The sequence below is a fragment of the Enterococcus malodoratus genome, from assembly GCF_027659535.1.
GTDB classification, from domain to species: Bacteria; Bacillota; Bacilli; order Lactobacillales; family Enterococcaceae; genus Enterococcus_A; species Enterococcus_A malodoratus.
Map to the genome: position 1 here is coordinate 173,015 of NZ_JAQDPG010000007.1, position 56,694 is coordinate 229,708.

Annotated in this window: 62 protein-coding genes, 1 riboswitch and 1 other annotated feature (1 of these 64 running past the window's edge); of the genes, 51 read left to right on the plus strand and 11 right to left on the minus strand. The window is 39.4% G+C overall.

What is annotated here, in order from left to right; all coding sequences use genetic code 11:
• The first annotated feature begins 130 nt into the window (after positions 1-130).
• The 17 genes from PGP85_RS13055 to PGP85_RS13135 all read left to right on the plus strand — a co-directional run bounded on the left by PGP85_RS13055 (position 131) and on the right by PGP85_RS13135 (position 19,008).
• The gene (locus tag PGP85_RS13055) at positions 131-625 is read left to right on the plus strand and encodes a TetR/AcrR family transcriptional regulator (RefSeq protein WP_090402752.1); all 495 of its coding nucleotides are present in this window, start codon (positions 131-133) and stop codon (positions 623-625) included.
• Positions 626-718: 93 nt separating this feature from the next.
• Positions 719-3,397 (plus strand): sigma 54-interacting transcriptional regulator, encoded by a 2,679-nt coding sequence (locus tag PGP85_RS13060; RefSeq protein WP_010739947.1) that lies wholly within the window; start codon positions 719-721, stop codon positions 3,395-3,397.
• Between the two features lie 120 nt (positions 3,398-3,517).
• Complete coding sequence (locus tag PGP85_RS13065; protein ID WP_010739946.1) at positions 3,518-3,835, plus strand: PTS sugar transporter subunit IIB; 318 nt, start codon at positions 3,518-3,520, stop codon at positions 3,833-3,835.
• Between the two features lie 23 nt (positions 3,836-3,858).
• Positions 3,859-4,188, plus strand: coding sequence for a PTS lactose/cellobiose transporter subunit IIA (locus PGP85_RS13070; protein ID WP_010739945.1), 330 nt, complete (start codon positions 3,859-3,861; stop codon positions 4,186-4,188).
• 11 nt (positions 4,189-4,199) lie between these two features.
• On the plus strand, positions 4,200-5,342 hold the full coding sequence (locus tag PGP85_RS13075) for a GNAT family N-acetyltransferase (RefSeq protein ID WP_270327876.1): 1,143 nt from the start codon (positions 4,200-4,202) through the stop codon (positions 5,340-5,342).
• 17 nt (positions 5,343-5,359) lie between these two features.
• Entirely contained in the window at positions 5,360-6,619 is a 1,260-nt protein-coding gene (locus PGP85_RS13080) for a PTS sugar transporter subunit IIC (RefSeq protein ID WP_010739943.1), read from the plus strand.
• 213 nt (positions 6,620-6,832) lie between these two features.
• On the plus strand, positions 6,833-8,221 hold the full coding sequence (locus PGP85_RS13085; RefSeq protein WP_270327879.1) for a glycoside hydrolase family 1 protein: 1,389 nt from the start codon (positions 6,833-6,835) through the stop codon (positions 8,219-8,221).
• A gap of 20 nt (positions 8,222-8,241) precedes the next feature.
• Positions 8,242-9,333 (plus strand): DUF871 domain-containing protein, encoded by a 1,092-nt coding sequence (locus tag PGP85_RS13090; protein WP_010739941.1) that lies wholly within the window; start codon positions 8,242-8,244, stop codon positions 9,331-9,333.
• Between the two features lie 80 nt (positions 9,334-9,413).
• Positions 9,414-9,639 (plus strand) — a binding site (T-box leader).
• A gap of 487 nt (positions 9,640-10,126) precedes the next feature.
• Positions 10,127-10,768: an amino acid ABC transporter permease gene (locus PGP85_RS13095; RefSeq protein WP_010739940.1), complete on the plus strand. Its 642-nt coding sequence runs from the start codon at positions 10,127-10,129 to the stop codon at positions 10,766-10,768.
• 13 nt (positions 10,769-10,781) lie between these two features.
• Positions 10,782-11,417, plus strand: coding sequence for an amino acid ABC transporter ATP-binding protein (locus tag PGP85_RS13100; RefSeq protein WP_010739939.1), 636 nt, complete (start codon positions 10,782-10,784; stop codon positions 11,415-11,417).
• 73 nt (positions 11,418-11,490) lie between these two features.
• A complete protein-coding gene (locus tag PGP85_RS13105; protein WP_270327881.1) occupies positions 11,491-12,318 on the plus strand; it encodes an amino acid ABC transporter substrate-binding protein in 828 nt (275 codons plus the stop codon).
• A 157-nt stretch (positions 12,319-12,475) separates the two neighbouring features.
• Entirely contained in the window at positions 12,476-14,881 is a 2,406-nt protein-coding gene (locus PGP85_RS13110) for a DNA translocase FtsK (RefSeq protein WP_270327884.1), read from the plus strand.
• Between the two features lie 309 nt (positions 14,882-15,190).
• A complete protein-coding gene (locus tag PGP85_RS13115) occupies positions 15,191-17,137 on the plus strand; it encodes a BglG family transcription antiterminator (protein WP_270327885.1) in 1,947 nt (648 codons plus the stop codon).
• A gap of 4 nt (positions 17,138-17,141) precedes the next feature.
• The gene (locus PGP85_RS13120; protein ID WP_270327887.1) at positions 17,142-17,603 is read left to right on the plus strand and encodes a PTS sugar transporter subunit IIA; all 462 of its coding nucleotides are present in this window, start codon (positions 17,142-17,144) and stop codon (positions 17,601-17,603) included.
• Between the two features lie 28 nt (positions 17,604-17,631).
• Entirely contained in the window at positions 17,632-17,943 is a 312-nt protein-coding gene (locus PGP85_RS13125) for a PTS fructose-like transporter subunit IIB (protein WP_251866306.1), read from the plus strand.
• An 11-nt stretch (positions 17,944-17,954) separates the two neighbouring features.
• Positions 17,955-18,659, plus strand: coding sequence for a PTS fructose transporter subunit IIC (locus tag PGP85_RS13130; protein WP_270327891.1), 705 nt, complete (start codon positions 17,955-17,957; stop codon positions 18,657-18,659).
• The gene (locus PGP85_RS13135; protein ID WP_270327893.1) at positions 18,622-19,008 is read left to right on the plus strand and encodes a hypothetical protein; all 387 of its coding nucleotides are present in this window, start codon (positions 18,622-18,624) and stop codon (positions 19,006-19,008) included. Before PGP85_RS13130 ends, PGP85_RS13135 begins: the two co-directional genes overlap by 38 nt.
• 34 nt (positions 19,009-19,042) lie before the next feature.
• Here PGP85_RS13135 and PGP85_RS13140 read toward each other — a convergent pair whose 3' ends face one another.
• Positions 19,043-19,801, minus strand: a complete 759-nt coding sequence (locus PGP85_RS13140; RefSeq protein WP_270327895.1) for a DeoR/GlpR family DNA-binding transcription regulator — start codon at positions 19,799-19,801, stop codon at positions 19,043-19,045.
• A gap of 175 nt (positions 19,802-19,976) precedes the next feature.
• Here PGP85_RS13140 and PGP85_RS13145 point away from each other — a divergent pair, with 175 nt between their 5' ends.
• The 5 genes from PGP85_RS13145 to PGP85_RS13165 all read left to right on the plus strand — a co-directional run bounded on the left by PGP85_RS13145 (position 19,977) and on the right by PGP85_RS13165 (position 26,055).
• Complete coding sequence (locus PGP85_RS13145; RefSeq protein WP_270327898.1) at positions 19,977-22,325, plus strand: formate C-acetyltransferase; 2,349 nt, start codon at positions 19,977-19,979, stop codon at positions 22,323-22,325.
• Positions 22,326-22,339: 14 nt separating this feature from the next.
• Positions 22,340-23,122: a glycyl-radical enzyme activating protein gene (locus tag PGP85_RS13150; protein ID WP_270327900.1), complete on the plus strand. Its 783-nt coding sequence runs from the start codon at positions 22,340-22,342 to the stop codon at positions 23,120-23,122.
• 260 nt (positions 23,123-23,382) lie between these two features.
• Positions 23,383-24,450: a 23S rRNA (adenine(2503)-C(2))-methyltransferase RlmN gene (gene rlmN, locus PGP85_RS13155; RefSeq protein WP_178982837.1), complete on the plus strand. Its 1,068-nt coding sequence runs from the start codon at positions 23,383-23,385 to the stop codon at positions 24,448-24,450.
• Positions 24,451-24,777: 327 nt separating this feature from the next.
• Entirely contained in the window at positions 24,778-25,593 is an 816-nt protein-coding gene (locus tag PGP85_RS13160; protein WP_270327903.1) for a prenyltransferase, read from the plus strand.
• Between the two features lie 45 nt (positions 25,594-25,638).
• On the plus strand, positions 25,639-26,055 hold the full coding sequence (locus PGP85_RS13165; RefSeq protein WP_270327905.1) for a hypothetical protein: 417 nt from the start codon (positions 25,639-25,641) through the stop codon (positions 26,053-26,055).
• 24 nt (positions 26,056-26,079) lie between these two features.
• Here PGP85_RS13165 and PGP85_RS13170 read toward each other — a convergent pair whose 3' ends face one another.
• From PGP85_RS13170 to PGP85_RS13190, 5 genes are all read right to left on the minus strand, one after another.
• On the minus strand, positions 26,080-26,559 hold the full coding sequence (locus PGP85_RS13170) for a DUF2798 domain-containing protein (RefSeq protein WP_178982836.1): 480 nt from the start codon (positions 26,557-26,559) through the stop codon (positions 26,080-26,082).
• A gap of 286 nt (positions 26,560-26,845) precedes the next feature.
• On the minus strand, positions 26,846-27,676 hold the full coding sequence (locus PGP85_RS13175; protein ID WP_016249937.1) for an NUDIX hydrolase: 831 nt from the start codon (positions 27,674-27,676) through the stop codon (positions 26,846-26,848).
• A gap of 102 nt (positions 27,677-27,778) precedes the next feature.
• Complete coding sequence (locus PGP85_RS13180) at positions 27,779-28,711, minus strand: peptidylprolyl isomerase (RefSeq protein ID WP_010739924.1); 933 nt, start codon at positions 28,709-28,711, stop codon at positions 27,779-27,781.
• 151 nt (positions 28,712-28,862) lie between these two features.
• Positions 28,863-29,252: a YtxH domain-containing protein gene (locus PGP85_RS13185; protein ID WP_090402721.1), complete on the minus strand. Its 390-nt coding sequence runs from the start codon at positions 29,250-29,252 to the stop codon at positions 28,863-28,865.
• Positions 29,253-29,687: an HIT family protein gene (locus tag PGP85_RS13190; protein ID WP_115356378.1), complete on the minus strand. Its 435-nt coding sequence runs from the start codon at positions 29,685-29,687 to the stop codon at positions 29,253-29,255.
• Positions 29,688-29,874: 187 nt separating this feature from the next.
• On the opposite strand from PGP85_RS13190, the gene PGP85_RS13195 reads away from it, so the two are divergent.
• The 9 genes from PGP85_RS13195 (at position 29,875) to comGD (ending at position 37,081) form a co-directional block, all read left to right on the plus strand.
• Entirely contained in the window at positions 29,875-30,612 is a 738-nt protein-coding gene (locus tag PGP85_RS13195; RefSeq protein ID WP_270327911.1) for an ABC transporter ATP-binding protein, read from the plus strand.
• Positions 30,605-31,813: an ABC transporter permease gene (locus PGP85_RS13200; protein ID WP_270327913.1), complete on the plus strand. Its 1,209-nt coding sequence runs from the start codon at positions 30,605-30,607 to the stop codon at positions 31,811-31,813. The genes PGP85_RS13195 and PGP85_RS13200 overlap by 8 nt, the downstream gene beginning before the upstream one ends.
• Before the next feature lie 3 nt (positions 31,814-31,816).
• The gene (gene dat / locus PGP85_RS13205; RefSeq protein ID WP_270327916.1) at positions 31,817-32,686 is read left to right on the plus strand and encodes a D-amino-acid transaminase; all 870 of its coding nucleotides are present in this window, start codon (positions 31,817-31,819) and stop codon (positions 32,684-32,686) included.
• An 89-nt stretch (positions 32,687-32,775) separates the two neighbouring features.
• A complete protein-coding gene (locus tag PGP85_RS13210; protein WP_010739918.1) occupies positions 32,776-33,558 on the plus strand; it encodes a phosphotransferase family protein in 783 nt (260 codons plus the stop codon).
• A 111-nt stretch (positions 33,559-33,669) separates the two neighbouring features.
• A complete protein-coding gene (gene trmB, locus PGP85_RS13215) occupies positions 33,670-34,323 on the plus strand; it encodes a tRNA (guanosine(46)-N7)-methyltransferase TrmB (RefSeq protein WP_010739917.1) in 654 nt (217 codons plus the stop codon).
• A gap of 87 nt (positions 34,324-34,410) precedes the next feature.
• Positions 34,411-35,361 carry a competence type IV pilus ATPase ComGA gene (gene comGA / locus PGP85_RS13220; protein ID WP_270327919.1) on the plus strand — a complete coding sequence of 317 codons (951 nt, stop codon included), beginning with the start codon at positions 34,411-34,413 and terminating at the stop codon, positions 35,359-35,361.
• Positions 35,321-36,334 (plus strand): competence type IV pilus assembly protein ComGB, encoded by a 1,014-nt coding sequence (gene comGB, locus PGP85_RS13225; RefSeq protein WP_270327920.1) that lies wholly within the window; start codon positions 35,321-35,323, stop codon positions 36,332-36,334. Before comGA ends, comGB begins: the two co-directional genes overlap by 41 nt.
• The gene (gene comGC / locus PGP85_RS13230; protein ID WP_270327923.1) at positions 36,331-36,606 is read left to right on the plus strand and encodes a competence type IV pilus major pilin ComGC; all 276 of its coding nucleotides are present in this window, start codon (positions 36,331-36,333) and stop codon (positions 36,604-36,606) included. Before comGB ends, comGC begins: the two co-directional genes overlap by 4 nt.
• Positions 36,581-37,081: a competence type IV pilus minor pilin ComGD gene (comGD, locus tag PGP85_RS13235; protein ID WP_270327926.1), complete on the plus strand. Its 501-nt coding sequence runs from the start codon at positions 36,581-36,583 to the stop codon at positions 37,079-37,081. Before comGC ends, comGD begins: the two co-directional genes overlap by 26 nt.
• Here comGD and PGP85_RS13240 read toward each other — a convergent pair.
• The 4 genes from PGP85_RS13240 to PGP85_RS13255 all read right to left on the minus strand — a co-directional run bounded on the left by PGP85_RS13240 (position 37,076) and on the right by PGP85_RS13255 (position 40,358).
• The gene (locus PGP85_RS13240) at positions 37,076-38,224 is read right to left on the minus strand and encodes a tyrosine-type recombinase/integrase (RefSeq protein WP_270327928.1); all 1,149 of its coding nucleotides are present in this window, start codon (positions 38,222-38,224) and stop codon (positions 37,076-37,078) included. The genes comGD and PGP85_RS13240 overlap by 6 nt on opposite strands.
• A 109-nt stretch (positions 38,225-38,333) precedes the next feature.
• Positions 38,334-38,876, minus strand: a complete 543-nt coding sequence (locus tag PGP85_RS21335) for an Ltp family lipoprotein (RefSeq protein ID WP_408639898.1) — start codon at positions 38,874-38,876, stop codon at positions 38,334-38,336.
• 434 nt (positions 38,877-39,310) lie between these two features.
• Positions 39,311-39,994 (minus strand): ImmA/IrrE family metallo-endopeptidase, encoded by a 684-nt coding sequence (locus PGP85_RS13250; RefSeq protein ID WP_270327931.1) that lies wholly within the window; start codon positions 39,992-39,994, stop codon positions 39,311-39,313.
• Positions 39,995-39,998: 4 nt separating this feature from the next.
• Positions 39,999-40,358, minus strand: a complete 360-nt coding sequence (locus PGP85_RS13255; protein ID WP_270327932.1) for a helix-turn-helix domain-containing protein — start codon at positions 40,356-40,358, stop codon at positions 39,999-40,001.
• Between the two features lie 306 nt (positions 40,359-40,664).
• Between PGP85_RS13255 and PGP85_RS13260 the strand changes: the two genes are divergently transcribed.
• The 8 genes from PGP85_RS13260 (at position 40,665) to PGP85_RS13295 (ending at position 45,651) form a co-directional block, all read left to right on the plus strand.
• Positions 40,665-40,868, plus strand: coding sequence for a hypothetical protein (locus tag PGP85_RS13260; RefSeq protein WP_270327936.1), 204 nt, complete (start codon positions 40,665-40,667; stop codon positions 40,866-40,868).
• A gap of 3 nt (positions 40,869-40,871) precedes the next feature.
• Complete coding sequence (locus PGP85_RS13265) at positions 40,872-41,183, plus strand: hypothetical protein (RefSeq protein WP_270327937.1); 312 nt, start codon at positions 40,872-40,874, stop codon at positions 41,181-41,183.
• Positions 41,184-41,199: 16 nt separating this feature from the next.
• Complete coding sequence (gene comGF, locus PGP85_RS13270; RefSeq protein ID WP_270327938.1) at positions 41,200-41,991, plus strand: competence type IV pilus minor pilin ComGF; 792 nt, start codon at positions 41,200-41,202, stop codon at positions 41,989-41,991.
• Positions 41,984-42,304: a competence type IV pilus minor pilin ComGG gene (gene comGG, locus PGP85_RS13275; protein ID WP_270327939.1), complete on the plus strand. Its 321-nt coding sequence runs from the start codon at positions 41,984-41,986 to the stop codon at positions 42,302-42,304. The genes comGF and comGG overlap by 8 nt, the downstream gene beginning before the upstream one ends.
• Positions 42,305-42,470: 166 nt before the next feature.
• Positions 42,471-43,478: a class I SAM-dependent methyltransferase gene (locus tag PGP85_RS13280; RefSeq protein WP_270327940.1), complete on the plus strand. Its 1,008-nt coding sequence runs from the start codon at positions 42,471-42,473 to the stop codon at positions 43,476-43,478.
• A gap of 46 nt (positions 43,479-43,524) precedes the next feature.
• Positions 43,525-44,721, plus strand: a complete 1,197-nt coding sequence (locus PGP85_RS13285; RefSeq protein WP_010739908.1) for an acetate kinase — start codon at positions 43,525-43,527, stop codon at positions 44,719-44,721.
• Between the two features lie 136 nt (positions 44,722-44,857).
• Positions 44,858-45,208 (plus strand): BMC domain-containing protein, encoded by a 351-nt coding sequence (locus PGP85_RS13290; protein WP_010739907.1) that lies wholly within the window; start codon positions 44,858-44,860, stop codon positions 45,206-45,208.
• 2 nt (positions 45,209-45,210) lie between these two features.
• Positions 45,211-45,651, plus strand: coding sequence for a EutP/PduV family microcompartment system protein (locus tag PGP85_RS13295; RefSeq protein ID WP_270327942.1), 441 nt, complete (start codon positions 45,211-45,213; stop codon positions 45,649-45,651).
• A 19-nt stretch (positions 45,652-45,670) separates the two neighbouring features.
• Positions 45,671-45,844: riboswitch (cobalamin riboswitch) on the plus strand.
• Between the two features lie 216 nt (positions 45,845-46,060).
• Here the strand turns inward: PGP85_RS13295 and PGP85_RS13300 are convergent.
• Positions 46,061-46,957: a PocR ligand-binding domain-containing protein gene (locus tag PGP85_RS13300; protein WP_090408263.1), complete on the minus strand. Its 897-nt coding sequence runs from the start codon at positions 46,955-46,957 to the stop codon at positions 46,061-46,063.
• A 283-nt stretch (positions 46,958-47,240) separates the two neighbouring features.
• Between PGP85_RS13300 and PGP85_RS13305 the strand changes: the two genes are divergently transcribed.
• The 12 genes from PGP85_RS13305 to pduM all read left to right on the plus strand — a co-directional run.
• Positions 47,241-47,519 carry a BMC domain-containing protein gene (locus tag PGP85_RS13305; protein ID WP_010739904.1) on the plus strand — a complete coding sequence of 93 codons (279 nt, stop codon included), beginning with the start codon at positions 47,241-47,243 and terminating at the stop codon, positions 47,517-47,519.
• Between the two features lie 16 nt (positions 47,520-47,535).
• Positions 47,536-48,345: a propanediol utilization microcompartment protein PduB gene (gene pduB / locus PGP85_RS13310; RefSeq protein ID WP_010739903.1), complete on the plus strand. Its 810-nt coding sequence runs from the start codon at positions 47,536-47,538 to the stop codon at positions 48,343-48,345.
• A gap of 18 nt (positions 48,346-48,363) precedes the next feature.
• Positions 48,364-50,025 carry a propanediol/glycerol family dehydratase large subunit gene (locus tag PGP85_RS13315; protein ID WP_010739902.1) on the plus strand — a complete coding sequence of 554 codons (1,662 nt, stop codon included), beginning with the start codon at positions 48,364-48,366 and terminating at the stop codon, positions 50,023-50,025.
• Positions 50,026-50,037: 12 nt separating this feature from the next.
• The gene (locus PGP85_RS13320) at positions 50,038-50,703 is read left to right on the plus strand and encodes a propanediol/glycerol family dehydratase medium subunit (protein ID WP_270327944.1); all 666 of its coding nucleotides are present in this window, start codon (positions 50,038-50,040) and stop codon (positions 50,701-50,703) included.
• 13 nt (positions 50,704-50,716) lie between these two features.
• Positions 50,717-51,229 carry a diol dehydratase small subunit gene (locus PGP85_RS13325; protein WP_010739900.1) on the plus strand — a complete coding sequence of 171 codons (513 nt, stop codon included), beginning with the start codon at positions 50,717-50,719 and terminating at the stop codon, positions 51,227-51,229.
• A gap of 38 nt (positions 51,230-51,267) precedes the next feature.
• Positions 51,268-53,103 carry a diol dehydratase reactivase subunit alpha gene (locus PGP85_RS13330; RefSeq protein ID WP_270327947.1) on the plus strand — a complete coding sequence of 612 codons (1,836 nt, stop codon included), beginning with the start codon at positions 51,268-51,270 and terminating at the stop codon, positions 53,101-53,103.
• Complete coding sequence (locus tag PGP85_RS13335) at positions 53,093-53,470, plus strand: glycerol dehydratase reactivase beta/small subunit family protein (RefSeq protein WP_010739898.1); 378 nt, start codon at positions 53,093-53,095, stop codon at positions 53,468-53,470. Before PGP85_RS13330 ends, PGP85_RS13335 begins: the two co-directional genes overlap by 11 nt.
• Positions 53,467-54,036, plus strand: coding sequence for a BMC domain-containing protein (locus tag PGP85_RS13340; protein ID WP_270327949.1), 570 nt, complete (start codon positions 53,467-53,469; stop codon positions 54,034-54,036). Before PGP85_RS13335 ends, PGP85_RS13340 begins: the two co-directional genes overlap by 4 nt.
• 384 nt (positions 54,037-54,420) lie before the next feature.
• Positions 54,421-54,705, plus strand: a complete 285-nt coding sequence (locus tag PGP85_RS13345; protein WP_010739896.1) for a BMC domain-containing protein — start codon at positions 54,421-54,423, stop codon at positions 54,703-54,705.
• A complete protein-coding gene (gene pduL, locus PGP85_RS13350) occupies positions 54,698-55,330 on the plus strand; it encodes a phosphate propanoyltransferase (RefSeq protein ID WP_270327952.1) in 633 nt (210 codons plus the stop codon). Before PGP85_RS13345 ends, pduL begins: the two co-directional genes overlap by 8 nt.
• 15 nt (positions 55,331-55,345) lie before the next feature.
• Positions 55,346-56,185, plus strand: a complete 840-nt coding sequence (eutJ, locus tag PGP85_RS13355; RefSeq protein WP_270327954.1) for an ethanolamine utilization protein EutJ — start codon at positions 55,346-55,348, stop codon at positions 56,183-56,185.
• Between the two features lie 69 nt (positions 56,186-56,254).
• Positions 56,255-56,694, plus strand: partial view of a PduM family microcompartment protein gene (gene pduM / locus PGP85_RS13360; RefSeq protein ID WP_232089356.1) — the 5' portion only. 55 nt of this gene lie beyond the right edge of the window; only the first 440 of its 495 coding nucleotides appear in the window; it begins with the start codon at positions 56,255-56,257; the stop codon falls past the right edge of the window.

The following is a 56,694-nucleotide window of genomic DNA, read 5'->3' on the forward strand; positions in this document are numbered from 1 at the left end:
CGAAAATCAACAGGTGTTGATTAATCAACTTGTGTACACTATAATAAAATGGCAACTGAAAAGTTACAATCAACAAAATCTTGTTTTGTTGAATACTGAACAGAAATGAATAAATGATTGGAGCAGAGGGATGGATCGACGGAAACGTAAGACGCAAAAGAATATCACGGCAGTTTTCTATCAGCTTTTAAAGAAAAAAAGTTACGAAGAAATATCAGTCAGTCAGATTTGTCAGGTGGCCGATATCAATCGTGGTACGTTCTATCTTCATTTCATTGATAAGGACGACCTGCTCGAGAAAAGTATCAGTCATGAAATGCAGGAATTGGTCGAATACTGTGAAGGAAATGGTGAAACGAGTAATCAGCTAAAATTAGAAAAGACGTTTGAATATATCACAGAACATCGTGAAGAATTGAGACGATTGCTTGGCGCAGATAAGCAAGGATTCTTTGCTCAGTTTCAAATTGAATATTTGATGGAGCAAATGACAGATCAATCGCCGTTAACAAGCATTTTCTTTGCCCATGGACTTGTTGGATTGCTGGAATATTACTTGATGAATGATATATCTGAGGTTGAAATATCTGAGGAGTTGGAAAAGTTGACCTATTCCTTTCGTTAAGGGGATCTATTTTCTTCAAGGATATTTAGTAGAAATTTAAAAAGAAAAGGGTTACAATGTAAATGGTTTATACCAATTTCGGGAGGGATTTTTTTGAAATCAAGAAAAGATGAAGTGTTAGAAGCATTGAGAGCAAATCCTAACGAACAAACGGCCCAAGAGTTGGCGGATCAAATGGGGGTTGACCGAACAAATGTCAGCCGCTACTTGAATGAATTGACAAAAGACGGTACTGTAAAAAAAATTGATGGACGCCCTGTGAAGTTTCAGGTGGTCACGGTGTCTTTGGAAAAACATATTAATTTTGAAAATCTGATTGGTCGTGATGAATCTCTTAAGAGTCAGATTCAAAAATCAAAAGCGGCTATTTTATATCCTCCGCGCGGATTGCATACCATCATTTTTGGTGAGACTGGAACGGGGAAGACGATGTTCGCGGAATGCATGTATCGTTTTGCCGTTTCTGCGAAGGTTTTGGATGATACTGCACCGTTTATTACATTTAATTGTGCGGATTATGCACAAAACCCGCAGCTTCTTTACGGCCATATTTTTGGAGTGAAGCGTGGTGCCTTTACTGGTGCGGAAGAAACACGGACTGGTTTGATGGAACAGGCCGATGGCGGAATTCTCTTTTTGGATGAAATCCATCGGTTGCCTCCAGAAGGACAAGAAATGCTTTTTACATTTATTGATAAAGGAACCTTTCGTTCTTTGGGCGACGGGCAGGAAAAGCAAGCCTCTGTTCAAATCATTGGGGCGACGACAGAGACAAGCTCAATGTTTTTATCCACATTCAATCGACGTATTCCGATGCAGATAGAGCTGCCCTCTTTAGCAGATCGATCGTTGGATGAACGACTGGCAATTATCAAAGAATTTCTGCAACAAGAAGCCAATCGTTTAATGCAGGAGATTGCGATTGATAAACGGAGTTTGTTGGCTTTCCTTCTATATAATGCTGAAGGAAATATCGGTCAGCTAAAACGAGACTTAAAATTGGTTTGTGCCAAGGCCTTTCTTCATCATCAAACCAATAGTGAATCTGAGAAATTGATGATTGTAGAAGAAGACCTGCCATTAGTCGTACAAAAAGGTCTGTTGCGGATGAATGAGGTTCAAGACAAATTGACGCCTTTCATGGATAAGAAAAATCTATATTTGACTTTGAAGCCAGGGACCGAAGAAGTTGTTTGGGGACAAGATCCAAATAAGGATATGGAAGTTTACCATTCGATTACTTATAAATTGGAGAAATTGGGTCGTGAAAATTTATCAGAGATCGATTTAGAAGAATTGATTTCTGATGATGTGGATCAGTATTTTGAGACCTATGTAGAGGAACTTTCTCATACGAATGCGTATCGAGAAATTATTTCCGATGATTTATGGAAACTGGTCAATGAATTGTATGATTTTGCCTCCAACCAAATGAATCGCGAATATGATGAAAAGGTTCGTTTTGCTTTTGCATTGCATATCAATTCGACAATAGAACGGATTCGCGGCAATCAATTCATTTCTCATCCCAATTTGAATGATATCCGCCGCAATTATTCCAAGGAGTTTCAATTAGCGATCGAATTTTCTAATCGAATCGAGGAAGCTTATGCGATCATGATCCCCTTAGATGAGATCGGATTTATCACGATGTTCCTAACCATGGACAATCAGGAAGAACAAAAAGTTGATGAACGGCAAGTCGCAGTACTAGTCGTCATGCATGGAAAGTCGACGGCTTCGAGTATGTTAGAAACCGTTCAGGAACTTTTAGGGACAACACATGGAATTGCTTTTAATATGCCGCTGACTTTGAATACTGAAAAAATGTATGGTCAAATCAAAAATTATATACAAAGCAAACGAGAGGAATTTTCGGAAGGGATTATTCTTTTGACCGATATGGGGTCACCAAATAACTTTGGCAATCTTATATTCCATGAAATGGGAATTCGTACGCGAGTGATATCAATGGCGAGTACAATGCTGGTATTGGAAAGTTTACGTTTGGCGACGTTGAATCGTTCGTTAGAAGAAATTTATACGAGTGTCATCTCGATGTTTCAAACGATGGTTCGCTTAGAGGAGCCTACGCCTAAGGATGAGAAGAAGGTCATCATCGTGGCTTGTTTTACTGGTGAGGGTGTGTCTAAGCGATTAAATGAAGTGGTCTCTCAGATCGTTAATTTGGAAGAATTTGAGATCATTCAGATGCAATCGCTGGAACGTGAAAGTTTTAAACATCGGATTGATCAATTGATTACTCATAAGGACATTGTCGCGATCGTAGGGACGATGGAGATTCATTACCAAAAGATTCCTTTTGTGCCGGCAATGAATTTATTTAAACGAGAAAAGATTTTAGAATTTCAGGATTTGTTAGGGAGCACAATCACGCTGCCAGAGATGGTGGATTCTCTAACCAAAAACTTTTCACCGGAGTTAGATGTCAAAACGTTGTTTCTATTAATTGATGATGTTTTGCAGCTGATCCGTAAAGATCAAGAGCTGATTATTGAAAATACAGCAATGCAGGCATTGAGTGTTCACATCGCCTTCTTGGTTGATAAAATCAAAAAAAGTGAAGAACGACCAAGTTTTGAGAATGTTAAATATTTTCATCAGCAGCATCAGTTACGATTTAATCAAACCGCGGCTAATCTGTCATTGATCGAAAAACAATTCGATGTTCGCTTTACTGAAGACGACATCGCTTACATCGTTAAGACGCTTGAAGATAATCGAGTTGAACTAGGATTGCACAGTGTGTAATCCTAGTTTTTTTGTGTGTAAGATGAAAACCTTATCACGACAGCTTGTGTGCGGCCAAAAAGTTGGCACGCGAATTGCTTTATATAAAGTGAACAATAAAAATATTAAGGAGTGTCAAATATGAAAAGAATTATGTTAGTTTGTGCAGCAGGAATGAGCACTAGTTTATTAGTAACAAAAATGGAAAAAGCATCAGAAGCAGCAGGATTAGAATCAGATATCTTTGCAGTCTCAGCATCAGAAGCAGATGCAAAATTAGAAGATGCAAGCAAACCAGTTGATGTTTTATTGTTAGGCCCACAAGTTCGTTTCATGAAAGGCCAATTCGAAACAAAATTAGCTGACAAAGGTATTCCAGTAGCAGTTATTGATATGAAAGATTACGGCATGATGAATGGCGAGGCTGTTTTAAATACTGCGCTAGAACTTATGAAATAGGAAGTAGAAGGGGAGCTAAGCAAATGAGCGAAACAATGAGTCAAGAACAATTAGAAGCAGTGATGGGGTTGATCATCAATGCCGGCAACGCGAAGAGCGATGCGATGGAGGCGATTCAAGCAGCTAAAGTAGGCGACTTCGCCCTAGCTCAAGAAAAACTTACCGCGGCAGATCAAGCTTTAGTTGAAGCCCATCATTCTCAAACAGGGCTGTTAACCGAAGAAGCGAGTGGCAATCCAATGACAGTAACTCTTTTGGCCGTTCACAGTCAGGACCACTTGATGACTAGTATCACCTTTAACGACATGGCTAAAGAAGTCGTTGATCTTTACAAACGTTTGGGGAACGAATAGGAAGTGATCCCATGAAATTAGCTCGTGATCAAGAATCGTTGAAAGCGATCACAGGTTTAATTGAATACGCTTTTAGAAAACAGCAAACAATCATTGATGATCCGCTCTTTTTATCCCGCTATGAACATGCAGATTGTTATGGTGTGTATCAAGAGGATGAATTGACTAATTTAGTTATGGCGAATCATTTTGAGATTCAACTTTTTCAGCAAAGAGTCAAAATGGCTGGTGTTGGTTACGTAGCCAGTTATCCAGAATACCGAGGCAAAGGCGGCATTAGCAGTATTATGGCCGAATTATTGTCTGATCTATACGAACAGGGCGTGGCGGTTTCTCAGCTAGCTCCTTTTTCAGAAGATTTTTATCGGCAATTTGGATATGAGCCTACAAGCCGCAGAAAAACATATCGCATTCCAGCACTAGCCTTTAGTTATTTGACAAGTGAAAGAAGGGGGAATGTCAAACGTGGAACCTGGCAGCAGATGAAGCCAACGATCCAATCAATATATCAGCATTTGCTGATGCAGCAGCAAGTCGGAACGGTTGTCCGTGAAGATTGGTGGTGGGAACGACTAAATGAGTATTACCCGCACCGTTTTTATGCCGTAGCTTACGATGATTCTGGTGCAGAGAAAGGCTATATTATCTATCGAATGCAAGGCAACACGCTAGTAGTAGATGAGCTCGTCTATGAGAACGAATTCGCGTTGCGAAAATTATTAACGTACTTGAAATCCCATGTCTCATCATTTGAAGAATTTCTTTATCACGCACCTGTTCATGAGATAATTGAAAAATGTTTTCGGGAACAAGAATACTTTACGATTACTTTAGAGCCTTACATGATGAGTCGAATTATTGACATTGAGCAATTATTACCGAAACTTCCGATTTACCAAAAAGAAATTATTTTAGAAGTAACTGAAGATAGAGAATGTCCTTGGAATGTTGGTAGCTGGCTTGTCAGTCAGGGGAGTTGTCAAAAAGTACAAAAAGCAGGCGATATAAAAGCTTCGATTCATGGATGGAGTGAATTATTATTGGGAGAATTAACCTTAGCAGAAGCACTGTTTCTCGGTAAGGCAACAGCCTCAAAAGGGTTTGAAGCTGAGATTTTTCCAAAAGGTCGACAAAGTTTTTACGATTATTTCTAAATAGGGGAAACAAAAAAATGGATAAATTTATCAATTTTATGGAGAAACACTTTATCCCGCATGCGTCAAAAATCGGGAACCAGCGTCATCTGATAGCAATTAGGGATGCATTTACAGTAACCATGCCGTTAATGATTTTAGGGGCATTAGCGGTAATGCTTAATAACTTGTCACTAAGTATTCCAGCATTTGGTAAGTTCATGAACGGCATTTTCGGTGGGGATTCTTGGACAGGTTTCGGCGGTGCTGTTTGGAACGGAACATTTGGTGTTCTATCAGTCTTCATCGCTTTCTTAGTTGCCTATAACTTAGCGCATCATTATGGTAAAGATCCAGTAGGTGCAGGGGTTGTATCCGTTGCTTCTTTCTTTACTTTAGGTGCAGCAACTAGCGGAATGAACTCTACGGGGTTGTTCGTAGCGTTGATCGTAGGTATCATCGTTGCAGAAGTCTTCACTCGTTTAGTTGGTAATGAAAAGCTAGTTATCAAAATGCCAGATGGTGTGCCACCAGCAGTTGCTCGTTCATTCGCATCTTTATTCCCAGCGATGATCACTGTTTCAATCTTTGGTTTGATCGCAGCGATTATAGCCGGATTTGGTGTTAAAGATATGTTCGCTGAATTCTATGCATTGGTTCAAGAACCATTCATGGGCTTAGCTAACTCTTACGGTTCAGCACTTTTGATTGCTTTTATTACACCATTCTTGTGGTTCTTTGGATTACATGGTGCCAACATGATCGATCCGTTCATGCAAGCAATTAACGCACCAGCGATTGAAGCGAATGCTAATGCATTAGCAGCAGGAAAAGCAGCACCGTATATTGTTAACAAACCATTCGTCGATTCATTTGTAAATATGGGTGGTACAGGGGTAACAATTGGTTTAATCATCGCTATCTATCTAGTTGGACGTAAGAATAAACCATTTATGGTTGTAAACAACTTGGCTGCAGCACCGGGTATTTTCAACATCAATGAACCATTGATGTTCGGTTTACCGTTGGTATTGAATCCAATTATGTTTATTCCATTCATCTTGACACCTATGATCTGTATTTCAACTGCGTACTTTGCAACAAGCTTTGGCTGGGTGCCAGCAGCAACGGTTATGCCACCATGGGTAACACCACCAATTATTGGCGGTTTCTTGGCTACTCAAAGCTTCTCAGGAGCAATTTTAGCGGCAGTTAACTTGGTTATCTCAATCGTTATGTATGTACCATTCGTATCATTAGCAACAAGACAAGAACTAAAAAAAGTATCTGAAGCATAAGATTTATCTGGGGGGGTTATGGATCACTTGATCCCTAACCCTCTTTATCAATTTCTCTGTATTAAAAAAAGAAATAAATACCTTATTACGAGTTAGGATGTCAGTTCTACTTTGAATTTTTAAATCATTAGTAGAATGATATGCGTGACGAGCATCAAACTTATTTTTCTTAAAAGAAAAATAAATACCTTATTACGAGTTAGGAGATCTACAATGAAAACTTTTCCAAATAATTTCTGGTGGGGCGCTGCAACATCTGGCCCACAAAGTGAAGGACGCTTTAACAAAAAACATGCCAATGTCTTCGATTATCATTTTGAGATCGAACCGGAAAAATTCCACAATCAAGTCGGACCGGATGTCGCATCAAACTTTTACAACAGCTACAAAGAAGATATTCAGATGATGCACTCGATCGGTATGAATAGTCTGCGTACGAGTATCCAATGGAGTCGCCTGATTGATGATTTAGAAACAAATACTGTTAATCAAGATGCTGTAGACTTTTATAATAATGTGATTGATGCAATGGTGGCTGAAGGTATGACTCCAGTCATGAATCTGCATCACTTTGACTTGCCGGTAGAATTATATGATAAATATGGCGGTTGGGAATCGAAAAAGGTTGTAGATTTATATGTTGGCTTCGCAGAAAAATGTTTTGAATTATTCGGTGATCGAGTGAAATTCTTTGCAACACATAATGAACCGATGGTTGTAGTAGAGGGCGAATACCTATTCCAATTTCACTATCCTAATATCGTGGACGGGAAAAAGGCAGTACAAGTAGCCTATAATTTGAATTTGGCTTCGGCTAAAGCAATCCAAGCATTCCGCAAATTAGCTATCAAAGATGCACAAATTGGTACGATTCTAAATCTAACGCCAACTTATGCAGCTTCAGAGGCAGCAGAAGATCAAGAAGCAGCACGAATCGCTGAACTTTGGAACAACAAAATGTTCTTAGAGCCAGCAGTTTATGGTCATTTCCCTGCTGAGTTGGAAGAGCTGTTAACAAAAGACAAAGTTTTATGGGAAACAACGGATGAAGAAAAAGAAATCTTGAAGAACAACACAGTTGATTTTCTAGGCGTTAACTTCTATCATCCAAATCGCGTGAAAGCACCTGATGTGGCGCCGAACTCTGTGGGTGAATGGATGCCGGATCGTTATTATGATGCTTATGATATGCCGGGTCGTCGTGTGAACTTAGACCGCGGTTGGGAAATTTATCCAAAAGCACTTTATGATATCGCTGTGAACATCAAAGAAAATTATAAGAACATTCCATGGTACGTGTCTGAAAACGGCATGGGTGTTTCAAATGAAGAGCGCTTCAAAAATGCTGATGGTATAATCGAAGATGATTATCGAATCGATTTTGTGCAAGAACATTTGGAATGGCTGCATAAAGGAATCGAAGAAGGTTCTAATTGCTTTGGCTACCACATGTGGACACCAATTGACTGCTGGTCTTGGTTAAATTCTTACAAAAACCGTTATGGTTTTATTTCAAACAATATTCATACCCAAATCAAGACAGTGAAGAAATCTGGTTATTGGTTCAAAGAGGTAACTGACAAAAATGGTTTAGTAGACTAACCCAAAGAGGAGGAAAATAATTGAAACGTGAACTAGGTATTTCGGTATATCCCGACCATAGCGATCCGCAGGCGGACCGTGATTACATTAAAAAAGCAGCAGAGCTTGGCTATTCTAGAATTTTTATGAGCATGCTGGAAGTGACTGAGGGAAAAGAAAAGGTCGGCGAAAAATTTGGCGGCATTATCCATTACGCGAAAGATTTAGGATTTGAAACAGTCTTGGACATCGCGCCCTCAATTTTTGATGATCTAGGAATTTCCTACGATGATTTAAGCTTTTTTGCAGAGCTTGGCGCAGAAGGCATTCGTTTGGATGAAGGCTTTGATGGAAACAAAGAGGCCATGTTGAGTTACAATCCAGAAGGTTTGGCGATTGAATTGAACATGAGCAACAATGTCGCTTATCTTGATAATATTTTGTCTTATGAAGCGAATGAACCATTTATTTATGGCTGTCACAATTTTTATCCACAAGAAGGTTCTGCTTTGCCATATGATTTCTTTATCAGCTGCAGCGAACGCTTCAAAGGTCATGGTATCAAAACAGCGGCATTTATTACTAGTCATGATGCTGAATATGGTCCTTGGGATATTAATGATGGTCTGCCAACGTTAGAAATGCATCGTCATTTGCCGATTGATTTGCAGGCACGTCACATGTTTGCGACTGGCTTGATTGATACGGTGATTATCGGAAATGCGTATGCTTCTGATGAAGAATTAGAAAAAGTCGCAGCTGTTGATCGCTATAAATTAAGTCTAGGTATCGAATTTGTACCGGATGCAACAGAAGTAGAACGTAAAATCGTTGCTGATCCAAAACATTTCCGCCGCGGCGATATTACGGCGACTGCTGTTCGTTCGACCATGGTTCGGGTAAAATATGGCGATGTTGCAAATCCTGTTCACGACAATACACAAGAATTTCAGGTTGGAGATGTCGTAGTCGGTAATGATGATTTTGGAAAATACAAAAATGAATTACAAATTGTCTTGGAACCGCATAGTGATTCACGGAAAAATTTAGTTGGTAAAATTCCACAAGAAGAGTTGATTATGCTAGACTTTTTGAAGCCGTGGACAAAATTCAAATTTGTTTCTAAAAACTAAATTTGATAGGTATGATAAAAAGATGAAAGTTCTTTATTGACAAACCCGATAAAGGCGTGTAAAGTATGACTCAACTTAATCAAACGACAATGAAAAGAAGAGTAGCAATTTATTTGTTCCAAGAGAGTCTCTGGTTGGTGGGAAGAGACAGCAATCAATTGTGAACCACATCTTTGAGTCGATCAGCTGAAATCAGTAGGTTGGTCCGGGAGAGCCCGTTAGCGCAGAGGTCAGATTGACCAGTTGAGATCGTTTGTTGTGAGACGACGATAAAAAAAGGTGGAACCACGTATTTACGTCCTTTAGCCCTAGCGGCTAAAGGACTTTTTTTATTTCACCGACTGGACACTGACCTATCGAGGTTCTTTTCGTGAGAAAGGAACAAAGATGAGGTGGAACCACGTGTAAAACGTCCTCTGGTAGAGATACCAGAGGGCGTTTTTTTGCGAGTTACGCTTTTCGCAGTTTATTCAGAATACGAGCACTATTCACAGTATCTGAATAAATTATTGAGCGAATAGTTTAGCGGAATCGTATGCGTACGACAATAGAAATCTTTTTCTGTATTTTAGAAAAAGATTACCCAAACTGGAGCTGGCTAGAATTGTCAATGGGTCTAGTTGGATAGTATGCGTGGTGAGGTTAAAATTATTTTTCACGCCTTTTGAAAAATAATTTCATTAGTGGAAGCTAGCTGTCAATTACGCTATTCTGCCTAAACTGAAATCAACGGAGTCAAGATTAAGAAATTCGAAAGGCCGTACAACTTTCGATAACATGGAGGGATATTGGGATGAATTATTTGATCGAGGTCATGCCGCAATTATTACAGGGGGCATTGATTACACTGAAATTATTTGCTTATACGATATTGGGCTCATTGCCGCTGGGAATTTTATTATCGTTTGGGCTAGCGAGTCGTTTTAAACCATTACAATGGATTTTACGTTTTTATGTTTGGATCATGCGCGGTACACCATTATTATTGCAATTAATATTTGTATTTTATGGATTGCCATTAATGGGAATTATTTTTGATCGTTTTGAAGCCGCACTCTTCGCATTCGTTTTGAACTATGCTGCTTATTACGCCGAAATTTTTCGCGGCGGGATTCAATCAATTCCATTGGGTCAATATGAGGCATCAAAAGTGATCGGTTTAACGCCTGTCCAAACAATTACACGAATTATTATTCCTCAGGTTGTAAAAATCGTTTTACCGTCTGTTGGTAATGAAGTCATCAACTTGGTAAAAGATACATCCTTGGTTTATATCCTTGGATTATCAGATGTCATGCGGGCTGGTAAAATCGCGATGGAACGAGATACCACCTTATTACCATTATTTGGAGTAGCAATTATTTATTTGGCACTGACAGGTGTGACGTCAGTTATCCTGAAACAACTAGAGAATCGTTTGAACTATTATCGTTAGGCGGGTGGAAAAAATGATTGAATTAAAAAATGTAAATAAATCTTTTGGCAGTAAAAAAGTTATCAATAATTTAGATCTGGTTATTCCAGATGGACAAATATTAGCAATCGTTGGTCCTTCCGGTGGAGGAAAGACGACGCTGCTGAGAACCTTGGCTGGGTTAGAAACAACGGACAGCGGAACATTTTTATTGGATGGAGAGCCTTTTGATCCAACGAGCTCTAAAGAACAGGAGCAAGTGGTGGGCGTTGTTTTCCAAGATTTCCAACTATTTCCGCATTTGAGTGTATTAGACAATATCACGATCGGTCCGCGTCTAGTGTTGAAACAGGACAAAGAAACCTATACGAATAAGGCTCAACATTTAGCGAGTCTGTTAGGGATTGAGGAATTGTTGAGTAATTATCCTTATCAACTATCTGGCGGGCAAAAACAACGGTTGGCGATTGCTCGTGCTATGGCGATGAATCCCAAAGTGCTGGCCTATGACGAACCAACAAGTGCGTTAGACCCTGCGTTGCGTCAACAAGTAGCAAGTCTGATTTTAGAGTTGAAAGCTGATGGGGTCACACAGATTGTCGTAACCCATGATTTAGTATTTGCTGAAGAGATCGGGGATCATGTTTTGAAGGTAGAACCAATTAAATAAAATTGATTTGGTAGTGAGACTCAGTATTCTTTTTTTGAGTTTAAACATAAAGACAACACTAGGAGGAGAAAGTATGAAATTGAAAAAAATTGTTTTGGGAATGGTAGCGGTAGTAACTTTAGTAACTTTAACAGCTTGCGGCAAGAAAGAAGCCAGCGGTGACGACAGTTGGAAAACGATTGAGAAAGATAAAAAAGTGACGATTGGTTTAGATGATACTTTTGTTCCAATGGGCTTTAAAGATGAAGACGGAAAAATTGTCGGGTTCGATGTCGATTTGGCTAAAGCTGTCTTCAAAGAATACGATATTAAAGCAGAATTCCAACCGATCGATTGGTCTATGAAGGAAAATGAATTAGAAAACGGCACAATTGATTTGATTTGGAATGGATACACAGTAACAAAATCACGGGAAAAGAAAGTGTTGTTTACTGATCCTTATGCACAAAATGAACAAGTTTTAGTAACTAAGAAAGACAGTAATATTACTAAAGCGGAAGACATGAAGGGGAAAATCCTTGGTGCACAAGAAGGATCCTCTGGCTACGAAGCTTTTAACAACCAAGCGAAAACGCTGAAAGATATTGTTAAAGATAATGATGCTACTTTATATGCTAGCTTCAATGAAGCAATGATCGACCTTGAAAATGGCCGAATTAACGGACTATTGATCGATAAGGTTTATGCTGATTATTATCTAAAACAAGCCAATAAGCTAAACGATTATAATATTTTCAGTGTTGGGTTCAAAAATGAGAACTTTGCGGTTGGTGCCCGTAAAGGTGATAAAGAGTTAGTCAAGAAAATCAACAGTGCCTTCAAAGAATTACAGGAAAATGGAAAATACGGAGAAATTTCGAAAAAATGGTTTGGCGAAGAATTGTCTTTACCGAAAGAGTAAGCAGAAAATCTCTCTAAAACTGGACGTTAACAGCGATGTTGGGTTCGTTTTACCATTAAACTACGCAAACTTTATTTATCCATAAAGAAAAGGCGAGCAAAACTTTTGTTCGCCTTCTTTTTTTTGTATAATGGTACAGAATGGAAAGAGGGATAACATGGCGCAAAAAAAGCGTACAAAGAAAAAAAGAAAAACTAAAAAGCAAAAACAACTACAAGAACAGCGCCTGATTATCGGGATTGGGCTTTTATTTATTTTATTTGCGGTCTTCGCTTTATTTAAGCTGGGCTTCTTAGGCAACTTGATTGCGAATGTCTTACGCTTAGTCGGCGGAAACACGTATCAGTTTTTAGCACTGTTATTGGGCCTATACGGGGCGCTGCTTGTGGCGAAAAATACTAAGTTGCGATTGACAAAAACGCGACGTTGGATTGGGATTGGCGTCTTTTATCTCGGCGTTTTATTGATTCTTCATGCACGTCTGTTTGTAAATGTGGAAAGCAAAGATCCTAATATTTTGAAGACAACGTGGGATCTTTTAATGACAGATTTCTTAGGAAATCAAATTACGCAAAATGTCGGCGGCGGGATGCTAGGTGCGGCACTCTATAATTTGACTCACTTCTTAGTGTCGCAGGTCGGCAGCTATTTGATCGCCGGTTTGTTATTAATCCTCGGTATTTTCTTGTTCAGTCTCCTTGAGTTTAATCAAGTGACGGATTATCTAGGTAGTTTTGTGGATAAGCTGCAGGAAAAATTCTCCGAATCGGATGAAAAGAAAGCCTTGCGAACTGCTAAAAAAGAAGAACGTCAGGCTGAAAAAGCCCAAGCCAAAGCTGAAAAGCAAGCGGCGGAAAAGGCTAAGTTGGAAGCTGAACGAGCAGAACGCGAGAAGAAAAATATGGTTCGTTCGTTGACACCTGGCGAGCAGTTAGCGAAAGAAAATCAGGAACAGATAGTCAGTGAGCCAGAACAAATGACTTTAGTACCGATCGAGGGCTTCCAAGAAAATCTGGAAACATCAGAGGCACCGATGCCCGCGAAAAAACCTCAGCTTGCTGAAGAAGAAATCGATGATCCTGGTGATTTGGAATTTGAGATCAATGCGGAACCGGAAGATCATGATTATCAATTACCGCCTTCAACTTTACTAGACTCGATACCAGCGGCGGATCAAAGCGATGAATACAAAAAAATCGAACAGAATATCAAAGTGTTGGAAAAAACCTTCAACAGTTTTGGCGTGGATGCCAAAGTTGTCAAAGCCAGCTTAGGTCCATCGGTGACTAAATTCGAAGTACAGCCGGCTGTCGGGGTGAAAGTTAGCAAGATCGTTAATTTGACCGATGATATTGCTTTGGCTTTAGCGGCAAAAGATGTACGGATGGAAGCACCGATTCCCGGGAAATCCTTGATTGGGATCGAAGTACCTAACAGTACGATCAGCATGGTTTCTTTCCGCGATATTATCGAAGCTCAACCCAATCATCCAGACAAATTATTAGAAGTACCGCTGGGACGTGATATTTCTGGAATGGTTCAAACCGCTGATTTATCCAAAATGCCTCACTTGTTAGTAGCGGGCTCAACTGGTAGCGGGAAGTCGGTTTCAATTAACGGCATCATCACCAGCATTTTGATGCGGGCGAAACCTAATGAAGTGAAGCTAATGATGATCGACCCGAAAATGGTTGAGTTGAATGTCTATAATGGTATTCCTCACTTATTGACACCTGTTGTGACCAATCCGCGGAAAGCGGCCCAGGCGTTGCAAAAAGTTGTTCAGGAAATGGAAGAACGTTATGAAAAATTTGCGGCTACTGGAGTTCGTAATATTTCCGGATTCAACGAATTAGTGATTCAGAAAAATATGGAGGATGGACAAAATCGTCCAATCTTGCCGTTCATTGTTGTGATTGTAGATGAGTTGGCAGACCTGATGATGGTCGCAAGTAATGAAGTCGAAGACGCGATTACTCGACTGGCACAAATGGCGCGGGCTGCCGGAATCCATATGATTCTTGCAACACAACGTCCTAGTGTGGATGTCATTACAGGGATTATTAAGGCGAACGTTCCTTCACGGATTGCTTTTGCTGTTTCAAGCGGAACGGATTCTCGGACAATCATTGATGGCAATGGTGCTGAAAAACTTTTAGGTCGAGGAGATATGCTGTTCTTGCCGATGGGTGAAAATAAACCTATTCGTGTACAAGGAGCATTTATTTCAGATCACGAGGTGGAACGCGTAGTTGAATTTGTTTCGGATCAGCAAGAAGCGCATTATGAAGAGAAAATGATGCCGACAGAAGAAACGACCTCATCACCATCGGAAACACCACAGGATGAGTTGTATGAGGACGCTAAAGCACTGGTGGTTGATATGCAGACTGCTAGTATCTCTCTCTTGCAGCGACGTTTCCGGATCGGCTACAATCGAGCAGCACGAATCGTAGATGAATTAGAAGAACATGGCGTAATCGGACCATCTACTGGCAGCAAACCACGTGAGGTCTTCTTGCAGAAGGCTGAAGAAGAACCTGAAAATCCATTAGATGAATAGAAAAAGCTTTGCCAAAATTTTTTTGGCAAGGCTTTTTTTTATTTTTATTAATTGCACATATGTGCAAAACAGCGGTGACTTTCGATGGAGGAGTTCCTTTTCTAGGGAATCTTATTTTTTTAAGGTATTAACGAAAAACGTTGCTGCTGCAAGCTTTATTTGAACAAAACAACCATTCAAATAGATCTAAAGTGATCACGATGAATAAATTTCAACATTAATGTGTAACTTTCATGTGTTATACAATAGAAAAAACCTGTGCTATCTTTTTGTTAGATTGATAAGCGCTTACAATTGGAGGAATAAAAAATGAAAGGATTGAATCCACGGCAGAAAAAATTGATCCATTTACTTGTTCAGAATGAAAACTATATGCCAGTCTCCTTTTATTCCCAGCAGTTAGAAAAATCGAGTCGAACGATTTATTCTGACCTAGAAAAAATTCAAGTTTTATTAGCCGATGAATCACTTGTTTTAGAAAAGAAACCACGAATCGGCATTCAATTAAGAGGATCGGTTGAAGAAAAAATGCGATTTCTGGAAAGAATCACGGGGAGTTTGACAGAGATTGTCATTGGAACACAGGAGCGGCAATGGCAGATCGCCAAACGTTTAATGATTGATGATGAGGTAGTGACGCAACAAATGCTGGGACAGCAATTTCATGTGAGTCCAAGTTCAATTGCGAATGATTTGGAAAAGATCAGTGAGAATTATCGCATCAGACTGACAGCCTCGAAACGTGGAACAAAACGTATCGGCAATGAGGAAGAAATACAGAATGGTCTCTTTCGTTTTTGTGAAGACTATTTGGAGGCTCGCGGGATTGACACAGAACAGCTCTTTCATGAGGAAGCACAAAAAATTTTACTTGAGTTGTTTCCGCAACAATTAGTGGAAATAATTGTTGAACAGGTTGAAGATTTAAAAAGGCAAAACGACTTCCTGCTTCCAGAACAATATGTTAAATCATTGCTTATTCGCTTACTTGTTTTCTGTTTCCGTTTAACGAAGAACGGACATATTGAAGAAAAAGAATTTCTATTTGATCAAATCAAAATGATCGACACCTATTTGATCGCTAATGAGCTGCTTGAGCATGTCGCTTCAAAAATGGTTTGTCACTATGACGAAGAAGATATTTCTTATGTGAATCGGCAATTGGTCGGTTACGGTGTCAAACCTAACACCAAAGAACGAAACAATTACGAAAAGTACGCAACGACTATTCAAAAGATTTTAAAAAATATGAGTGAAATCATGCAGGTTGATTTTCTGGCTGATCAGCAATTAACGGAGCGGTTCGCTAGTCATTTTATCCCAATGATCTATCGTTTGAAAATGGGCATTGCCATTACGAATCCTCTGGTTGAAGAAATCCGGAGTCAATATGCCATTACCTTTAGTGCGACGTGGTATGCGTTAGCTAACGTGGAAGGCAAATTGGGTGTTCATTTCAATGATGAGGAAGTGGCGCTGGTAGCCATGTATTTCCAGGTGTCACTGGAGAAAAGTAAAAATGGAAAGAAAATTTTGATTGTTTGTCCCAATGGAATCGGCACGTCAGAATTAATCTTCAATAAGATCAAACGTATCCTGCCAGCACAAGATATCGCTGAGATCACAACTATCGATAAACTTTACAAGAAAAATTTGGACAATGTAGACTTGATCATTTCTTCTATTCGACTGAACGATGTCCACAAACCGATTATCAAAGTCTCGACATTGGTTACGCAAGAAGATATCAAAAATATTACTACGCTTTACTCGAACTTATTCTATTCAGAAGAGTCGGATGAAACGGAAAAATTAGACTTTCCATTTTTGAAAGAAGTGATTGATCTGGAGTTTATTCACACACAAAAATGTTTTTCAGATAAACAAACTTGTTTAAATTGGATGATCACTCAATTGGAGAAACAGCAGATAGTTACTAACGCATTCCGTAAAGAAGTTTTTGATCGCGAAGAAATTGGAGAGACAGCACTGGCAACAGGGGTAGCTATTCCTCATGCCGCGCCCCAAAATGTTTTGAAGACGAAAATCTCGATTGTTACTTTGGCTGATCCGATTGTTTGGGATCAACGGAAGGTTCATTATGTCTTGCTGATGTGTATCGCAAAGAGTGATCGTAAACTTGTGCGTGGTGTAATCACTGATATTCATAAAATTGTTCAATCTGAAAAACAGTTAAATCGCTTTTTTGCTAAAAGGGCGGCAGAAGAAATTTATAACGATATTACTAGGAGGTAGAGAAATGGAAATAATCAGTGAAGAATTAATCGATTTAGCAATAGATGCTGATTCCAAAATGACGGCTATCAATGTTTTGGCCGATCGAATCAATCAAGCCGGACGGTTGCATGATCATGCCGGTTATATCGAGAGCGTGGTAGAACGAGAGAATTTGACAACAACAGGGATCGGTTTCGGAATTGCGATTCCCCACGGAAAAAGTGTTCATGTCAAAGAAACGACAGTGGCTTTTGGCCGCTTAAAAAATAAAGTTGATTGGCAAAGTTTAGATGGGGAAAATGTTGGTTTAGTCTTTTTACTAGCAGTACCAGAAGAGTGCCAAGGAGATCAGCACTTGAGAATTATTGCGGGATTATCTAGAAAATTAGTCCATCAAGAATTTCGAGATACATTGCAGCAAGCTTCAAGTGATCAAGAAATCGTCAATTTGTTAAATGATAGTTTAGCGGGTGTCGTTGCTTAGGAAGTAATTTAAAAAGGAGAGATTATTTATGAAATTAGTCGCTGTAACAGCTTGTCCATCTGGGGTAGCCCATACATATCTTGCTGCGGAAAGTTTAGCCGTCGCTGCTAAAAAGAATGAGGTAGAGATCAGTGTCGAAACGCAAGGATCAATTGGAATTGAAAATGAATTGACGATGGATCAGATCAATGGTGCGGATGCGGTGATTTTAACCAATAACATCGGAATCAAAAATGAAGAACGCTTCAAAGGCAAACCGGTTGTTCGTGTGAGTGCTGGAGACTGCATTAATAAGGGAGAAGCGATCGTCAAAAAAATCCAACAGAAATTGGCGAAATAGGAGGAATCGGGATGATTGAGCTATTAAAAGATACAAGAAAAAATATGATGACGGGTGTTTCATATATGATTCCTTTCGTCGTTGCAGGCGGGATTTTATTGGCATTAAGTGTTTTGCTTTCAGGAAATGCTTCTGTGCCGGATAAAGGCTGGTTAGCAGACATTGCCAATATTGGAATTACTGGTCTGGGGATGATGGTACCAATTCTATCTGGTTATATCGCGTTTTCAATGGTTGATCGACCGGGGCTTGCACCTGGGATTATCGGCGGGTTGATTGCGAGTAATATCGGTGCAGGGTTTTTAGGAGGAATTTTATCAGGGATCGTAGCTGGGGTTGTCGTTTTCTATTTAAAGAAAATCAAATTGCCTTCAAGCTTACGGTCACTCGGTCCAATTTTCATCATTCCTTTGTTTGGAACATTGATCGTGGGTGTTTTGATGTATGGAGTGATTGGGCAGCCGATTGCCGCATTGATGACTGCGTTAACGAAATGGTTAGAGTCAATGGGGACAGGAAATCTAGTTGTACTTGGACTGGTATTAGGTGCGATGATCGCTTCTGATATGGGAGGCCCCATCAATAAAGTGGCCTTTAGCTTTGGTTCCGCAATGGTTGGAACAATCAATCCTGCGACCGGCTTACCTAGTGCTACTGCTTTAACGATTATGGCAGGGATTGGCGACAATTGTTGCACCGAAAAAATTCACCGTTGAAGAAAGAAATTCGGGAAAAGCCGCGATCGTCATGGGATTAGTAGGAATTTCAGAAGGTGCGATTCCTTTTGCTGCAGCAGATCCGTTACGTTGTATTCCGGCCAATATGATCGGCAGTGCAATTGGTGCGGCGATAGCGATGGTGTTAGGTGCAGGAAATCCAGCGCCGTGGGGCGGTTGGATCGTTGCTCCGGTAGCACAAAATCCACTAGTCTATATTCTCGGCACAGTGGTCGGTTCAGTCATTACGGCCGGAATTGTGATCGCGTTGAAAAAACCAATCGCTGATGAGGATGTTCAAGCAGTTGGTCTTGATGATGACTTTGATTTAGACATTGAAATTATGTAGTAAAAAATGTGTCGAGTGTATTCGGCACATTTTTTTAGACCAAAATTAGTTTTGCGTATGCGCTGATCATTCGCTCATAATCGAGCGGCAAACCTTTGCTGGTGATCACTACGTCGATTTCTGACCAAGGAGCCACTTGTACAAGTGAGGTTTTTTCAAATTTCGTTTGATCCAGCAGTACGATTTTTTTAGTAGATTTTTTCAGCATTCGTCGTTTGGCTTCGGCGTCGATCAAAGAAGATGTACAAAAGCCTTTGCGATTTTTTACACCGCTGGAACCAAAAAAGCATAGGTCAAAATGAATATCGGGAAGAATTTCATTTCCGCTGTTGCGAAAAGCCATATCAGCAGGAGAGTACTCACCGCCAAAACAAAAGAGCTTGTGATGTCCATTTGCGAGTTGCGTGATGGACGCGAGCGAACCGGTAAAAATTTGCTTTTCTTTTAACGGCAAGATTTTTTTTGCTAAAAGCGCTAGTGTACTGCCTTGGTCTAAGCCAATCGAATAATCTTCATTCGTAATGAGAGCTAAAGCAGCTTGTGTGATCCGATCCTTTTCAGGAAACTGCGTGGTCCGTTGAAAGACGGGTGCCAACTCTTTTTCCTTTACTAAAGTCGCTTTGCCATGCTGCTTTTTCAAAACGCCTTCTTTGGCAAGGTACGTTAAGTCTTTGCGAATAGTTTCGTCGGAGACTTGAAATGTTTTCACTAAATCGCTGACTTTGAGTTCATTTTGCTGATATAAAAGTTCGGTAATTTCTTTGCGGCGTTGAGCGATTTCGACAGCCTTCATGCAGAGCCCTCCTTTTTAACAACCGTAGCATGGGATTCCAACAAAAACAATTCAAAACTTGGGAAAAAGTGAACAAATCCAACTTTTTGATTGTATTTCAAAGAATCGTATAGTTTCAAACGTAAAAAGTTTCTATACTAAAAATGAAAAGAAGAGATCGAGAGGAGTAAAGGAAATGGGAACAGGAGTAATTAACCAAGAGAAGAATATTGCAAACGTGGTAGTTAAAGGAACTCCGCGTATTCAAATGATGAAGGATCATTTATTTAAAGAAAAGCGTCAAATTTCACTAGAACGTGCATTACTTTACACTGAAAGTTATCGTCAAACGGAAGGGGAACCAACGATCCTGAGACGAGCAAAAGCGGTGGCACATATTTTAGCAAATGTAGAAATCAGTATTCGTGAGGGCGAGCTGCTGGTAGGAAATCGAACTGTTCGTCCGCGATCGGGGATTCTTTCACCTGAGATGGACCCGTATTGGATTATGCAGGAGATCGATACGATCGCTACACGACCGCAGGATCAATTTGAATTTACCGAAGCTGACAAAAAGGTTTATCGCGAAGAATTATATCCCTATTGGGAAAAGCGTTCGATGAAGGATTTTATCAATAGCGAATTGACAGATGAGGTGAAAATAGCCTTAAAGGATGACGTTTTTAAATTGAACCAAACCGATAAGGGACAAGGCCATATCATTATGGATTTTCCTGGGATATTATCCCAAGGTATTGGAAGCTATCTGGATCGCTTGAATGAAAAAATAGTTGCAGAGCCGGAGAACAACTTTTATCAAGCAGGAAAAATAATGTTTGCTGCGATGCGAGATCATTTTTTACGCTATGGAGATCTGGCAGAAGAAATGAGTAAAAATGAAAGTGAACGATTACGGCAACAAGAACTGCAAACAATTGCGAAAATGTGCCGCAGGCTGAGTACAGAAAAACCTACAACCTTTTATGAGGCGCTGCAATTATTGTGGATGACCAGTATTGTTGGGCAATATGAATCGAACGCTTCTTCGCTGTCTTTAGGGCGAATGGATCAATATTTATATCCATTTTATGAGGCATCTCTGCAATCAGGCACTGAAAAAGATTTTCTATACGAAGTACTGGGTGACTTTTATATTAAGACAAATGATGTGGTTCTTTTACGTTCTGAGAGCAGTGCTAAGTGTTTTGCGGGCTTTCCAACTGGTTACACGGTTGTTTTAGGCGGACTGGATGAATTAGGTCATACAGCAGTCAATCCTTTATCGTTTATCATGTTAGAGCTTTATCATGAAATATTACTGCCGCAGCCTAACTTATCAGTCAGAATGAATGAATTGATCCCAAGACGCTTCTTGTTAAAAACAGTTGAAACGATTCGTCTAGGAACGGGAATTCCACAATTATTCAACGATGAAGTTTGCGTCCCCGCCTTTTTAAGTAAAGGAGTATCGCTCGATGATGCACGCGATTACGCAACAGTCGGCTGTGTGGAGACCTCGATTCCCGGAAAAACATATGGATTGCACGACATCGCGCTTTTCAACTTATTGCGAATCATGGAGCTGAGTATGTATGAGTTAAGGAATAAACAGGACTTAACTTATAATCAACTGGTAGAAACGATCGAAGAAAAAATCGATTATTATGTGGAGCTGGTGGTCAAAGGATCGAACATTGTTGATTTGGGGCATCGACATTATGCCCCGACGCCATTTTTATCCGTCTTGATTGATGACTGTTTGGAAAATGGGAAAGATGTTACCGAGGGTGGTGCGCGTTATAACTTTTCTGGAGTACAAGGAATCGGTGAAGCCAACTTAAGCGATTCAATGTATGTCATCAAAAAAATGATCTTCGAAAATAAAGAAATGAGCTTTGGCTACTTGGTAGATGCGTTGGAGTCAAACTTTACGGGTGAATATGCTGATCTACAAAATCATGTGATCCAAGATTTTGAGAAATTTGGTAACGATGATGAAGAGCTCGATATTATCGCAGCAAAATTATTTAGACACTATGCCAAAGAATTAGAAAAATATGAAAATGTTCGAGGCGGTCAATTCATTCCTGGAGCTTATACGGTTTCAGCCCACATTCCTTTAGGTGAGGCAGTCGGTGCAACACCTGATGGACGTAAGGCACAAGAACAATTAGCGGATGGCGGATTATCACCAATAGTTGGTCGTGATCACTTAGGGCCAACGGCGGTGTTAAAATCTGTCAGCAAATTGGATAATTACCTAACTGTAAATGGCAGCTTATTGAATCTGAAGTTTCAGCCGAACACGTTAAAAGGGCAACAGGGATTAAATAAATTCGCCGACTTCTTGCTGGCGTTTACTAAATTAAAAATTCAGCATGTCCAATTCAATGTACAATCGAAAGAAACCCTATTAGCGGCGCAAAAACATCCAGAGAAATATTCAGGATTATTGGTTCGAGTGGCCGGGTACAGTGCTTTCTTCGTTGATTTGAATAAACAAATTCAAGACGATATCATCGCGCGTGTTGAACATCAATTGTAGGATGAGGGATAAAAATGGATCAAGGATTGGTTTTTAATATTCAGCGCTATTCCGTTCATGATGGCGGCGGCATTCGGACATTGATTTTTTTAAAAGGCTGTCCGCTACGCTGTCCATGGTGTTCAAATCCAGAGTCGCGAAAAAAAGTCGAACCGGCTAAATGGAAAAAGAATGGAAAGACGGAGACAATCGGAGAATGGCGTTCAATTGATGAGTTGTTGGATGAAGTGTTGAAGGACGAAATCTTTTATCGTACCTCTGGCGGCGGAGTGACTTTATCCGGCGGAGAAGTCTTGATGCAAGCAGAATTTGCCGGCGAATTTTTACGGGAATTGAAAGCTCTGGGTATTCACACGGCTATTGAGACGACTGGGTGTTTTCCAGTTGAACGATTAAAAAAAATCAGCCCTTATGTTGACCAAGTATTATTTGATTTAAAAATTATCGATCGCTCTGAGGCAAAAAATGTCATTGGACTAGATCCTGAAACGGTTCGAGAAAACTTTGATTATCTGTTGACGCAAGAACAAGTTCAAGTGATTCCGCGAATTCCATTGATTCCTGACTATACGACTAATGAAAGAAATATCCAACAGCTGATTGATTTTATGGCTGAACGGCAAATCAAAGAGGTGCATTTGCTGCCATTCCATCAATATGGCAGCAGTAAATATGACTATCTTGGTTGGGAATATGCGATGCAAGAGGTACCGACGTTAACTCAGGCTGAAGTAGCTGTGCTTAAGGAAAAATTCGAAACAGCAGGAATCAGTGCAAATGTTGATGGATTAGAGTGAGAGGCCATGTGTCTCTCATTTTTTTAGTTTTACTGTAACATAGCTTGTGAAATCATTTCTTTTTTTCAAAGTTGATTGTTTTCTCCTTGTGAATCGGTTATAGTATGTAACGAATGTTGCCAGATTTCTTCATGTTTTAAAATAATTGGAAAAATGGTAGGCGTACGAAGAGGAATATTTAAATTTCTGATTTTATTATTAAGCTGGCCATCTGCAGGAATAAGCCAGCACTTCGGTATAATGTAGTAGGAGGTAACACCTTGGAAAAACCCTCGATTTATGGTTTAAGAAGAGAAGAATTGGTTGAATGGTTTCTAGAACACGGAGAAAAAAAATTCCGTGCAACACAAGTTTGGGAATGGCTTTATCGCAGCCGTGTGACCGAATTTGCCGAAATGAGCAATCTTTCAAAACAAACAATTTCTCTGTTAGAAGAAAATTTTATTATCAATCCATTGAAGCAGCTAGTGGTGCAAGAGGCCAGTGATGGGACGGTCAAATATCTTTTTGAATTACCCGATCATTTGATGATTGAAACAGTTTTGATGCGCCAAGAATATGGCTTGTCGGTCTGTGTAACTACCCAAGTCGGTTGTAATATCGGCTGTACATTCTGTGCATCAGGTTTGCTGAAAAAACAACGTGATTTGACTGCTGGTGAAATCGTCGCTCAAATAATGCTAGTGCAGCATTATTTTGATGAACGCGGCGAAGAGGAACGTGTTTCCCATGTTGTTGTTATGGGGATTGGCGAACCGTTCGATAATTATGATAACGTGATGAACTTTCTTCACGTCATCAATGATGATAAAGGAATGGCAATCGGAGCCCGTCATATTACAGTTTCAACAAGCGGTTTAGTTCCAAAAATCAAGAAATTCGCGGAAAATGGTTTGCAAGTAAACTTGGCGATTTCATTGCATGCACCAAATAATGAAGTTCGTTCATCAATCATGCGAATCAACCGCAGCTTCCCAATCGAGAAATTGATGGAAGCCGTAGACTATTATATAGAAGAAACCAATCGTCGAGTGACCTTTGAATATATCATGCTGTCCAATGTGAATGATCGTCCAGATCATGCGCAGCAATTGGCAGACTTGATGAAGAATAAGAAAAAATTGGTTTACGTGAACTTGATTCCGTATAATCCAGTCAGTGAACACGATCAATATTCTCGCAGCAGTAAAGCGGATGTCTTGCGTTTTTACGATGTCTTGAAAAAGAATGGCATCAATTGCGTGATTCGAAAAGAACACGGCACAGATATCGATGCCGCTTGCGGACAATTACGTAGTAAACAAATGAAGAAAGTCGCAGCAAAATAAACATCTAACTCTCTCAATTATTGAGAGAGTTTTTTTGTCAGTCCAACTTTTCGCAGATTGTAAAGTTTGAAAAAGATTATTTATGTAAAATAGATCAAGGAACAAGTACTTTAGTTGGATGATATGCGTGGCGAAAATCAGTATCATTTTTATGGGTTTTGAAAAATGATATCTTTAAAACGAGTTAGCAGTCAGTCCAACTTTTAACAGTTGCGTATATAAATGGGAACGTAATCTTTTATTGAAGAATACAAATACGAAAATACGTTCCCTAGTTTCACCTAGCTGTGATACACTTAAAAGAAAGTGCATTCAAGGAGAAAAGAGATGAACAAAGCAGACATTCAAACTATTTTAGATCATCGTTATGATCAAGGCTGGGATTATTGGACGACAGAAGATAGACGATTGGGGAAAGGTGCGCCTTTTTCTTGTTTAGAATCTGCGGAGTATTTATTGGAATTGGGAATGGACCCGCAAGAGGAGATATTGCAAAAAGTTGCAGAGCTTTTGTGGGAATGCTGGCGAGAGCCGGGGGAATTTAAACTTTATCCCAAAGGAGCCGTTTTTCCTTGCCAGACAATTCCAGCAGCAATTCTTTTAGTCCGTCTAGGGCATGGGGATGATCCGCGAATGAAACAGACTATGGAGCATTTATTGGCGACTCGTTACGAGGATGGCGGCTGGTGGTGCAAGAAATTCTATTTTGGAAAAGGGCCAGAAACGGAATTCTCTAATCCATTACCAACATTGAATGCATTAGAATTATTTCGTCGAACAAATTTTGTTGAAGAATCAGAACTAGATGAGGCTGTAGAATTCTTATTGAACCATTGGGAAACTAAATTGCCGATCGGTCCCTGTCATTATGGGATTGGAACATTATTCATGCAGGTGGAATATCCATTCCGCGGGTATGATTTATTCTATTATCTTTATGTATTGTCCTTCTATGAAAAAGCGAGGAATGATCCGCGTTTTATGGAGGCCTTTGGAGCCTTAAAGGAAAAAACGGTTGAGGATAAGGTCATTGTAGAACGAGTAGTTCCTAAATTGCGTAAATTGAATTTTTGCAAAAAAGATCAAGTCAGTGACTTGGCTACTGACCGCTATCAGGAAATTGTCGCTAATCTGGCGAAATAAAATTTGGCTCTGTTTTTTACGTATCTTTTTTAAAGGAGGTACGTGATGAAATTAATCGAGATCAAAAGAGAGTATGAGCTGAATCAAAACACCTTTTATGGTTGGTTAAAAGAAAATCAAATGATCGTCAAAGAAATGACTGGGTATGTTATCGGTCCAAATGCGCTTGAAGGAATGGAGACCAAGACGAATCGCCGTGTAACCGAAGATGGCGAGGTTCTGATCACGACTCAAGTTGTGATTGATAATCAAAAAATTCCTCAGCTTATAGAACAGTATGAAAAATCAGGATTGCCTAGATTATTTTCTTCTCAAAGTCAGAAGAATGGGACAAAAAGAAATTCTAACAATGAATCGGCGGAACACCTCGAAAAGAGAATTAATATTTTGGAAAAGCAAGTATACATTTTTACAGAACAATTAAGTACATTTATAAAACAAAGCACCCGAGAACACGAGTAAACGTGTTTTCGGGTGCTTTTTGTCTTATGCTAGAATTGTTCCTACTGGAAAGATTCTTCTGAACACTTTTCGAACTAACGGTCCAGCGATTAATAATTGGAAGGGAAGAGCCATCACGACATTTTTTAGGATATTTACACCCCAAAGAATGAATAGCTGATTCCATTCTTGAGTATGACTTAACACTTCGACCGCGCCGTAAAGTGACATGAAGAAGACCATCGGTAAAACCATACAGCTTGAAACGGTAAGAATTTTACGTAAAGGACTAGCAAATGTCGGTAACAATTTGAAGGCTACTTTTTTCGCTGTAGTCGAAACAACAAACCAGTCTAAAATCAACGCACAACAATACCCCAAAGGCAAACCGAGCCATGCCGTTTTAAAAACTTCCAATGAAAAGGTTCCAGCGTGTAAATAAATATTGTACAAACTCATCCAGAACACCATCACAAAACACATCATTATCGTATAAACAAAACTTTCTCTCTTATTACTTGGCATAAAGATCCTCCTTTTTTTGAATACAATCAACTCCTATTAAAATATTCAATTGGGTTGTTAGGATGTGTATCATTACTGCTAAACATCCTGATCTTGAATAAACATAGGGATTAAAGTATTCATCTCATAATTTGATAAACTGCAAAAAAGCAGAACGAACAAAAAAAAGTGGCAATCGTATAACTCGCTACGATGGCCACTTTGGGAATCTTCACTGCGTTATGGAAAGTCTTTTTTCGCTTTTTCCATTATATACAGATTTTTCCATTTCATGTAAGTAAAACTTTTATTTTTTTTCACCAATTTCATCTTTTAGACGATAAATCTTTGATGGACGGCCAATTCCGACAGGACGTTCGCCGATTTCATCAAAGTATTGCAACATGGCTTTCTTGAAATTAGAATGATCGACTGTTTTAAAATCGACACCCAGGAACTTCGCAAAAACTTTACGAGCTTCCGTAATGGTAAATTCTTCACCTAAGACTTGTAAAATTAATGGTTCATGATCCATTTTATTGACGACTCGATTGAAAGCCTTGCGGATAATTTCATTATGGTCAAAGGCCAAGGTATCCTTACCGATCGACTTACCAGTTTCTAAATCGATCTCAATGGAGATATCATCATCACTTGTTAGATAGATGGTTTCGCCGTGACGCTCCATGTTGAACCAGCGAGCATCTTGTGTGTCATCACCAGCTGTCGGCGGTACTTGTCCAATAAATGCCAGATAACTGACAGTGATTACCCAGCCACGAGGGTCACGATTTGGCGAGCTGAAAGTATGGAGCTGTTCAACATTTTTTCTTCCAATATCTAAGCCGGTTTCTTCGGCAGTTTCACGTCGAACGCTGTCATTTGTCGACTCATTTCGCTCAACAAATCCACCAGGCAATGCCCATGAATTGCGATAGGGATTTCCCCGACGCTGGATAAGTAGAATTTTTAACTGATCTTCTTCTTTGTTATAGCCCATAATGACAATGTCGACGGTGACAGAAGGCTTATCATATTCCGGATGATCCTGTTCTTTATACCAAGCGACGAATTCTGTTTCATCTGCTTCGTGTTCATAATAATCTTTCTCTGCTTCTTTAGAGGCAAATTTTTTCATGCATTGTTCACCCATTTTCTTATAAGTATTCGCTACTTTATTGTAGCATGAATAATAAAAAAAGGGGAACTCCGCTTGGAATTCCCCTGTAGGTTGCTAAAATTATTTTGTTGACTCAGTTGTTGCTTTTTTACCTGAACTATTTGTTGTTAAGAAGTCAGATAAAATGTTTTCGAATGAATCGTCTTTGATCTTCACATTGGCTTTCTTCAATTCTTTAGCGATAACTTCAGAAGAGAAGGTTTGGTCAGCCATTTTAGTATCTTCAGCGATTTGTTTCAATTCTTTTTTGTATTTGTCCATGTCATTGCCTTTAGAAGAGTTTTTCTCCATTTTAACAATGTAGTAGCTTGATTGGTAAGTAGATGAATCCATTACAGTAACAACATCAGAAACTTCACCATCTTTTAGTTTGAAGGCTGCTTCTTTTACTTCAGCAGGTACAGTTGTTGATTGAGAATCAAATTTGATTTCGCCGCCATCTTTTTTCGTTGTTGCATCTTGTGATTTTTCTTTAGCGATTTTCGCGAAATCACCTTTATCATCTAATTGTTTCTTGATTTCTTTTGCTTCATCTTCGCTGCTTGCTTGGATGATGCGGGCAGTAACTTCTGGATGGAATGAATCCCAGGCTGCTTTTGTATCTTTATCGGTAATCTTCACATGTGCTTTCAAACCTTCTTGGAAAGCTAGTGATTGTTTCAAATATTCTTTATACGATTTCTTTGTGTAGCCGGCAGATTTTAACTGACTTTCAAAGCTGTCGCCTAATTGTTTCTCTTGTTTGTCGTATTCTTTGTCGATTTGTTTGTCCGTTACTTTATCACCATAGGCGTTTTCAAATACCTTATAGATGATCATATTTCGAACTAAACTTTGATTTGATTGTTCTTTTTTCGCTTCATTATAAAAATCTTCGACGGTAATTTTTCCGCCTTTCATTGTTGCGATGTCTTGGTTAGAACTTCCTGAACAAGCGCCCAATACAATCACGCTAAGTAAGCCAGCAGTGGCTAAAAGAATCTTTTTCTTCATTTCTGTGCTACAACTCCTAAAATTAAAATTTACATTCGTCTGTTATTCCTGTTCAACTATAACATATCTAAAATTGTAAAAGAAAGGGATTAAAAATAGTTTCCGAGAAAATTCACAATAAAGGCACAATTACTTAAGTGAAATAATGTGATTATTTTGTTTCATCCACCGGACGTTCCAAAGAAAAACGGCCTTTCTTTATCACCGTTTTTTCTTCGCTTTCTGGCAATAATTGATTGATCTTGTCTAGCTGATCCTGAATTTGTTGGATCCGCGGTTCCGCCTGAAATCGGAATTCCTCGACATCTTTTTCAACACCTGAGGTAAAGGCTGGCACTAAAGTATCAAAGGTTCCTTTTAAGGTAGCTAAAGATTCGCGGAAATCTGCTAAATTATCATTTAACTCGTCAGTTAGTTCGACTAGCTCACGTGTGTTGGTAATTAAGTTTTCACGTGTTTCCTCACCCTTGCGTGGGGCTAATAAAAGTCCGCCAAGTGTCCCAATACTGGCACCAAATAGAAGTCCTTTAAAAAAACTCATTTATTTCACCTGCTCCTTGATCTTATCAGCGATCGCTTGCATTTCTTCCGGTGTCCGTTGATCCGTATGATTGCCAAAATGAATAGAGAAATCATCCTTTTTACTGTAACGCGGAACTAAATGGACATGGGAATGGAAAACGGACTGGTATGCTAATTCTTTATTATTATTTAAAATGTTCAATCCTTCCATTTCAGGAAAAGCTTGTTCAAGTGCGCGTGCGATTTTAGGAATGCGAGCAAAGACATCGGCTGCTAAGTCTTCGTCATATTCAAAAATATCTGTTACGTGCTGTTTTGGAACTACTAGTGTATGCCCTTTGGTTGCTTGAGAGATATCTAAAAAAGCATAAACTTTTTCATCCTCAAAAATTTTGTAGCTAGGGATTTCTTGATTGATGATTTTACAAAAAATACAATTTTCCATTACAAACATCCTTTCTGATCGTGTATGATTGTTCTATTTTTGTGTCACTGCCGCCGAAAAGAAGACCAGCAGATGACCGAAATTCTTCTTTTACTTTACCATAACTTGTTATACTTGTGCTGGAAAAGGTCAAGAGAAGATTAATTCTTTCTGGGATTCTGCTATAATACTAACTAACGAAATTGGAGGGGAAAAGATGAGCTTAGCGATTCAGCATGTCACAGGAGGCTACGGCCACTTACCTGTTTTAAAAGATATTAATTTTGAGGTACATAATGGAGAAATGATCGGTCTGATTGGTTTGAATGGTGCAGGTAAATCAACCACGATTAAAAATATCATCGGGTTGTTGACGCCGCAAAAAGGAACAATCACAGTCGATGACCTGACGTTGCAGCAAGATCCAGAGAATTATCGTAAAAAAATTGGCTACATTCCTGAAACACCTTCTTTATATGAAGAATTAACGTTGCGGGAGCACATTGAAGTAACTGCTATGGCCTATGGTATTCCCAAAGAAGAAGCGATGGAACGAGCTGAATCATTGTTAAAGACTTTTCGATTGGAAAATCGGCTGGACTGGTTCCCCGTTAACTTTTCTAAAGGAATGAAACAAAAAGTGATGGTTTTGTGTGCTTTTCTGATTCAACCAAGTTTGTATATCATTGATGAACCATTTTTAGGATTAGATCCACTGGCCATCAATGCTTTGTTGGAATTAATGGTAGCGATGAAAGAACAAGGAGCAGCGATCTTGATGTCTACACATATTTTAGCGACAGCTGAAAAATATTGTGATCGTTTTGTTGTTTTACATGAGGGAGAAGTACGGGCACAGGGAACTTTACAAGACTTGCAAACCGAATTTAATCTGCCGGGTTCTTCCCTAGATGAAATCTACATCGCACTGACAAAGGAGAAGGAACATGCATGATTTTTTTCTATTGAGGCGACAACGCCACCAGAAAAAAATGATGAAGTACATGCGCTACGTGTTGAATGATCATTTTGTTTTGGTGTGTTTGTTCTTAGTCGGCGGATTGGCATTTTACTATTCGAACTTATTAAAAGCATTACCGGGTGATTTCCCTTGGAGCTTGCCGATTGTCGGAGGTGTCTGGTGGCTGATTTTGCCATTTGGCAAATTGGCAACATTAGTTGAACCAGCCGACATGACATTTTTATTACCGAAGGAAAAAGAGATGGGCGGCTATTTATCGCGAGGATTGCGATATTCGCTAGGCTTTCCCCTTGTAATTGAGTTACTTATTTGCGGTGCGCTGCTGCCGCTAGTAGTCCTAGCAAAACAAGTAAGCTTTATTAACTTTTTCTTTTACTTACTGATGCTCTGGGGATTAAAAATCGGAAATTTACGGATTCAACGTTTGGCTTGCTACCAGAAGACCAATGAACAAACGCAACGTTTATTCATTCTATGGTTTATCACAAGTGGTGCGGTTATTTTCATTAGTTTATATGGCGCAGCTTGGATGGGTACAATATTAGCAATTGCAGCAGTGTTCGGATTCTTTGCGGTAACAAAGGAGAACGATCGCTTGCTGGATTGGAGCAAAATGATTGATCAGGAAAATGCTCGTCTGCATCGGATTTATCAATTCATTAATTTGTTTACGGATGTTCCGGAAATTGAAGCAAAAGTGCGGCGTCGGAAATATTTAGATGGTCTACTGAGCAGAATTTCCTTCAAACATGAAAATACGTATCTGTATTTGTTTGCTCGCGGAGCGTTACGAGGAGCGGAGTTTGGTGGCTTATTTTTCCGTTTGCTGATTGTTGGCGGAGTGCTGTTGTTCTCACTGAATGACTTTCGCTTTATTGTTGGAGTCAGCCTGCTCTTTATTTACTTGATTGGTTTTCAAATGATTCCTCTATATAGTCAGTTTGACTATATTAGCGCGACGCAACTTTATCCTGTATCGAATAAGCTTAAGAGAGCCTCTTTACAGCAATTGATGGCTATTCTATTGTTTGCCGCGGCAATTATTTTTACGTTGTGCAGTTTGGTGCAGTTGTCAATCGTTGAAAGTTTAGTCTTACTCGTGTTACTTTTAATCGAAATCGGCTTGTTTGCTTGGTTCTATCTCCCAACAAGAATAAAGAAAATGGAGGATTAGTGAATGAAAGTATTATGGAACGAAAAAATTGTAGAAGAATCAGAAGTAAAAATTGATTTGGAAGATCGCGGTTACCAATTCGGTGATGGTATTTATGAAGTGATCCGTATTTATGACGGCTACTTGTACATGGAAAAAGAACACTTGGACCGTTTATGGGTAAGCGCAGAAAAGATTCGCATGACACTTCCATTCACAAAAGAAGAACTAAGTCAGCGCCTGCATCGTTTAGCCAACGAGGTTGGATTAGAAAATGCTCGAATCTATTTTCAAGTGACGCGCGGTACAGCGAAACCACGGCTGCACAATTTTCCTGATCCAAAAGAAGTTCAACCGGTCTTAATGGCAGACATTCAACCAGCATCACGTCCAAGCTCGAAACAAAATATTGGTATTCGTGCGGCTTTCGTTGAAGACAAGCGCTGGCTGCACTGCGATATTAAATCAATTAGTTTATTGGGAAATATACTAGCTTTAGATGAAGCACAGCAAAAAGGCTATGATGAGGCCGTTTTAGTGCGCGATGGCTATGTAACAGAAGCCTCAGCATCAAATTTATGGATGGTGAAAGACGAGGTACTTTACACCCATCCAGATGGAAATCTGGTTTTACCGGGGATTGCGAAAATAAAAATTCGTGAACTAGTCAAGACCTTAGGAATTGAATTACGGGAAGAACGATTTACTAAAGAAGAGCTGTTGGCGGCAGACGAATGTTTCAAAACCAGTTCTGTGGCGGAAATCATGCCGATTATTGAAATTGACGATCATAAAATCGGTGAGGGGATGCCGGGCAGTCTGACGAAAAAAATTCTGACTGCTTATATCGAAACAGTGAATTTATCCGTTCAAGCACACCGCAATGAAAAATAATCAAAGAAGAACATACATGCCCTTGACGAAGTGGCTTTCCCCGACTAAAATAGTAAATACGTTTAAAATGCTAGGGGAGGGCCTTGGGTATGGAATTTCAGTTGGATAGCGACTGGCGTGTACAGCCGATTAAGGGTGATACAGGAAAAACGTATATCGGCTATCGTGACGAGGATCGCGTCTTCATTAAACGAAATACCACCCCAATGTTGGCGGCTTTATCTCGTGAAGGAATCGCACCAAAACTTGTCTGGATCAAACGAACAGGCAATGGGGATACATTGACCGCACAAGAATGGCTAGATGGCCGAATTCTTGAGCCGGAAGAAATTCCTCGTCGAAACGATGTGGTGGACGTGTTGTATCATCTTCATCATTCGCCTTCATTGAAAGTGATGTTGAAAAAGATGGGCGGACGTCAAGTTTCGCCGCAACAACTATTAGCTGATTACGAAGCAAATCTGCCGACGATGATTGAACAAAATGCTTTTATCGAATTGGTGTATGATTATTTGAAAAAAAATATTCCGACCTATGCGAAAAAGAATTACACTGTCGTTCATGGTGATGTTAATCACCGAAATTGGTTGGTTTGTTCAAATTATTTATATTTAGTCGATTGGGATTCTGTGATGTTTGCTGATCCTGCGTTGGATATCGGTACGATTTTAGGGAATTATGTACCATTATCCAGTTGGAGCAAGTGGCTGGTACGTTATGGTATTCGTCCAACAGATGAAAATATGGAGCGGATTTATTGGTATGGATTGATGAGCTTGCTGCTGGAAATAGCACGTCAATATAAACGTGACGAGCCTCATCATATGAATCAATCGATCTTACAATTAAAACGAATTTTTGCCGGAAGCTGAACATTGGGTTCAGCTTTTTGTTAGTCCAGCTTTAAAAGTTATCAATGAGTAAAGAAAAGTTTCCATATGAAGGAAATGAATCATTCATATAAAAAAATTTGGAGGAAAACAATGCGAGTAAGAAACCGCCCGGGTGCAGCAGAAATGCTGGCTGCTCGACCTGAATATGTGGTACAAGATCCTGAAGCGTGGAAGGGACGCTGGTCTGAACGATTTGGCAATGATCATCCGATTCATATAGAAATTGGGATGGGAAAAGGCCAGTTCATCACTGGAATGGCTGCTGCTCATCCAGAGATCAATTATATCGGCGTGGAGATGCAAGTCAGTGTCGTATCGATGGCTTTAGATAAATTAGTGGAAAAAGAATTGCCTAATTTGCAATTGCTGCACGTAGATGGTTCAGAGTTAACTAATTATTTTGCGAGCAGTGAAGTTGATCAAATATATTTAAACTTCTCTGATCCATGGCCGAAGAAGAAACATGAGAAACGTCGTTTAACATCACCAAGCTTTTTAGCAGTTGATGAAGAAATTTTACGACCAGCCGGTGAGATTCATTTCAAAACTGATAATCAAGGGTTGTTTGAGTATTCATTAAGCAGCTTTTCGAAATACGGTATGACAATTGAGCAAGTCTGGTTAGACTTGCATGAAAGCTCTTATGAAGGAAATATCATGACTGAATATGAAGAAAAATTTTCGAATAAGGGGCAGCGGATTTATCGAGTCGAAGCGCGTTTCCAAGATAAAACAAAAAAATAAAGATAAAAAAGGTGAGCCAGATTTCTGGTTCATCTTTTTTTGAAGCTACGAATTTTTTTTACGTATCTTATTTTCGAGGTGAAAGGAATGGAGATCGAACAGCTTTCGGATGAATTGATCCAATATGGTTTCGAACATCAGATGCAAGACTTATATTTACTCCCTCAAAGAGAAAAGTACCGCTGCTTTTTTCGGCGAGGCCCCTTCTATGAGCATAAAAACTCAAATCTATCCTATGTTAAAAATGAATTGTGTGTGGTTACCGCTTTGCAGCTGATTAATCGTTTCAAATATTTAGGTCAAATGGACGTTAGTGAAAAACGCAAGGCCCAACTTGGAGCGATCTCCTACTCCTTACCTCATGGTGAACAACGACTGAGATTATCTACCGTTGGTGATTATCTGCAGCAAGAAAGTTTAGTTATTCGGTTTTTGCATCAATTTGGTCGTAGTCCAGAAGTGTACCATCTACCTGAGCAGCTAAAAATTCTTCAGACCCAGACTCAAAAGCGTGGACTTTACTTGTTCTGTGGTCCTGTTGGATCTGGAAAAACGACTTTGATGTACAAGCTGGCTCGTAAAATGAAGGGACAAGTCATTACAATCGAAGATCCAGTAGAGATTGAGGAGCCCGATTTTTTACAATTACAGGTGAATGAAAAGATTCATCAGAGTTACGATGAATTAATAAAATTATCTTTACGACACCATCCGGATGTTTTGATTATAGGTGAGATTCGTGACACGAAAACGATTCAAGGCGCAATCAGAGCGTCATTAACCGGTCATTGTGTTTATGCGACATTGCACGCAGCTAGTTTAGATTCTGCTCAGGCCCGTATTTTTGAATTGGGCGGTGAGGCTTCTTTGCTTAAGGAATGTTTACAAGGAATTGTTTATCAAGAATTGTTACCTGTGAATGAAACAATCGGACTGCTGACGAGCTATCGATTTTATCAAGAGAATCTGCTATTTACTTGGGAAGAAGGGCTGGCATGTGTGGAACAAAACCAAACTAACAAGAAAACAACGAATTGATTTTGTTCAACTGCTGGGTGATCTGCTGGAAAATGGTTTTAGCTTGCAGCAGGCGTTTGCGTTTTTCTTCAATGCGAATCTTTTTGTACCGTCAATTCTATCCTCTGTCCAGCAAGATCTCAATCAAGGAAAAAGTCTGGCCGCGAGCTTTGCGCAGTTGAATTACTCCAATGATCAAATTTTACAGATTGAGTTGGCAGAATCCCATGGCGATCTTGCCCAAACACTGTCAGGAATTGCTGAACAGATGCGTTTGGTTCAGCGTCAACGAGAGAACTTTCTCAAAGCAGTCTCGTATCCATTACTGTTGTTAATATTTCTGATCGTGATCTTGTTAGGAATGAGATTTTTCTTATTGCCTCAATTGTTAGCGAGCGGCATGATCCGAGCAGAAGATTTCTCGGTTCAATTAATAAAAATGGTGCCCGTGATAGGTTTGGGAATGATCATTTTTTTGCTCGTACTGCTTTTATGTTGGCAATCATGGGGAAAGAGACACAATTATTTAGTTAGATTTCGTGTTCTAGCAAAAATACCGCTTCTAGGCACATTGTTTAGCAATTATTATTCTGCCTACTTTGCGTTAGAGTGGGGAAAACTTTTTCAACAAGGCTTGGAATTGAATCAAATCATCGAATGTCTATTGGTTGTCAATGGCAGATCCCTGATGCAGGAAATGGCCGGTGATTTAAAAGTTCGTTTGGCTCAAGGAAATACTTTAGCCGAAGAGTTGGGACGCTACCCTTTTTTGACTAGAGAATTTAGTCGGATTGTATTTCAAGGAGAGGCGCGGGGAAACTTGGCAAAAGAGTTGCTCACCTACAGTCAATTAGTATGGCGCCGTTTTTTTAATCAATTAGAATTTTTGTGTTCGTGGCTGCAGCCTCTTGTGTTCCTTATTGTAGCAATTTTGATTGTCAGTTTGTATTTAACGATGCTCTTACCTTTAACAAATTTGGAGGGAATTCTGTGAAAAAGAAATTATCAGGCTTCACATTATTAGAAATGCTAGTTGTTCTTTTCGTTATCAGCCTGCTTTTGTTGCTATTTGTTCCCAAGTTAATCAGTCAAAAAGAGAGTGCGAGTAAGAAAAGTGATGCGGCGATTGCTAAGGTAGTGGAAACACAAATCGAGGTTTTTGAGCTAGACAAAGGACACAAACCAAGTAAAAATGAACTAATTTCTGGCGGCTACGTTAAGAAGGAGCAATATGAAGCTTATGAACGAGCACAGAAACAACCATAGGCCGGGCTTTACATTGATCGAGACACTGATCGTATTGGTCTTAGTGTGCAGTTTTGTTCTGTTACCAACAATTGCGATTAAAAGTTGGCAGCAGGAGTTAGAGAAAAAGTTTTTTTATTATCAATTCGAAAAATCTATTTTGCATTTGCAGCAAGTGGCTATTGTAGATTCACGATCAACGCGCATTGAGCTTTATCCAGACAAACAGTTCATCATTTTCTTTACCAATCATACGGAGTTGCCATGGCGGCAATTAGATGTTCCAAAATCAGTGAAGTTGGTCAGTAAGGGTTCCGTTTTCTTTGGTGCAGAAACTGGAAATATTACAACAGATCAATCAGGCAATGGAAATATACCTAAGATTATCTTTAATGCTGAGGGACAGATTATTTATCAATTTCAAATGGGGAGTGGGTATGCATCAATTTATAAAGCTTTAAATCATTTTTTACCACACATTTACCACAGATTATAAATCATCTATTAATTTACCCATAATATCTGCTGTTTCTTTTTCTTCATCTTTTAGTACATCACTGTAAACATCCAAAGTTATATTAATGTTCTTATGTCCTAGACGGTTGGAAACATATTTTATATTTGCTCCAGCTTCTATCAAGAAAGTCGCATGAGTGTGTCTTAAACCATGTACTGTTATGTTAGGTACATTAGCCTCTTCGCATAATAACCGAAAAATATAGGTGATTTTGGACTGTTGAATAGGCAAATTAAATGAACTCAAAATAAAGTAGTCTTCGTCTTTAAGAATTTTTCCTCTTTTGAGCAGTCTCTCTCTTTCAACAGATTTAAGTTTTTTGATTAAAACAAGCAACGATTCGTCAAAATAAACTTTTCGAATACTTGTTTTAGTTTTAGGTTTGTTCTCTCCGTAGTCGCCTCGTGTGGAGTTAATATCAAAATACCTTTCTTTCAGATCAATATCGTTCCATCGAAGCCCCATCAACTCGCCTTTTCTCATTCCCGTCTTTAAAAGTGTTAAAAATATTGTTTGGATTCGAGTATCTTTGCCTTCTAGAACCGATATAAATTGATGTAGTTCGTCTTTTGTAAAAGAGCGAACATTATTACCTAAATCAAATTTGAACCCCGTGAGAGTATTACTAGGCAATATCTGATTATTTACAGCAGCATTGACCATTCTCATTACAATTTTGTGCCATGTTTGAATTGTGGATTCTTTATACTTATTTTCTTGTCTCAAGTGGTCAATAAACTCTCGCTTATACGTTATTTTGTTTAAAGTAGATAATTTCTGGTTTCCAATCAATGGCTTAATATGAAACTCTATAGCAGATTCAATATTTTGTTTTGTCGAAACGCTCCAATTGTCTTGGGCATAAGGTATCCATATCTTTATCCATTCATCTATAGTAATGTCCTTGTTTTCAAAAAAAGAAGTATTTTGTGTTTCCAAATCATATTGAATTTTTAGAAGTGCTTTATAAGCGGCTCGTTCAGTTTCAAACCCACGCTTACTAGCTTCCTTCCGATGTTTTAGTGAAGTATAAAAGGGATAGCGGTATCCCCAAAACTCGCCTTTTTTATTCGAATAGGAAAAAACATGTTTGTGTTTTTTGGACCAATTCAGATTTGCCATATTTTCACGTCCTTTTACATGTGGTAAAATAGGCACTGTTAATAAGCCTATTGATAGGTTTTATTTCTTTGCACGATCATACTCTTGTCGGGGTGGGATCGTGTATTTTTTATTGGTTTAAATTTTGTATAGCATAATCAGCTTCTTCGGGTGTGAATTTTTCTCCTGCATCAGAAGTAAGTTGGTCTCTAATAGCTTCTGGTGACATTGACATTTTATCTTGATATGATTTAGCCTTTTCCAAAGCGTTAGCGTTATAATCTGCTTTGAGGTTATCTACTGCATATTGAGCAGCCTCGGGTGTGAATTGTTCACCATAATCCGAGGACAATTGATCGTATATTCCTGCTCTAGACATGTGCATAGTGTTGGAATATGATTCTGCTTTTCTGAGAGCGGATTTATACTCTGTTGGAATACTTGCTTCTTGTGCTTTTTGCTCTTCGGCTTGCTTTTTAGCGGCTTCATCTGCTGCTTTCTTTTGTGCAGCAGCTGCTAATACTTGAGCGTTTGGCTTGATGGTTACTTTTGAGTTTTTAGTATCTCCATCTAAAGTTGAGTAAATCGTAATCTCCTTATTAGAATCACCGGAAAGTTCATAATTCAATGAGAAATCCCCATTTGAATCTGCTTCGGTTGAATCACCTACAATTCCCATTCCAACAGAAACGTTTGCTTTCGGTGATGTTTTTCCAGTAATCGTGGCGTTTCCTTTGTCATCTGTTTCAATATCAGTAGAGTTGAGCGATAGTTGTAAATTGGATTTCTCTTTTTTACTACTACTAGATTTGCTTTCATTTTTCTTACTTACAGTTTCTTTTTTGCTGTCTTCATCTTTAGTAGATTTATCTGACGAAGGACTAGTAACACCAACTAAAAGCATCGAAATGATGGCAACCCCAATAGCAATATTTCGGTTGTTTCTGTTTGGCGATTTCTTAATAAAGTACCAAACCCCTATACAACTAATGATGAAAATAATTGTAAATAAACTAGACATTCTTTTTCCCCTTTTCTATGTTAAACTATTTTTGTCGAAATCCTTCTTAAGGGGAGACAGGCTCGTGTTCCCAGCACGGGCTTTTTTTATACACATAACGCTTCATAAAAAGGATTGGAATAGATAATTTTCCGCTCTAAATTATTCCCTAAATCCCTCATTAAGGTTCGACCAGAAATCCCATGTTGATCAAAAATCTTAAAACTGGTTCTTATGGCAGCGTCGTAAGAAGCATCAAATTCAGATTGCATGGTTTGGATTAGTCTGCGCTTCAATGCTTTTTCAGATATTCCAAACTGATTTGAAATAGCGGTTGGACGTTCGCCTTGTTTTAATACGTGAACTAATACTGGATCAGGTATTAACGTTGCTGCTGCACCAACATTGGCTTGAAATTCTACTAATGAATTGCTGTCATAGTTTTTTAGAGATTCATTAGTGTCATAATAATAAGGCATATCATCATTGAGATGGTATAAAAAATGCATCAGTTCATGAGAAATAGTAAAGTTTATTCTGTAGGGATTCATATTCTTGTTATAGGTAATAGTTGTTTCGTACTTATCCTTAACAATCATACCTGAAATACTTCGCCTTGCTTTACCTTCAAAACCAAATCCTCTTATAGCCACTTTCCCTTCTGTGATTGACTCCCAAATTACGTCATGGTTATAGTTATTAACATTCATATCTAATCCAAGCATTGTGGCCGAAAGGTATTCATTAACCTTAGCCGAAAACCTTCGATATTCATCAAGTGCTAGTGACATCCAATCAATCCTTTTCGTTACGTTCTCGTTTAATTTCTTCTAGACGCCAGTTTAAAAACCTCTCTAATTCCTTTTCAAGTTCCTCTGCATCTTCAGTAGAAATAGTATCAACATCAGAACGCATCATGATTTGCTTTGCAATTGTTTTGTTATTAGTTGTCGAATCAATAGATTCAGTACGTCCTAACAAATAATCAGTTGAAACTCCAAAATAGTCTGCTACTTTTTTCAGTCTATCTCCATTCGGGGTTTTAGTTTTCCATGAATATAATGAATTTCTGCCAAATCCCAATTTTTCTTCAAGTTCTACAATTGATATTTTTTGTTTGTCAGCAAGTTTCTTTACCCTTTCGAATGTTGTCATGCAGGCATTCCTCTCTCACTTCGAAACAGAATATAAACTTTATTGTAGAAAGGCGGTTGACATCTATAATAAAGTTTAATATACTTTGTTCGTAAGTTAGTTATTGAGCTTGAAACAAAACTAAAGAGAACCTATAAAAATTAAACTATTTCGCGGTCGGCAAACTTAGAAATGTTAATTTAAAGGCTTATGTAGTCTTGTTTAGCTATGCTTTCATTCTACAATAAAGTTTAAAAAAGTCAACATTTAGTTATAAAAAAAGCTCAATAGCTAGCTAATTATATAAAACGGAAGGAAGTGAGATTCTTGTTAATCAAAGATTTCGAAGAAATTGTGTTGGTTCAGATGCATCGACAAAAAAAGAATTGGAAAGATTTAGCAAATGTCATTGGAAAATCTGACACATATGTAAAACAAGTAGTAAAAGGAGTTCAAAACGGTGATAAAGCAAAAGAGTATCGTCAGGAGATTGCTGAACACCTTGGGATTGTCTTCATTGAGGAGGGGTAATAAATGAATGATTTTCTAGATACATCCTCACAGAACTTTTTGTTCAACATTATAGAAAAGATTCTAAGAAAGATGTTTGAAAAAGTGATAGACGAAGCAAAGCAGGAATTAACTGAACGTGCTGAATATTTAGATATCAAACAATTATCAGCTAGATACTCGATGTCTGTTCCTGAAGTAGAACAAAATTTTGTGAAAGACAAAAGAATGCAAATGATCGAAAAAAGAAAGCCTGGTACCCATAAAGGTAAAAGGTATTGGCAAGCAGACAAAGCAATAAAAGTTTGTAACGACATCATGAATCATTGGGATTAAGAAAAGGAGGAGCAGAATGACAGATTTAGTAATCATGAAAGATCGCCAAGCGGTCACGACAAGTTTGAACTTGGCAGAAAGTTTTGAGAAAGAGCACAAGAATGTAATCCAGGTAATCGAATCTAAAATTCAATCGGCTGAAAATTCAGCTCATTACAAAAAGATGTTTGCGTTAGGTTCATATGTAGATTCTCGTGGAAGAGAACAAAAAATGTACTACATGAACCGAGACGGCTGGACTTTTATTGCAGTTGGTTTTACAGGACGTAAAGCAGATTCGTTCAAGCTAAAATACATCGAAGCATTTAATCAAATGGAGAATCACATCAAGTCAGGCCAATCTAAACAGATTGATTCTGACCTTGAAGAAATAAAACGCATGAACGCAACAGCGCGTGTAATGAATGCAACATCACGTCAAGCCAAAATGTACATGGATATGGCTAAGGACGCTACAACAGAAGTAAACAAAGCTCTCTTGCAAGATAAAATGGAACAGGCATTGAGCGGGTACCACCAATTAGAATGGGAGATCTTTTTGCTCCAGTTGGATAATGAGCTGCATGAAGTAAAGTACATAGGGACATCGCAAACGGAAATATCCACTGAAATAGAGAGTAAGGGGAAGATGGTTCCTCTAGTAATAAAAAAAGTAAATAATAGAATTATTAAAAGACAATCAGGCGGAAATCAGCCATTGTTGATGGGAGTGAATCAATTTGTTTGCCAAGAAAAAAATAATGGCGTGGATTTTGTTGTCACCTTCACTGATGGGAAAAAGAAAGAGGGAACATGGATCTTTGAATAGCCGAGGCGGAGTACTGCTCTCCGTTTTATTGGCTATTTTTTTGTTCAGCTTTCTACTATTAAATCTATTAACAAGTTATTACCAAACAGCTGATTTGGTTTCAAGAACGGAACAATTGTATCAGGCAAAAATCGCGAAAGAGCTTTTCTTGACTGATTATCCTAACTTGAATAAAAGCAAAGGAACCTGGATCTTTAATAAAGGGGAATTAATCTATGAAAAAGAACCGGAACAATTAAAGATTATCGTGAAAATTAAAAAGAAAACATATCAATTTTATGAAAAAAATAGCACATCAAGCTCGTCAGATTGATATAGTTACGGAAATCTGGCAAATGCAGGAGAATGTATTGTAGAAGATACCTTTATGTTGAATTAGGAAAACAATGATAAAAGAAAGAAAGCGATTGATTAATTAGAACATGTTCGCTAAAATAGAACAGGTATCGTGAGTGTTATATTAGTTAGTGAGGTGCAAGATGAATCCAGAAAAAATCGAAACCGCTTTTTCTTTAATGGAAGAAGCAATCATCGCGTTGCAACATTCACTAGGGACTTCTTTTTTTGACGCTTACATCGAAAATACGGAGAACTTAGTTGATAATGCAAAAGTACGTGTGCTTGATCAACAACCTGATGAAGTTACGGTGGCTAAAGTAGAAGCAATTTATCAAGAACTACTAGGGCTGGAGTTAGAAAATGAAGATTGGCGCAAACTGACGCAATTGATTTTACTTAAAGGATCAAAAACCGAAAGTTTACAGCCTAATCACCAATTGACGCCTGATAGTATCGGCTTTTTGTTTGTCTTTTTGATCGAACAGCTGACGGTTAAAAAGGAACAATCGTTAGAAATTTTAGATATTACCGTTGGTATGGGGAATCTTTTGTTGACTACATTGATCAATTTGCGAGCTGCAAATTTTTCGGTTAATGGAATCGGCGTGGATAATGACGAAACATTGCTTGCAATTGCCGCTTCAGATAGTTTATTGATGGGAGAAGAAATAAAGTTGTTCCATCAAGACAGCCTGCAAGATTTGTTAGTTGATCCAGTTGACTACGTTATCGGGGATCTTCCTGTAGGTTACTATCCAAACGATCAACAGGCAGAGAAATTTGCCACCCATTCTGAAAAGGATCACAGCTATGCACATCATTTATTGATGGAGCAAGCGATGAATTATTTAAAACCAGCCGGCTTTGGATTATTTTTAGTTCCAAGTAACTTTCTTGAGACAGACCAAGGACCCTTGCTGCAAAAATGGTTAAAGGATGACGTGTTATTGCAAGGCATCATTCAATTGCCAGATGAGTTGTTCAAATCAGAACATTCGCGAAAAAGTATTTTATTATTGCAGAAAAAAGGCGAGACAGCAGAACAGGCAGAAAAAGTTTTACTTGTTCATTTGCCTTCATTAAAAGATCCAACACAGGTAACAGAGTTCTTTAAAAAATTCGAGGACTGGAAGTCTTCTAATTTATAAACTGCTCAAATGAGCGAATAGCAATTTAATTAAAAGGAGAGTTAAAATGTCAAAAACAATTGCAATCAATGCAGGTAGTTCAAGTCTAAAATGGCAGCTATATCAAATGCCTGATGAGTCAGTAATCGCAAAAGGAATCGTTGAGCGAATCGGTTTGAATGATTCGATCTTTACGATCAAATACGGAGATGGACAAAAATTTGAACAAATTTTAGATATCAAAGATCATGAGGTCGCTGTTCAAATGCTGTTGGATCAATTGATCGAACTAAAAATCATTGCATCATTTGATGAAATTACTGGCGTTGGTCACCGTGTGGTCGCTGGTGGTGAATACTTTAAAGATTCTGTTTTGATTGATGACGATGTCTTAGCTAAAATTGAAGGTCTTAGTGAATTTGCGCCATTGCACAATCCAGCAAACGCAATGGGAATCAAAGCTTTCCGTCATATTTTGCCTAACATAACAAGTGTGGCTGTTTTTGATACTTCTTTCCATGCGACCATGCCAGCGACAAATTATTTATATAGTATTCCAAAAGAATATTACGATAAATATTCTGCGCGTAAATATGGTTTCCACGGAACAAGCCATCGCTACGTTTCCGAACGCGCGGCTGAATTATTAGGCAAACCGATCGAAGAAACAAAAATCATCACTGCTCATATCGGTAACGGCGGATCAGTGACTGCTGTTGAAGGCGGAAAATCAGTTGATACATCAATGGGCTTTACTCCATTAGCTGGTTTGACAATGGGAACTCGTTCTGGGGATATCGATGCATCATTATTACCATATATTATGGAAAAAGCTGGCATTTCAGATATTAATGAAATGATCGATGTTTTGAATAAAAAATCAGGCGTTTTAGGCTTAACAGGTATCTCAAGCGATATGCGTGATATCGAAACAGGTGCTGAAGAAGGCAATGAAGAAGCTATTTTAGCTTTGGATATTTACTGTGATCGTATCCGTAAATATATTGCTCAATACATTTCTGTGATGAATGGTGTTGATGCTATCGTCTTCACTGCTGGTGTTGGTGAAAATGCCGATCCTGTTCGCCGGATGGTTTTAGAAAATATGACTTGGTTCGGTATCGAGATCGATGAAGAAATTAATAAGAGCATCCACGGAAAAGAAGCCGAACTTTCAACTGAAAACTCTCGGGTGAAAGTATACGTGATTCCAACGGATGAAGAAGTAATGATCGCTCGTGATGTTGAGCGTTTAGGTAAATAATTATTTGAGCCCTTGCCGAATCGGCGAGGGCTTTTTTAAAGAAGAGGAAATCTGAAAGCATAATTTTGTTGTATTAGAACAAAACTATGCTATTTTTTTGTGCTAAACTTTTTATGAAGGTGGGAGAGTGACTGTTATGAGTGAAAAAAGAAATATCGAGCGTTCCATTCAAGAATATGTTCCAGGGAAACAGGTCACACTTGCTCATTTGATTCCTCATGCCAATCAAGAAGTTTTTGAAAAGCTTGGTCTTGAACATTCCGGTGATGCGATTGGGATTTTGACGATCACTCCGAGTGAAGCGTCGATCATTGGTGCCGACATTGCCAAAAAATCAGGAAATGTATCGATTGGTTTTATGGATCGTTTTAGTGGAGCAGTAGTGATTATTGGTGAAGTATCATCAGTAGAATTTGCGTTAAAGCAAGTAATAAATTCACTAGCAACCATCTTGGATTTTGATGTTGCAGAAATTACCAGGACCTAACTATGAAACGAGTCATTTTTATTGGCGAAACCGGATCAGGAAAAACAACGTTGATGCAGCTTCTGAATGATTGGGAAATTAAATACCATAAAACACAGCAGGTCTATTTTACAGATAATGTGATTGATACGCCGGGTGAATTTATGGAGAATCGTTTTTATTATAATGCATTAGTGAGTTCGGCCGTTGGAGCTGATTGTATTGCGGTGGTCCAAAGCATCACGAGCCGACAGAATTATTTTCCGCCATGTTTTTCATCACGTTTCACCAAACCGATGATCGGTATTATTACGAAGACCGATTTGGAGCATACTGAGGCAGATTATGATTTGGCACAGAAGAGATTGCGTCTGGCTGGAGCACAAAAAGTTTTCTCATTGTCCGCAGTAAATCAGGAAGGAATATCAGGCCTAAAAAATTATCTGTTGACAGATGAATTTTGACAGCGGATACATTCTGCGTTATTATGTACTCGTAAAGAATTGAATAGAAGCATTTGGAACAGGGAACAAGGTGAGAATCCTTGGCAGACCCTTTCTACTGTATAAGCAGACGAAATCTCAAGTAGCCACTTTCGGGAAGGCGAGATGGAGGATGAAGCGAAGTCAGGATACCTGCCCTTTTGCTGAGGTAATTGTATTGGAAGAATTATTTCACCATGAATAGTCAAAGTGACGTTTATTTGGTGAGGTGTCTTTCAGACACCTCACTTTTTTTGCGAGCTCCACTTTTCGCAGCGAAAAAAATTCATGGACAATGACGCCAGCGGAATCGCATGGCTACAAAAAGGTTTTTTAAATGAGTTTGCTGTGGCAATAAAAGAACAGCCGTAATTCGGCTGCTCTTAATGGATTATTTTTCTTTTCTATAGTTAACCGGAGTCATGCCGACAAGTTCTTTGAATATTTTACAAAAATAGCTTGTTTGGGAATAACCAATATTTTGCGAAATGGATTTAATGCTTAAATTCGATTGTGCCAATAGAACCTTTGCTTGTTCGATTCGTTGTCTATTCAAATAGGTAATGAAGCTGACACCGATTTCCTTTTTGAATAGACGGCTGAAATAGAATTGACTAAGATACACATGGTTAGCGACGTCTTCAAGTGTCAAATTGGTCGTTAAGTTCGTATCAATGTAAGAAATGGCTTTGCGAATTTCATCATTTTTGGAGTTGATAGAATCTTTAGTTTCTTTTTTACTTGAGTGAAAGTTAAATTTAATTTGATCCCGCGGGTCATCGTCATTGAAGTGATAATCGCCAATCGTTTTGAGTAAAGCGGCAGCAGATTCAATTTGAGTTGTATTGACGGTCTTAATTTTCTTTCTGGCTTGACGTAATTCCTGTGAAGATTCCCAAGGAGTAACGATCGGATGGATGCGGGTAAATGAATTTTGCGAGTCGTCATTCATCTCTACTTGACCAAATAATGCAAATCCAATCAATTGATTATTGCGAATAATAGGTAATGAAATATCTGTGAGTCCAGCATGGCAACGGTAAATACAAGGGTTACCATTTTTTGAGGCTTCTAAGCCTCCGAATGCATCACACTTTTGGCAAAGAGATTTGAATTCTGGCTTTGAACGCATTAACTGACAAAAAGGAGAGAAGTTATATAGGTCGGAAGTTTCCTTTCCATGTATATCAACAAGTACCGACCCAAAATCGGCTGCAAGAGCAAAATCTTGGATTGTTTTGGAAAGTTGCAAGGAACTTTGCGAATTCAATGTACTGATATTTTCCATGTAAGCGCCTCCTAGTCAACTATCATTTTACCAGAACACAAAATTATTTTAAATCTCGTTTAGACCAATAACATTATTTTGACCAGCAGAAGACAAAATATTACTATTTTCTGACCTTAGTTGAACTTTGATTAAGGTTTATTTGGCGTTGTCTTGACACTTTGTGACCACAATATTTTAACATTGGGAATAATCCGACTAAAAGATAGGACAAATTTGTTCTATCTTTTTTGTTTATCATTATAAATGTAAGTGCTATCAAAAAAATTAGGAGGAATGTTTTATGCAACAGGAAGCGTTAGGAATGATTGAAACTAGGGGGTTGATTGGTGCTATTGAAGCAGCTGACGCGATGGTAAAAGCTGCGAATGTTTCCTTAATTGGAACGGAAAAAATTGGTTCTGGATTAGTGACAGTGATGGTACGAGGAGATGTAGGTGCGGTAAAAGCAGCCGTTGATGCAGGTGTTTCTGCGGCTAACTCAGTAGGAGAAGTTGTTTCTAATTATGTTATTCCACGTCCACATACTGAAGTTGAAGGCTTGCTCCCTAAGTCAGAATAGAAAGGTGGGATAGCTGATGGCAAACACAGATCAAAAGATCGAAGAGATCATGAAGCGTGTGCTCGCAAAAATGGAAACAGGAAATGAGTTGAAAACCACTAACGGAGGAGATCATAAAATGATTGAAAAGCAATGTGCATTGACTGAATTTGTAGGAGCTACAGAATTTGGAGATACGATCGGGTTAGTAATCGCTAACGTAGATTCATCTCTATTAGAAACAATGAAATTAGAGAAAAAATATCGTTCAATCGGAATTGTTGGTGCTCGTACTGGTGCCGGACCTCATATTATGGCTGCTGATGAAGCAGTGAAAGCGACAAATACAGAAGTCATCTTGATTGAAATGCCTCGTGATACAAAAGGCGGAGCTGGTCATGGTTCGATCGTGATTTTTGGCGGCGATGATGTATCTGATGTGAAACGTGCGGTAGAGGTTACGCTGAAAGAAGTGGATACGCGCACATTTGGAGATGTATACGGTAACGAGGCTGGACATATTGAATGTCAATATACAGCACGTGCTAGTTACGCATGCAATAAAGTATTTGGTGCTCCGGTCGGAAAAGCTTTCGGAATTTTAGTTGGAGCTCCTGCCGCAATTGGTGTAGTAATGGCTGATACGGCACTGAAATCAGCGAATGTTGATGTAGTATCTTACGCAACACCGCAAAATGGCCAAAGTTTCTCAAATGAGGTAACGATGACAATCACAGGCGATTCTGGAGCTGTTCGTCAAGCAATTATTTCAGCTCGCGATATTGGTTGCCAATTATTGGGAACGATGGGTAGTACGCCTAAAAATGATCAACCATCATACATTTAAGAGTGGAGTGAAAAATAGATGAAATCAAAACGATTTGAAGAACTAGAAAAAAGACCGGTCAATCAAGATGGTTTCGTAGATGAATGGGTAGAAGAAGGATTAATTGCGATGCAAAGTCCGAATGACCCTAAACCAAGCATCAAGATCGTTAATGGTGAAGTGGTTGAACTTGATGGGAAAGACAAAGCTGACTTTGATTTGATTGATTCATATATCGCTCAATACGGAATTGATTTAACTCGCACTGAAGAAGTAATGGCTATTCCTTCGAAAGAGTTAGCGAATAAAATCGTTGATCCAAATATTTCAAGAGAAGAGATCGTTCAATTGACGACTGCGGCAACACCGGGGAAATTAAATGAAGTAGTCGGTTATATGAACGTGGTTGAAATGATGATGGCGGTTCAAAAAATGCGGGCTCGTCGTCGTCCAACAACTCAATCTCACGTAACCAACGTTCGCGATAATCCTGTACAGATCGCAGCGGATGCGGCGGAAGGTGCTTTGCGTGGCTTTGATGAACAGGAAACAACGGTAGCCGTTGCTCGTTATGCACCATTCAACGCGGTGGCGATCATGGTTGGTTCGCAAACTGGACGTCCAGGCGTATTGACACAGTGTTCATTAGAAGAAGCAACGGAGCTTGATTTAGGGATGCGCGGCTTTACCGCTTATGCGGAAACAATCTCTGTTTATGGTACGGAACAAGTATTTACCGATGGCGATGATACGCCTTGGTCTAAAGGATTCTTGGCTTCTTGTTATGCCTCTCGCGGGTTGAAGATGCGTTTTACTTCAGGGACTGGATCAGAAGTACAAATGGGATACGCAGAAGGCAAATCAATGCTCTACCTTGAAACACGCTGTATCTATTTAACAAAAGCAGCCGGAGTTCAAGGCTTGCAAAATGGTTCGATCAGCTGTATCGGAGTTCCAGGGGCAGTTCCTTCAGGGATTCGAGCTATTTTAGCTGAAAACTTGATTGCGATGCTGCTTGATTTGGAAGTGGCTTCAGGAAATGACCAAACCTTCTCACATTCAGACATTCGGAGAACGGCTCGTTTGCTGATGCAATTCTTACCAGGTACAGACTTCATTTCATCAGGTTATTCAGCAACGCCAAACTATGACAACATGTTTGCCGGTTCCAACTTTGATGCTGATGATTTCGATGATTACAATGTCATTCAACGGGATTTGAAAGTTGATGGCGGATTACGGCCGGTTAGTGAAGAGGATGTTGTGGCAGTTCGTAATAAGGCTGCGAGAGCTTTGCAAGGGCTGTTTGATAAGCTAGGCTTGCCAACGATCACTGATGAAGAAGTTGAAGCAGCAACCTATGCTCGAGGATCACAAGACATGCCGGAACGTGACATGGTGCAAGATATCAAAGCAGCACAAGAATTATTAACTCAAGGTAAGACAGGTTTGGATCTTGTTAAGGGCTTGTCAGAAAGTGGTTTTGAAGATGTCGCAACAAGCTTGCTCAATCTTTTGAAACAACGTGTAGCGGGAGACTTCCTACAAACGTCTTCAATCTTTGATGCAGATTGGAATGTGATCTCTGCCGTCAATGACAAGAATGATTATGCTGGACCGGGAACTGGGTACCGATTAGATGGGGCCGAGTGGGAAAAAGTAAAAGCGATCCCTAAAGCAATCAATCCGAAAGACATTTAAGGAGGAGTAAAAATGACAGAACTGAATGAAAATCTTTTGTGCTCCATTATCAAAGAAGTGTTAACTGAAATGGAAGCAAACACAGGAGATCAACCTGTTGCTTTTGAACAAACAAAGACAGAGTCCACAACATCGTCTGATTGGTTTAAATCTGTCGGCGTTGCTCAACCAGGAAATTCTCAGGATGAAGTAGTTATTGCTGTGGCGCCAGCTTTTGCAGATTCACAAACAACCAATATTCTTGGCGTTCCCCATAAAGAAATCCTAAAACAAGTGATTGCCGGTATTGAAGAAGAAGGCTTAAAAGCTCGGGTTGTTAAAGTTTATCGGACTTCTGATGTAGCCTTTGCCGGTGTTGAAGGAGATAAATTATCTGGTTCGGGTGTTTGTGTTTCGATTCAATCAAAAGGTACAGCGATTATCCATCAAAAGGATTTGCAACCGCTGTCAAATCTGGAGTTATTCCCGCAAGCACCGCTGATCACTTTAGAAACCTATCGTGCGATTGGGAAAAACGCCGCAAAATATGCGAAAGGCGAGTCGCCCAATCCAGTGCCAATGATGAATGACCAAATGGCTCGGCCGAAATATCAAGCGTTATCAGCATTGCTCCATATTAAGGAAACGAAGCACGTAGTAATCGGTAAACCAGCAGAAGAAATTTCTGTAACTTTATAGTGAGGTGACTAGAATGAATGAGCAATCTATCGAGAGTTTGGTTCGAGGAATCTTAAAAGATATGAATAGCGGTACAAGTCCGGCAGCGACAGAAACTACTGTAAGTTCTGGGGCAGCGACTGTTGCTGACTATCCGATCGCAAAAAATCATCCGGATTGGATCAAAACAAATACTGGTAAGACATTGGATGATATTACATTAGAAAATGTATTGAATGGATCATTAACACCTGACGATTTAAAAATCACACCACGTATTTTGAAAGCGCAAGGAGAAATCGCTACGAGTGCAGGTAGAAAAACAATTTCTAATAATTTTGACCGTGCGTCTGAGTTAACGGCTGTTCCTGATGCACGAGTGTTGGAAATGTATAATGCGTTGCGTCCGTATCGTTCTAGCAAACAGGAACTATTAGATATCGCGAGTGAGTTGGAAACCAAATATGATGCGAAAATCAGCGCGGCTTATGTGCGCGAAGCAGCGGAATATTATGAAAAACGGAAGAAACTTAAAGGTGATAATTAATTTCTAGTTCGGAAATTCAGGAAGAGGAGCAATGAATCATGAAACGTGTAATTGGGATTGATATTGGAAATTCCTCAACTGAAGTAGCTTTGGTTGAAATTGATGATCATCAACATGTCCGATTCCTAGAATCTGCCATTGCTGAAACGACGGGTATTAAAGGGACGAAGAAGAATCTATTTGGTATCTATAAAGCAATCAATGAAGCCTGCGCAAAAAATCGATTAAAGGTCGAAGAAATCGATTTAATTCGAATCAATGAGGCAACACCAGTTATCGGCGATGTCGCGATGGAGACGATTACGGAAACGATCATCACCGAATCAACGATGATCGGCCATAATCCCAAAACACCTGGCGGCTTAGGCTTAGGCGTAGGAACTACGCTTCGTTTTGCTGAGATTGAAAAGATCGGGAAGAAGGATACTCCTTATATTTTGATCATTGAAAAGTCCTTTGACTTTGATGCTGTGGCACGCCAAATCAATCATTTTGTAGCAAATGGCTTTCTGATTACTGCGGCTATCATGCAATCGGATGATGGAGTTTTGGTGAACAACCGATTATCAAAGAAGATTCCGATTGTTGATGAAGTTTCTTATATCGATAAGGTTCCATTGAATATGCTGGCGGCAGTTGAGGTAGCTGAAACCGGTCGCGGTGTATCACAGTTATCCAATCCTTATGGAATAGCCACGGTCTTTGAGCTTGATTCGGAAGCAACTAAGAATATTGTTCCTGTTGCCCGCGCCTTAATCGGAAATCGCTCGGCGGTAGTTATAAAGACACCAAAAGGCGATGTCAAAGCGCGAACAATTCCTGCTGGGAAAATTGAAGTAACTGGTGGGAATCGCCGCAGTACGGTAGGCATATCAGCAGGTGCAGAAAAAATTATGGAGACGGTTTCGGCATTCGAAGTGATTGACAATGTCACTGGCGAATCAGGTACAAACGTTGGCGGGATGCTGGAAAAAGTACGCTTAACGATGGCGGAGTTAACGGATCGTCCAGTCAATCAAATCTTCATTCAAGATTTATTAGCGGTCGATACGTTTGTGCCGATCAGTGTCAAAGGCGGCGTGGCCGGTGAATTCTCAATGGAACAGGCAGTTGGAATCGCATCGATGGTCAAATCCGATCATTTACAGATGTCGAAAATTGCGGATGAGATTCAACAGGATTTAGGGATCAAGGTTGAGATTGGCGGTGCAGAGGCGGAAGCGGCGATCTTAGGAGCGCTGACCACACCGGGAACTTCTGCGCCACTGGCGATCTTGGACTTAGGTGCCGGTTCGACAGACGCGTCCATTATTAAGAAGGACGGGACAATTGTGGCAACACACTTGGCAGGTGCGGGTGATATGGTAACGATGTTGATTCAGTCCGAATTAGGCCAAGAAGATGTTTATTTAGCTGAGGATATCAAGAAATATCCCTTAGCAAAGGTAGAGAATATTTTCTACATTCGCCATGAAGACGGTTCTGTTCAATTTTTTGATACGCCTTTAGATCCAGCGTTGTTCGCTAAAGTGGTGGTTGTGACACCAGATGGCTATGTACCAATACCTGGTGATGACTCGATTGAAAAAATTCGAATCGTTCGACAAACTGCAAAGGAACGTGTCTTTGTAACGAACGCGTTACGGGCTTTGCGGCGCGTCAGTCCAACAGGGAGTATTCGAGATATTCCGTTTGTCGTAATTGTTGGCGGATCTGCCTTGGATTTTGAAATTCCGCAGATTGTAACGAACGCGCTGTCTCATTACGGATTGGTAGCTGGACGTGGAAACATTCGACAAATTGAGGGACCGCGCAATGCAGTGGCGACTGGTTTGATCCTTTCCTACTTGAGGGAGGGATTCGATGGAGCTTGATCTAAATGTTCGGCCAATGGTATTGATCTATCTGTCTAAATCAGCATCGATCGAGGATATTCAATATGTTCTTTATGGTTTAGAAGAAGAAAAAATTCCTTTTTCTATTGAACAAAAAGAATTTTCAACGGCGACGAAAGCAGCGTATGTTGCGGCAAACACTTCTTCGCTAAATGTTGGAATTGGTTACGTAAATAATGAAGCGGCCCTTCATTATAAAAATTTGGCACCAGAAACTCCTTATCAATCGATTCAACGAGTTGTAACTTGTCCACCATTAGTTTTAAAAAGTTTCGGTGGGAATGCGGCACGTTTAGTAAAGGGTGTGCCATTCAAATCAATTGATCCTATGGAGGTGAAACTATGAAACAAGCAATTGGCTTAGTCGAAGTAAAAGGTTTGGCTAGTGCAATCGAAGTATCAGATACGATGGTCAAAGTTGCGAACGTCGAACTTCTTGGTGTTGAAAAAGCACGAGGATTCGGTTGGATGACAGTGAAGGTCGCTGGCGATGTCGGAGCGGTAAAAGCGGCGGTAGATGCCGGTAAAGCGAAGGCCATCGCAAACAATGTCTTTCTATCAGCACTGGTTATTCCTCGCCCAGCCAATAATTTAGAAAAGTTTTTCTTTACGAAAGAGTCGAACACGAACTTGCCGGATGAGAATCCAGAGAAGACGCCAGTGGTGAGTGAACCTGCGGAACCAGGACCGGAAAAGGTTGAAGAAAAATCGCAACCAGATGAAAAAACGGTTATCGAGGAACCGATCAAAGAAGCGGCTATAAAAGAAGAGCCGAGTAAAGAAGAAATTACAAAAGAAGAAACGATTCAGGAAGAGCCAACCAAAGAAAAAGTGACCAAAGAAGAACCAAAAAAGAAAAAGAATCCACCTAAAGGGTCAAAAAAATCTTCAGAATCCAAAAAGAAGAAATAGGCACAGAAGGTAGATCGTTTGAAAATAGAATTATTTTTACGTAAGGAAAATTAATTCTTTGAGATGAAATAGGATGCCAGTTCCACTACTTACAGTTTCATCAGAAGGAAAGTAAGTAAAAAAGAAACGCATATACAGAGTAAAAGATCTAGTGGAATGGCATACGGCTTGAAAATAGAACTAATTTTTACGTAAGAGAAATTAATTCTTTGAGATGAAATAGGATGCCAGTTCCACTACTTACAGTTTCATCAGAAGGAAAGTAAGTAAAAAAGAAACGCATATACAGAGTAAAAGATCTAGTGGAATGGTATACGGCTTGAAAATAGAACTAATTTTACGTAAGAAAAATTAATTCTTTGAGATGAAATAGGAGGAATAGACATGAATGATGCATTAGGAATGATTGAAACAAAAGGACTAGTTGGTGCTGTAGAGGCGGCCGATGCAATGGTTAAGGCGGCGAATGTAACGCTAGTTGGAACTGAGAAAATTGGTTCAGGACTAGTTACAGTTATGGTACGCGGCGATGTTGGTGCAGTCAAGGCCGCAGCTGATGCAGGTTGTGCAGCAGCTGAAAAAGTGGGGGAAGTGGTTTCCGTTCACGTGATCCCAAGACCGCATCGCGATGTCGACGAAATTTTAGTACCTAAAGTAGGCAATGAATAATTACAGCATTGAGGAAATTAGAAAAATTGTTCGTGAAGTGTTATTGGAGATGCAGGCAGAAACATTTCCCATTGGCATTTCCAACCGACACATACACCTAACGGAAGAACATTTCAGTATTCTATTTCCTAATGAATCGATTGAACCTTTGAAACCGTTAAAGCAACCTGGAGAATTTGCTTCAAAGCAAACGGTGACCTTAGTTGGACCAAAGGGCGAGATCAAAAAGGTTCGTATTTTAGGTCCGTTACGCAAACGTTCACAGGTGGAAATCTCAAAAACGGATGCAAGAAATCTAGGTGTTCAGCCTCCAATCCGGTTGTCTGGTCACTTGGATGATGCGATTGAAATCACGATCCGCAGTGATGCGGCAGAGTTGACGATTCCGGCCGCGATCATAGCGAAACGGCATATTCATTTGAATTATCAGGATATGGAGCGTTTGAACTTAAAAGAAGGACAAGTCGTTTCAGTAGAAATTTTCGAAGGTGCGCGAAGAGGCATTTTTAACGATGTTGAATTACGGCCAGGAGAGAATTTTGTTTTAGAGATGCATGTAGATACAGATGAGGCCAATGGTGCGGATATTCAGCCAAATACACGAGGACGAATTATTAGAGAATAGTCCAAAGGAGGAAGTATGGAGTCAATCGAGAAAGCCAATCAATTATTAACATCTTTTCATGAACTTGTGAATACAAAACAAGCACAGGAGTTTGATCCTGAAGATGGCTATAAAGTTGGAGTCGATTTGGGTACTTCCTCTATCGTTTTGGTTGTTTTAGATGGAAAGAATCGACCGGTTTTTGGTGCTTTTGAATACGCGGATGTTATCAGAGATGGATTGGTTGTTGATTATCAAAAGTCAGTTCAAATCGTTAATCGGCTGCGTGCTCAAGCAGAGGAAACGCTCGGTTTTCCTCTGAAAGCTGCATCGGGTGCAATTCCGCCGGGCACCGTTGGAAACAACAAACGTGTGGTGGCCAATGTGATTGAAAGTGCGAATATGCTGGCAGACGAACTTGTCGATGAACCAACAGCGGCGGCATTGGTCTTAGGTGTCAATGAGGGCGCTGTAGTTGATGTTGGCGGCGGGACGACTGGAATCAGTATTTTTGAGAAGGGTCAGCCGATCATTGTAGAGGATGAGCCCACCGGCGGCACGCATATGACTTTAGTAATCGCGGGCAATAGTAGGATTTCCATTGAGGAAGCGGAACAGATCAAACGAGATCCAGCCCGTGATCGAGAGAATTTTATCATTTGCCGACCAGTGATTCAACGAATGGCTAACATTACCGCCAATGTGTTAAAAAAGCATCCAACAGAACCAATCTATGTTGTTGGCGGAGCATCTTATCTATCTGAATTTGAACAAGAATTTTCGAATTATTTGGATCAAACGGTTTATAAACCAAAATATCCTCAATTTGTAACACCAATTGGAATTGCGATGTCTTCCACCCCAATCGTGGAGTAACAGATGGACGGCAAAGCGATCTCTAATTGTATGGTAACTATGTCTGCAATAAGAATTGGGAGTAAGAATATGGACGAGTTAGTTGAGCGTATTATTTCAATCATCAATCAGCGAGAACAAAATACCTTATTTCTTTCTTGTCGTACGCCTTCCCATATTAATCAAGGAATCAGCGGCTTTTTATACAATAAGCAGATTCATTTGACTGAGGTAGATATCCTATTTTTAGAGCGGTTCATAAAAAAAGACACGGAAGATCCTCTAGTGAGGTGGCTGTATCAAAGCTATGACTATGATTGTCGTCTAACATTTGAACTGGCTTTCTCAAACACGGATTTGATTCCAAATGAATTATTCAACGAGTGCAGTGTGAAGTTGCTTAACAATCAAGGAAAACAATATTTTCTATTTCCGAATAAGGTCATAACCTACCAGCAAATAGCGATGTTGACGCAGGAGGATATTTTACTGCTTGCGGCAAAACAATTAGTTACAGACTTGGCGAAGGA

Excerpts from the sequence above, each read along its gene's own strand:
- PGP85_RS13055 (WP_090402752.1), top strand. The coding sequence starts at position 131 with ATGGATCGACGGAAACGTAAGACGCAAAAGAATATCACGGCAGTTTTC.
- PGP85_RS13065 (WP_010739946.1), top strand. The coding sequence starts at position 3,518 with ATGAAAAGAATTATGTTAGTTTGTGCAGCAGGAATGAGCACTAGTTTA.
- PGP85_RS13070 (WP_010739945.1), top strand. The coding sequence starts at position 3,859 with ATGAGCGAAACAATGAGTCAAGAACAATTAGAAGCAGTGATGGGGTTG.
- PGP85_RS13075 (WP_270327876.1), top strand. The coding sequence starts at position 4,200 with ATGAAATTAGCTCGTGATCAAGAATCGTTGAAAGCGATCACAGGTTTA.
- PGP85_RS13080 (WP_010739943.1), top strand. The coding sequence starts at position 5,360 with ATGGATAAATTTATCAATTTTATGGAGAAACACTTTATCCCGCATGCG.
- PGP85_RS13085 (WP_270327879.1), top strand. The coding sequence starts at position 6,833 with ATGAAAACTTTTCCAAATAATTTCTGGTGGGGCGCTGCAACATCTGGC.
- PGP85_RS13095 (WP_010739940.1), top strand. The coding sequence starts at position 10,127 with ATGAATTATTTGATCGAGGTCATGCCGCAATTATTACAGGGGGCATTG.
- PGP85_RS13100 (WP_010739939.1), top strand. The coding sequence starts at position 10,782 with ATGATTGAATTAAAAAATGTAAATAAATCTTTTGGCAGTAAAAAAGTT.
- PGP85_RS13105 (WP_270327881.1), top strand. The coding sequence starts at position 11,491 with ATGAAATTGAAAAAAATTGTTTTGGGAATGGTAGCGGTAGTAACTTTA.
- PGP85_RS13110 (WP_270327884.1), top strand. The coding sequence starts at position 12,476 with ATGGCGCAAAAAAAGCGTACAAAGAAAAAAAGAAAAACTAAAAAGCAA.
- PGP85_RS13115 (WP_270327885.1), top strand. The coding sequence starts at position 15,191 with ATGAAAGGATTGAATCCACGGCAGAAAAAATTGATCCATTTACTTGTT.
- PGP85_RS13120 (WP_270327887.1), top strand. The coding sequence starts at position 17,142 with ATGGAAATAATCAGTGAAGAATTAATCGATTTAGCAATAGATGCTGAT.
- PGP85_RS13125 (WP_251866306.1), top strand. The coding sequence starts at position 17,632 with ATGAAATTAGTCGCTGTAACAGCTTGTCCATCTGGGGTAGCCCATACA.
- PGP85_RS13130 (WP_270327891.1), top strand. The coding sequence starts at position 17,955 with ATGATTGAGCTATTAAAAGATACAAGAAAAAATATGATGACGGGTGTT.
- PGP85_RS13140 (WP_270327895.1), bottom strand. The coding sequence starts at position 19,801 with ATGAAGGCTGTCGAAATCGCTCAACGCCGCAAAGAAATTACCGAACTT.
- PGP85_RS13145 (WP_270327898.1), top strand. The coding sequence starts at position 19,977 with ATGGGAACAGGAGTAATTAACCAAGAGAAGAATATTGCAAACGTGGTA.
- PGP85_RS13150 (WP_270327900.1), top strand. The coding sequence starts at position 22,340 with ATGGATCAAGGATTGGTTTTTAATATTCAGCGCTATTCCGTTCATGAT.
- PGP85_RS13160 (WP_270327903.1), top strand. The coding sequence starts at position 24,778 with ATGAACAAAGCAGACATTCAAACTATTTTAGATCATCGTTATGATCAA.
- PGP85_RS13165 (WP_270327905.1), top strand. The coding sequence starts at position 25,639 with ATGAAATTAATCGAGATCAAAAGAGAGTATGAGCTGAATCAAAACACC.
- PGP85_RS13170 (WP_178982836.1), bottom strand. The coding sequence starts at position 26,559 with ATGCCAAGTAATAAGAGAGAAAGTTTTGTTTATACGATAATGATGTGT.
- PGP85_RS13175 (WP_016249937.1), bottom strand. The coding sequence starts at position 27,676 with ATGAAAAAATTTGCCTCTAAAGAAGCAGAGAAAGATTATTATGAACAC.
- PGP85_RS13180 (WP_010739924.1), bottom strand. The coding sequence starts at position 28,711 with ATGAAGAAAAAGATTCTTTTAGCCACTGCTGGCTTACTTAGCGTGATT.
- PGP85_RS13185 (WP_090402721.1), bottom strand. The coding sequence starts at position 29,252 with ATGAGTTTTTTTAAAGGACTTCTATTTGGTGCCAGTATTGGGACACTT.
- PGP85_RS13190 (WP_115356378.1), bottom strand. The coding sequence starts at position 29,687 with ATGTTTGTAATGGAAAATTGTATTTTTTGTAAAATCATCAATCAAGAA.
- PGP85_RS13195 (WP_270327911.1), top strand. The coding sequence starts at position 29,875 with ATGAGCTTAGCGATTCAGCATGTCACAGGAGGCTACGGCCACTTACCT.
- PGP85_RS13200 (WP_270327913.1), top strand. The coding sequence starts at position 30,605 with ATGCATGATTTTTTTCTATTGAGGCGACAACGCCACCAGAAAAAAATG.
- dat (WP_270327916.1), top strand. The coding sequence starts at position 31,817 with ATGAAAGTATTATGGAACGAAAAAATTGTAGAAGAATCAGAAGTAAAA.
- PGP85_RS13210 (WP_010739918.1), top strand. The coding sequence starts at position 32,776 with ATGGAATTTCAGTTGGATAGCGACTGGCGTGTACAGCCGATTAAGGGT.
- trmB (WP_010739917.1), top strand. The coding sequence starts at position 33,670 with ATGCGAGTAAGAAACCGCCCGGGTGCAGCAGAAATGCTGGCTGCTCGA.
- comGA (WP_270327919.1), top strand. The coding sequence starts at position 34,411 with ATGGAGATCGAACAGCTTTCGGATGAATTGATCCAATATGGTTTCGAA.
- comGD (WP_270327926.1), top strand. The coding sequence starts at position 36,581 with ATGAACGAGCACAGAAACAACCATAGGCCGGGCTTTACATTGATCGAG.
- PGP85_RS13240 (WP_270327928.1), bottom strand. The coding sequence starts at position 38,224 with ATGGCAAATCTGAATTGGTCCAAAAAACACAAACATGTTTTTTCCTAT.
- PGP85_RS13250 (WP_270327931.1), bottom strand. The coding sequence starts at position 39,994 with ATGTCACTAGCACTTGATGAATATCGAAGGTTTTCGGCTAAGGTTAAT.
- PGP85_RS13255 (WP_270327932.1), bottom strand. The coding sequence starts at position 40,358 with ATGACAACATTCGAAAGGGTAAAGAAACTTGCTGACAAACAAAAAATA.
- PGP85_RS13265 (WP_270327937.1), top strand. The coding sequence starts at position 40,872 with ATGAATGATTTTCTAGATACATCCTCACAGAACTTTTTGTTCAACATT.
- comGF (WP_270327938.1), top strand. The coding sequence starts at position 41,200 with ATGACAGATTTAGTAATCATGAAAGATCGCCAAGCGGTCACGACAAGT.
- PGP85_RS13280 (WP_270327940.1), top strand. The coding sequence starts at position 42,471 with ATGAATCCAGAAAAAATCGAAACCGCTTTTTCTTTAATGGAAGAAGCA.
- PGP85_RS13285 (WP_010739908.1), top strand. The coding sequence starts at position 43,525 with ATGTCAAAAACAATTGCAATCAATGCAGGTAGTTCAAGTCTAAAATGG.
- PGP85_RS13290 (WP_010739907.1), top strand. The coding sequence starts at position 44,858 with ATGAGTGAAAAAAGAAATATCGAGCGTTCCATTCAAGAATATGTTCCA.
- PGP85_RS13295 (WP_270327942.1), top strand. The coding sequence starts at position 45,211 with ATGAAACGAGTCATTTTTATTGGCGAAACCGGATCAGGAAAAACAACG.
- PGP85_RS13300 (WP_090408263.1), bottom strand. The coding sequence starts at position 46,957 with ATGGAAAATATCAGTACATTGAATTCGCAAAGTTCCTTGCAACTTTCC.
- PGP85_RS13305 (WP_010739904.1), top strand. The coding sequence starts at position 47,241 with ATGCAACAGGAAGCGTTAGGAATGATTGAAACTAGGGGGTTGATTGGT.
- pduB (WP_010739903.1), top strand. The coding sequence starts at position 47,536 with ATGGCAAACACAGATCAAAAGATCGAAGAGATCATGAAGCGTGTGCTC.
- PGP85_RS13315 (WP_010739902.1), top strand. The coding sequence starts at position 48,364 with ATGAAATCAAAACGATTTGAAGAACTAGAAAAAAGACCGGTCAATCAA.
- PGP85_RS13320 (WP_270327944.1), top strand. The coding sequence starts at position 50,038 with ATGACAGAACTGAATGAAAATCTTTTGTGCTCCATTATCAAAGAAGTG.
- PGP85_RS13325 (WP_010739900.1), top strand. The coding sequence starts at position 50,717 with ATGAATGAGCAATCTATCGAGAGTTTGGTTCGAGGAATCTTAAAAGAT.
- PGP85_RS13330 (WP_270327947.1), top strand. The coding sequence starts at position 51,268 with ATGAAACGTGTAATTGGGATTGATATTGGAAATTCCTCAACTGAAGTA.
- PGP85_RS13335 (WP_010739898.1), top strand. The coding sequence starts at position 53,093 with ATGGAGCTTGATCTAAATGTTCGGCCAATGGTATTGATCTATCTGTCT.
- PGP85_RS13340 (WP_270327949.1), top strand. The coding sequence starts at position 53,467 with ATGAAACAAGCAATTGGCTTAGTCGAAGTAAAAGGTTTGGCTAGTGCA.
- PGP85_RS13345 (WP_010739896.1), top strand. The coding sequence starts at position 54,421 with ATGAATGATGCATTAGGAATGATTGAAACAAAAGGACTAGTTGGTGCT.
- pduL (WP_270327952.1), top strand. The coding sequence starts at position 54,698 with ATGAATAATTACAGCATTGAGGAAATTAGAAAAATTGTTCGTGAAGTG.
- eutJ (WP_270327954.1), top strand. The coding sequence starts at position 55,346 with ATGGAGTCAATCGAGAAAGCCAATCAATTATTAACATCTTTTCATGAA.